This is a genomic window from Nocardia sp. Tas62D01 (genome assembly GCF_055232035.1).
The window spans coordinates 3417334-3475004 of record NZ_JBUYUZ010000001.1 but is presented as its reverse complement, the minus strand read 5'-3'; the positions used below and the strand labels follow the sequence as shown (position 1 = coordinate 3475004).

At 66.7% G+C, this 57671-nt stretch carries 52 protein-coding genes and 3 pseudogenes (2 of these 55 only partly in view); 32 read left to right on the top strand and 23 right to left on the bottom strand.

The window, feature by feature from the left end; genetic code table 11:
- The 3 genes from ACV7NQ_RS16900 to ACV7NQ_RS16890 all read right to left on the bottom strand — a co-directional run.
- Positions 1–685: the 5' portion of a glycerophosphodiester phosphodiesterase gene (locus tag ACV7NQ_RS16900; protein WP_463360545.1), read on the bottom strand. Its footprint begins 83 nt before the window's first position; 685 of the gene's 768 nt are visible here — the first part of the coding sequence; the start codon lies at positions 683–685; its stop codon lies beyond the left edge, outside the window.
- On the bottom strand, positions 682–1803 hold the full coding sequence (locus tag ACV7NQ_RS16895) for a DUF4328 domain-containing protein (protein ID WP_463360544.1): 1122 nt from the start codon (positions 1801–1803) through the stop codon (positions 682–684). The genes ACV7NQ_RS16900 and ACV7NQ_RS16895 overlap by 4 nt, the downstream gene beginning before the upstream one ends.
- A 94-nt stretch (positions 1804–1897) precedes the next feature.
- Positions 1898–2269, bottom strand: a complete 372-nt coding sequence (locus ACV7NQ_RS16890; protein WP_463360543.1) for a rhodanese-like domain-containing protein — start codon at positions 2267–2269, stop codon at positions 1898–1900.
- Positions 2270–2793: 524 nt separating this feature from the next.
- Between ACV7NQ_RS16890 and ACV7NQ_RS16885 the strand changes: the two genes are divergently transcribed.
- A complete protein-coding gene (locus ACV7NQ_RS16885) occupies positions 2794–3405 on the top strand; it encodes a hypothetical protein (protein ID WP_463360542.1) in 612 nt (203 codons plus the stop codon).
- 76 nt (positions 3406–3481) lie between these two features.
- Here ACV7NQ_RS16885 and msrA read toward each other — a convergent pair whose 3' ends face one another.
- Positions 3482–4162 (bottom strand): peptide-methionine (S)-S-oxide reductase MsrA, encoded by a 681-nt coding sequence (gene msrA, locus ACV7NQ_RS16880; protein WP_463360541.1) that lies wholly within the window; start codon positions 4160–4162, stop codon positions 3482–3484.
- Positions 4163–4404: 242 nt separating this feature from the next.
- Between msrA and ACV7NQ_RS16875 the strand changes: the two genes are divergently transcribed.
- From ACV7NQ_RS16875 to ACV7NQ_RS16865, 3 genes are all read left to right on the top strand, one after another.
- Positions 4405–5028, top strand: coding sequence for a superoxide dismutase (locus tag ACV7NQ_RS16875; RefSeq protein ID WP_463360540.1), 624 nt, complete (start codon positions 4405–4407; stop codon positions 5026–5028).
- A gap of 420 nt (positions 5029–5448) precedes the next feature.
- The gene (locus ACV7NQ_RS16870; RefSeq protein WP_463360539.1) at positions 5449–5976 is read left to right on the top strand and encodes a peptidase; all 528 of its coding nucleotides are present in this window, start codon (positions 5449–5451) and stop codon (positions 5974–5976) included.
- A 294-nt stretch (positions 5977–6270) separates the two neighbouring features.
- On the top strand, positions 6271–7071 hold the full coding sequence (locus ACV7NQ_RS16865; protein WP_463360538.1) for a TMEM165/GDT1 family protein: 801 nt from the start codon (positions 6271–6273) through the stop codon (positions 7069–7071).
- 343 nt (positions 7072–7414) lie between these two features.
- Here the strand turns inward: ACV7NQ_RS16865 and ACV7NQ_RS16860 are convergent.
- Positions 7415–7531, bottom strand: a pseudogene (locus tag ACV7NQ_RS16860) (TetR/AcrR family transcriptional regulator); the annotation flags it as partial.
- Positions 7532–7672: 141 nt separating this feature from the next.
- The gene (locus ACV7NQ_RS16855) at positions 7673–8551 is read right to left on the bottom strand and encodes an SDR family NAD(P)-dependent oxidoreductase (protein WP_463360537.1); all 879 of its coding nucleotides are present in this window, start codon (positions 8549–8551) and stop codon (positions 7673–7675) included.
- Positions 8552–8704: 153 nt separating this feature from the next.
- Here ACV7NQ_RS16855 and ACV7NQ_RS16850 point away from each other — a divergent pair, with 153 nt between their 5' ends.
- On the top strand, positions 8705–9472 hold the full coding sequence (locus tag ACV7NQ_RS16850) for an SDR family NAD(P)-dependent oxidoreductase (protein ID WP_463360536.1): 768 nt from the start codon (positions 8705–8707) through the stop codon (positions 9470–9472).
- A gap of 60 nt (positions 9473–9532) precedes the next feature.
- Here ACV7NQ_RS16850 and ACV7NQ_RS16845 read toward each other — a convergent pair whose 3' ends face one another.
- The 3 genes from ACV7NQ_RS16845 to ACV7NQ_RS16835 all read right to left on the bottom strand — a co-directional run bounded on the left by ACV7NQ_RS16845 (position 9533) and on the right by ACV7NQ_RS16835 (position 14143).
- Complete coding sequence (locus ACV7NQ_RS16845; protein WP_463360535.1) at positions 9533–10351, bottom strand: class I SAM-dependent methyltransferase; 819 nt, start codon at positions 10349–10351, stop codon at positions 9533–9535.
- A 154-nt stretch (positions 10352–10505) separates the two neighbouring features.
- Entirely contained in the window at positions 10506–12488 is a 1983-nt protein-coding gene (gene htpG, locus ACV7NQ_RS16840; protein ID WP_463360534.1) for a molecular chaperone HtpG, read from the bottom strand.
- Positions 12485–14143, bottom strand: coding sequence for a TM0106 family RecB-like putative nuclease (locus ACV7NQ_RS16835; RefSeq protein WP_463365700.1), 1659 nt, complete (start codon positions 14141–14143; stop codon positions 12485–12487). The genes htpG and ACV7NQ_RS16835 overlap by 4 nt, the downstream gene beginning before the upstream one ends.
- Positions 14144–14501: 358 nt before the next feature.
- On the opposite strand from ACV7NQ_RS16835, the gene ACV7NQ_RS16830 reads away from it, so the two are divergent.
- The 8 genes from ACV7NQ_RS16830 to rraA all read left to right on the top strand — a co-directional run bounded on the left by ACV7NQ_RS16830 (position 14502) and on the right by rraA (position 19337).
- Entirely contained in the window at positions 14502–15137 is a 636-nt protein-coding gene (locus ACV7NQ_RS16830) for a DUF6474 family protein (RefSeq protein WP_463360533.1), read from the top strand.
- Between the two features lie 14 nt (positions 15138–15151).
- Positions 15152–15694: a hypothetical protein gene (locus ACV7NQ_RS16825; RefSeq protein WP_463360532.1), complete on the top strand. Its 543-nt coding sequence runs from the start codon at positions 15152–15154 to the stop codon at positions 15692–15694.
- Between the two features lie 43 nt (positions 15695–15737).
- Positions 15738–16400: a YcnI family copper-binding membrane protein gene (locus ACV7NQ_RS16820; protein WP_463360531.1), complete on the top strand. Its 663-nt coding sequence runs from the start codon at positions 15738–15740 to the stop codon at positions 16398–16400.
- Positions 16397–16948 (top strand): copper resistance CopC family protein, encoded by a 552-nt coding sequence (locus tag ACV7NQ_RS16815; RefSeq protein WP_463360530.1) that lies wholly within the window; start codon positions 16397–16399, stop codon positions 16946–16948. The genes ACV7NQ_RS16820 and ACV7NQ_RS16815 overlap by 4 nt, the downstream gene beginning before the upstream one ends.
- A complete protein-coding gene (locus ACV7NQ_RS16810; RefSeq protein ID WP_463360529.1) occupies positions 16945–17877 on the top strand; it encodes a CopD family protein in 933 nt (310 codons plus the stop codon). Before ACV7NQ_RS16815 ends, ACV7NQ_RS16810 begins: the two co-directional genes overlap by 4 nt.
- A gap of 98 nt (positions 17878–17975) precedes the next feature.
- A complete protein-coding gene (locus ACV7NQ_RS16805) occupies positions 17976–18356 on the top strand; it encodes a DUF5313 family protein (RefSeq protein WP_463360528.1) in 381 nt (126 codons plus the stop codon).
- A 64-nt stretch (positions 18357–18420) separates the two neighbouring features.
- Positions 18421–18786, top strand: coding sequence for a DUF5313 family protein (locus ACV7NQ_RS16800; RefSeq protein WP_463360527.1), 366 nt, complete (start codon positions 18421–18423; stop codon positions 18784–18786).
- A gap of 65 nt (positions 18787–18851) precedes the next feature.
- A complete protein-coding gene (rraA, locus tag ACV7NQ_RS16795; RefSeq protein ID WP_463360526.1) occupies positions 18852–19337 on the top strand; it encodes a ribonuclease E activity regulator RraA in 486 nt (161 codons plus the stop codon).
- A gap of 12 nt (positions 19338–19349) precedes the next feature.
- On the opposite strand, the gene ACV7NQ_RS16790 is transcribed toward rraA, so the two are convergent.
- Positions 19350–19571 carry an RNA-binding S4 domain-containing protein gene (locus ACV7NQ_RS16790; RefSeq protein WP_463360525.1) on the bottom strand — a complete coding sequence of 74 codons (222 nt, stop codon included), beginning with the start codon at positions 19569–19571 and terminating at the stop codon, positions 19350–19352.
- Between the two features lie 143 nt (positions 19572–19714).
- On the opposite strand from ACV7NQ_RS16790, the gene lysX reads away from it, so the two are divergent.
- Entirely contained in the window at positions 19715–23038 is a 3324-nt protein-coding gene (lysX, locus tag ACV7NQ_RS16785) for a bifunctional lysylphosphatidylglycerol synthetase/lysine--tRNA ligase LysX (protein ID WP_463360524.1), read from the top strand.
- Between the two features lie 130 nt (positions 23039–23168).
- On the top strand, positions 23169–23378 hold the full coding sequence (locus ACV7NQ_RS16780; protein ID WP_463360523.1) for a hypothetical protein: 210 nt from the start codon (positions 23169–23171) through the stop codon (positions 23376–23378).
- A 128-nt stretch (positions 23379–23506) separates the two neighbouring features.
- Here ACV7NQ_RS16780 and ACV7NQ_RS16775 read toward each other — a convergent pair whose 3' ends face one another.
- The gene (locus ACV7NQ_RS16775; RefSeq protein WP_463360522.1) at positions 23507–23698 is read right to left on the bottom strand and encodes a hypothetical protein; all 192 of its coding nucleotides are present in this window, start codon (positions 23696–23698) and stop codon (positions 23507–23509) included.
- Positions 23699–23875: 177 nt separating this feature from the next.
- Between ACV7NQ_RS16775 and ACV7NQ_RS16770 the strand changes: the two genes are divergently transcribed.
- Positions 23876–24493: a histidine phosphatase family protein gene (locus tag ACV7NQ_RS16770; protein WP_463360521.1), complete on the top strand. Its 618-nt coding sequence runs from the start codon at positions 23876–23878 to the stop codon at positions 24491–24493.
- 519 nt (positions 24494–25012) lie between these two features.
- Here the strand turns inward: ACV7NQ_RS16770 and ACV7NQ_RS16765 are convergent.
- The 4 genes and pseudogenes from ACV7NQ_RS16765 to ACV7NQ_RS16750 all read right to left on the bottom strand — a co-directional run.
- A complete protein-coding gene (locus ACV7NQ_RS16765; RefSeq protein WP_463360520.1) occupies positions 25013–25912 on the bottom strand; it encodes a cutinase family protein in 900 nt (299 codons plus the stop codon).
- A gap of 371 nt (positions 25913–26283) precedes the next feature.
- Positions 26284–27753 carry a glutamate synthase subunit beta gene (locus ACV7NQ_RS16760; protein ID WP_463360519.1) on the bottom strand — a complete coding sequence of 490 codons (1470 nt, stop codon included), beginning with the start codon at positions 27751–27753 and terminating at the stop codon, positions 26284–26286.
- Positions 27746–32398 carry a glutamate synthase large subunit gene (gene gltB / locus ACV7NQ_RS16755; RefSeq protein WP_463360518.1) on the bottom strand — a complete coding sequence of 1551 codons (4653 nt, stop codon included), beginning with the start codon at positions 32396–32398 and terminating at the stop codon, positions 27746–27748. Before gltB ends, ACV7NQ_RS16760 begins: the two co-directional genes overlap by 8 nt.
- Before the next feature lie 774 nt (positions 32399–33172).
- A pseudogene (locus ACV7NQ_RS16750) lies at positions 33173–33416 on the bottom strand (hypothetical protein); the annotation flags it as partial.
- Between the two features lie 65 nt (positions 33417–33481).
- On the opposite strand from ACV7NQ_RS16750, the gene ACV7NQ_RS16745 reads away from it, so the two are divergent.
- The 5 genes from ACV7NQ_RS16745 (at position 33482) to ACV7NQ_RS16725 (ending at position 38084) form a co-directional block, all read left to right on the top strand.
- Positions 33482–33805, top strand: a complete 324-nt coding sequence (locus ACV7NQ_RS16745; protein WP_463360517.1) for a hypothetical protein — start codon at positions 33482–33484, stop codon at positions 33803–33805.
- Between the two features lie 150 nt (positions 33806–33955).
- Entirely contained in the window at positions 33956–34738 is a 783-nt protein-coding gene (locus tag ACV7NQ_RS16740; RefSeq protein WP_463360516.1) for a hypothetical protein, read from the top strand.
- A complete protein-coding gene (locus ACV7NQ_RS16735; protein WP_463360515.1) occupies positions 34735–35784 on the top strand; it encodes a DUF4129 domain-containing protein in 1050 nt (349 codons plus the stop codon). The genes ACV7NQ_RS16740 and ACV7NQ_RS16735 overlap by 4 nt, the downstream gene beginning before the upstream one ends.
- The gene (locus ACV7NQ_RS16730; RefSeq protein WP_463360514.1) at positions 35781–36767 is read left to right on the top strand and encodes an AAA family ATPase; all 987 of its coding nucleotides are present in this window, start codon (positions 35781–35783) and stop codon (positions 36765–36767) included. The genes ACV7NQ_RS16735 and ACV7NQ_RS16730 overlap by 4 nt, the downstream gene beginning before the upstream one ends.
- Before the next feature lie 3 nt (positions 36768–36770).
- Positions 36771–38084 carry a DUF58 domain-containing protein gene (locus ACV7NQ_RS16725; protein WP_463360513.1) on the top strand — a complete coding sequence of 438 codons (1314 nt, stop codon included), beginning with the start codon at positions 36771–36773 and terminating at the stop codon, positions 38082–38084.
- Between the two features lie 154 nt (positions 38085–38238).
- Here the strand turns inward: ACV7NQ_RS16725 and ACV7NQ_RS16720 are convergent, their stop codons facing one another.
- The gene (locus ACV7NQ_RS16720) at positions 38239–39021 is read right to left on the bottom strand and encodes an RDD family protein (RefSeq protein WP_463360512.1); all 783 of its coding nucleotides are present in this window, start codon (positions 39019–39021) and stop codon (positions 38239–38241) included.
- 42 nt (positions 39022–39063) lie between these two features.
- On the opposite strand from ACV7NQ_RS16720, the gene ACV7NQ_RS16715 reads away from it, so the two are divergent.
- The 3 genes from ACV7NQ_RS16715 to ACV7NQ_RS16705 all read left to right on the top strand — a co-directional run bounded on the left by ACV7NQ_RS16715 (position 39064) and on the right by ACV7NQ_RS16705 (position 42929).
- Positions 39064–40071 carry a stage II sporulation protein M gene (locus ACV7NQ_RS16715; protein WP_463360511.1) on the top strand — a complete coding sequence of 336 codons (1008 nt, stop codon included), beginning with the start codon at positions 39064–39066 and terminating at the stop codon, positions 40069–40071.
- A 944-nt stretch (positions 40072–41015) separates the two neighbouring features.
- Entirely contained in the window at positions 41016–41699 is a 684-nt protein-coding gene (locus tag ACV7NQ_RS16710) for a TetR/AcrR family transcriptional regulator (RefSeq protein ID WP_463360510.1), read from the top strand.
- Between the two features lie 582 nt (positions 41700–42281).
- Positions 42282–42929: a class I SAM-dependent methyltransferase gene (locus ACV7NQ_RS16705; protein WP_463365699.1), complete on the top strand. Its 648-nt coding sequence runs from the start codon at positions 42282–42284 to the stop codon at positions 42927–42929.
- Here ACV7NQ_RS16705 and ACV7NQ_RS16700 read toward each other — a convergent pair whose 3' ends face one another.
- Complete coding sequence (locus ACV7NQ_RS16700) at positions 42930–43697, bottom strand: SDR family NAD(P)-dependent oxidoreductase (protein ID WP_463360509.1); 768 nt, start codon at positions 43695–43697, stop codon at positions 42930–42932.
- Positions 43698–43790: 93 nt separating this feature from the next.
- Between ACV7NQ_RS16700 and ACV7NQ_RS16695 the strand changes: the two genes are divergently transcribed.
- On the top strand, positions 43791–44999 hold the full coding sequence (locus ACV7NQ_RS16695; RefSeq protein ID WP_463360508.1) for an NADH:flavin oxidoreductase: 1209 nt from the start codon (positions 43791–43793) through the stop codon (positions 44997–44999).
- Entirely contained in the window at positions 44897–45367 is a 471-nt protein-coding gene (locus ACV7NQ_RS16690; protein ID WP_463366110.1) for a hypothetical protein, read from the top strand. The genes ACV7NQ_RS16695 and ACV7NQ_RS16690 overlap by 103 nt, the downstream gene beginning before the upstream one ends.
- On the opposite strand, the gene ACV7NQ_RS16685 is transcribed toward ACV7NQ_RS16690, so the two are convergent.
- Together ACV7NQ_RS16685 and ACV7NQ_RS16680 are read right to left on the bottom strand one after the other, a co-directional pair.
- A complete protein-coding gene (locus ACV7NQ_RS16685; RefSeq protein ID WP_463360507.1) occupies positions 45336–47288 on the bottom strand; it encodes a vWA domain-containing protein in 1953 nt (650 codons plus the stop codon). The two genes, ACV7NQ_RS16690 and ACV7NQ_RS16685, sit on opposite strands and share 32 nt — an antisense overlap.
- A gap of 31 nt (positions 47289–47319) precedes the next feature.
- Positions 47320–48714 carry an ATP-binding protein gene (locus ACV7NQ_RS16680; protein ID WP_463360506.1) on the bottom strand — a complete coding sequence of 465 codons (1395 nt, stop codon included), beginning with the start codon at positions 48712–48714 and terminating at the stop codon, positions 47320–47322.
- 179 nt (positions 48715–48893) lie between these two features.
- Between ACV7NQ_RS16680 and ACV7NQ_RS16675 the strand changes: the two are divergent.
- A pseudogene (locus tag ACV7NQ_RS16675) lies at positions 48894–49067 on the top strand (LLM class flavin-dependent oxidoreductase); the annotation flags it as partial.
- 143 nt (positions 49068–49210) lie between these two features.
- Here ACV7NQ_RS16675 and ACV7NQ_RS16670 read toward each other — a convergent pair.
- Positions 49211–50506 (bottom strand): glycosyltransferase 87 family protein, encoded by a 1296-nt coding sequence (locus ACV7NQ_RS16670; protein WP_463360505.1) that lies wholly within the window; start codon positions 50504–50506, stop codon positions 49211–49213.
- A gap of 382 nt (positions 50507–50888) precedes the next feature.
- Here ACV7NQ_RS16670 and ACV7NQ_RS16665 point away from each other — a divergent pair, with 382 nt between their 5' ends.
- From ACV7NQ_RS16665 to ACV7NQ_RS16645, 5 genes are all read left to right on the top strand, one after another.
- Positions 50889–52568: an enoyl-CoA hydratase-related protein gene (locus tag ACV7NQ_RS16665; protein ID WP_463360504.1), complete on the top strand. Its 1680-nt coding sequence runs from the start codon at positions 50889–50891 to the stop codon at positions 52566–52568.
- Between the two features lie 189 nt (positions 52569–52757).
- Positions 52758–53987 carry an IS110 family RNA-guided transposase gene (locus ACV7NQ_RS16660; protein WP_463365473.1) on the top strand — a complete coding sequence of 410 codons (1230 nt, stop codon included), beginning with the start codon at positions 52758–52760 and terminating at the stop codon, positions 53985–53987.
- 361 nt (positions 53988–54348) lie between these two features.
- A complete protein-coding gene (locus ACV7NQ_RS16655) occupies positions 54349–54969 on the top strand; it encodes a hypothetical protein (RefSeq protein ID WP_463360503.1) in 621 nt (206 codons plus the stop codon).
- A 119-nt stretch (positions 54970–55088) separates the two neighbouring features.
- Entirely contained in the window at positions 55089–55271 is a 183-nt protein-coding gene (locus tag ACV7NQ_RS16650; RefSeq protein WP_463360502.1) for a hypothetical protein, read from the top strand.
- 136 nt (positions 55272–55407) lie between these two features.
- Complete coding sequence (locus tag ACV7NQ_RS16645; RefSeq protein WP_463360501.1) at positions 55408–55890, top strand: adenosine-specific kinase; 483 nt, start codon at positions 55408–55410, stop codon at positions 55888–55890.
- A gap of 939 nt (positions 55891–56829) precedes the next feature.
- Here the strand turns inward: ACV7NQ_RS16645 and ACV7NQ_RS16640 are convergent.
- The 3 genes from ACV7NQ_RS16640 to ACV7NQ_RS16630 form a co-directional block, all read right to left on the bottom strand.
- On the bottom strand, positions 56830–56988 hold the full coding sequence (locus tag ACV7NQ_RS16640) for a hypothetical protein (protein WP_463360500.1): 159 nt from the start codon (positions 56986–56988) through the stop codon (positions 56830–56832).
- Positions 56989–57007: 19 nt separating this feature from the next.
- Positions 57008–57316, bottom strand: a complete 309-nt coding sequence (locus ACV7NQ_RS16635) for a DUF3467 domain-containing protein (RefSeq protein ID WP_463360499.1) — start codon at positions 57314–57316, stop codon at positions 57008–57010.
- A 101-nt stretch (positions 57317–57417) separates the two neighbouring features.
- Positions 57418–57671, bottom strand: the 3' portion of a protein-coding gene (locus tag ACV7NQ_RS16630; RefSeq protein WP_463360498.1) for a hypothetical protein. The gene runs 238 nt beyond the window's last position; 254 of the gene's 492 nt are visible here — the last part of the coding sequence; its start codon lies beyond the right edge, outside the window; the stop codon is at positions 57418–57420.

Below are 57671 nucleotides of genomic sequence, written 5' to 3'. Positions count from 1 at the left end.
CGTCGTCCGGGTCGTCGACGGTCCAGCAGTAGGTCGCGCGGCCTGCCGCGGCGGCCTTGTCAACCAGATCGGGGTGCTCACGCAGGGTTTTCACCGATGGGCCGACTGCCGTTGCGCCGACCGTCGTCGCCGCACTGCCGCCGAGGTAGCGGGACGATTCGCCGAGTAGCACCGTCGGCAACAGCGGCGCGGAGCGGCGGATCCGCCACACCGCGGTGGCGGCGAAGGACATGACCACCGCGCGGGAGTGGTCGGCGGAGGCGGGGGTCGCGATGCCGAAGCGCTGGAGTTCGGCGAGCAGTTTGTTCTCGACCAGCGCGCCGTAGCGCACCGGATGTTTGGTTTCGATGAACAGCTTGGTCGGCCTGCTGCGCCAGTCGAGCACCAGCTCGATCAGCTCGCTGAGAGTGAGCACGGACGACGGTGCGCCGTCGGTCCCGAAATCCAGTGCCTTCAGTTCGTCGAGAGTCATCTCGCTCACCAGACCGGTGCCCGACGAGGTCCGATCGACGGTCCGGTCGTGCACGCAGACCAGATGCCCGTCCCTGGTCAGCCGGACATCACACTCCACACCGTCGGCGCCCTCTTGCAGGGCAAGCTCGTATGCGGCGAGTGTGTGCTCGGGGCGCGCCGCCGAGGCTCCTCGATGCGCGACGACGAACGGTGCGCGACTGCCCTGGCTCACTTGGCCATAACCTCCTCATGCTCACGGTCTGATGCATCGTTGTCGATGTCCTGATCCTCGGCGACGCCGGTATCCACCGCACCACGCCCCGCTGAATTCTCGGAACCGCGCTCCACTCCATTCGAGGTCGACTGCGCCGCGGCAATGCCACCGGGGTGCACGGGTTCGATGACCTGCACCCGCGGATCGACCGCGACCATCCAGCGCCGCGCGATCCTGGTGTGGCCGAACAGGTCCCGGCCCTCCATCATCCGCATCACCCACAGGGTCAGCACCGCGACGCCAACCGCCACCGCATCCGTGAACGCGGTGAACAGCACCCCATCCGCCTTGGCCTGCAACGAGTCCGCCATCCGTGACAGCAGCGCCGCCACCGCGATAACCCCACTCGATACCCAGACGCACCACCAGATCCGGACCGCCCGCAGCACCCGCGGATCGACCGGGCGGTCCTGTGCCGATACCGAAACCAGCTCGGTGAGAAAGACACCGGGCCACAAGAGATTGACCACCGGAATCAGCGAGCCGAGCGCAAGCGAACGCACGGACCGCGGGTCGCGGCGTCCGGCCTGTCCGTAGGCAACACGGCGCGCCTCGATCAGCCAGCCGAGCAGCGCCAGCGCGGACGCCAGCGCGAGTCCGAGGGCGAGCAAAGCGGAGAAGTACAGCAGATAGTCGGAAAAGGTCAGCAGCAGCGGGTCGATCAGCCGGGTGCGGTTGCGCAGCAGAATTCCGTAGCGCCCGAGCTCGGCGCCGCAGGCCACCGCGAACATCGCCGCGGTGGCGAGCAACAACACACCGACACGGTCGGCGAACGCGCCGAGCCGACGCTTCGGCACGGCGACGGGCTGGGCGGGCGGATCCGACAACCCCCAGCGCGGAATCTGTGCGTAGCGGGGAGTTTCGAGCGGCTGCCCGCTGCGCCCGGATGTCGAGGGCCGCCGCATGCGCTGGTCGGGCCTGCGCGCCACCCAGCGGTAATTACGCCTTTCGGCGGGTGCATCGATGGGCGCAGGTGACAGCAACACGCCTCGACAGCGCGGGCACCAGTGCATCGGGGTCGTCTGCACGGCCCAGCGCGCGCCGCAGCGCGCGCAAGGTTGCACCACCGTACTCACCGAGTCTCCTTTACGGCATTCACGGGCCCACCGAGGTTGCGCACGCTGCCGCCTGCGGGCCTGACGCTCATGCCGTACACACCTCGCTCTTTCATCAGTAGATCTTCGCCTGGTGGTCGCCCTCGGCGACCAGCGGACGGCCCGACTTCTGCCATGCCACCATGCCACCGCTGACGTGCACGGCGTCGAAACCGATATGGGTGAGGTACTCGACCACCTCGATTGATCGTCCGCCCTGTCTGCAGATGACATAGAGGTCGGCGTCGTAATCCAGCTCGTCCACCCGGGCGGGCACGTCGACCATCGGAATGTGCATCGCTCCCGGTGCGTGCCCGAGCTGCCATTCGTCGTCCTCACGCAGGTCGAGCAGGATCGCAGCCGGGGAATCCGACGCGGCACGTTCGGTGTTGTCGAATTCGCTGGGCACGGCTGCCACCGGCACCGACGGGACTTCGGGGCTCGTCACTCTTCGATCCTGCCATGGGCGCGGCACTGCTGCGGAGTTCCGGGCCCGCCACCGATCCGCTACGGCCTCGACAGCGGTCGGCTACCTCAGGTATGTTCTGTCCTTTCTGGATCCCATCCTATGCACCGCTCCAGGCGGCTTGTGCATATCTTTGTCAGAGTTATCCACATAATCCACAACTTGATCCACAGGCACTGGCTATCAAGCAGCACACGACTCACAGCCCGCACCTATAATGCAAACCGCTGGTGGACCGAATCTTCGAGCAATGAGGCGTCGAGTCCGGATGGGCCGAGCATTCTCAGCAGACCCGTGGCGAACTGATACGTTGCGAACGACCGATCCGGGACTCCCCTCCTTGCCATCCCGGAGCGGTCGTTCGCCGCCGCTTCGGGACCTGAGGCTGACCAGGTCCCGATAACTACTTGGACGGCGACGGGTCCGATTCGGTTCCATAAAAACGAGAACACTAGCGAGAATATGAAATACTGGGTTCCAGCAGGTGCTGTCGGTAGCCTTGGCCTATGAACGTGAGCAGGGGCCTACTCGACGGAATGGACACTGCTGGGCTCAACACCGCGCTGTCCGAGGCCACCTGCCTCGGGTTGCAGGTGGACCAGGCGGTCGGTCGGCTGAGTCTGGAACTGGCGGTATTGACGCTTCCACCCGACGGACCGGCGCCCGAGGACTATCGGGTTCGGCTGACTTTCACCGGCGTCGGCCGAGTCGCCGCCTCGATGCGCATCCAGCGCTGGGACGACGTCGCGGCCGAGGTGCTGCCGTTGCAGCTGGATGGCCTGGACAAGGCGATCCGCAGTTTCGGCGGCGGACGGCTACACGGCTGGGAATTCATCGACGTGAACGACAGCGGCTGGGCGCTGTGGGGCGAGCTGCTGAGCTTCGACACCAAGATCGATGACCACATCTCCGCGCACGTGCTGGAGTTCTCCCAGGAGGAGGGCATCGACCCGCGCGAGCTGGACGTGCGCGTGTGGTTCGATGGCATGGTCATCCACGATTCGAGCGGTCGTGAGATCCCGCTGTCCGATTTTATCGGTGGCGGGGTGCGCTGGTGGAACGCCCACGACGCGGGCGATCCACAGACCATGCGCCCCGGCATCGTGCCGCCGCTCTAGTCCGCGAACCCGCAGCAGTAAATATTAAATACCGCACATCCGATCCACCGGATGTGCGGTATTTCGTTTCAGGAGGTCAGGCGCCCAGACCGACCGGGCAGCTCACGCCGGTGGCGTGCACCGGGCAGTAACCGCCGGGGTTCTTGGCCAGGTACTGCTGGTGGTAGGCCTCGGCGTAGTAGAAGGCCGACAGGTCGGGCAGCTCGGCGATCTCTGTGGTGATCTCGCCGAAACCGGCCGCCGCCAGCCGCTCACCGTATGCCTTCGCGGTGGCGTGCGCGATCTCCGCCTGCTCCGGACTCAGCGTGAAAATGGCTGAGCGATATTGGGTTCCACGGTCGTTGCCCTGCCGCATGCCCTGGGTCGGATCGTGGTTCTCCCAGAAATGCCGCAGCACACCGGCGTAGTCGATGACCTCGGGATCGAAGACGATGAGTACGGACTCGGTGTGCCCGGTCCGGCCGCTACAGACTTCCTCATAGGTCGGGTTCGGCGTGAAGCCGCCCACGTACCCAACCGCGGTCGTGTAGACGCCGTCGATCTGCCAGAACTCTTTCTCGGCACCCCAGAAACAGCCCATCGCCACCACCGCGACCTGCATGCCATCCGGAAACGGCGGACGGATGGGGTGCTCGTTCACATAATGGGTATCCGGCACCAGAATCGGTTCGGAACGGCCGGGCAGGGCCTGCTCGGCCGTCACCATAGCCGGCTCCGAAAGACGGACACGCCCTACTAGTTCGTCGTACCACGACATGATTCGATACTAGTCCGCCGCTCCGGGGCCTTCACGTCATACGAGTCGAGAGCCGTACGGCTTAGGCTCGGTTCCGATGTGCTCACGAAATCAGTCGTCACGTCGGCGGCAGAGCACAACAGCAAGTCCCCCAAGGAATGTGGGGGCACAGAGCCCGGTTGCAACGGAGCGGGTGGTACGAATGATGGTTGGTGTGCTCGATACCCCGGGCGCACACGGCCCGACATTTAGGAAGGGACATCGTGGCTGAGTACACGCTGCCAGATCTGGATTACGACTACAGCGCCCTGGAGCCCCACATCTCCGGGCAGATCAACGAGATCCACCATTCGAAGCACCATGCCGCTTACGTCGCGGGCGCCAACTCGGCGCTGGCGAAGCTCGACGCCGCGCGCGAGGCCGGCGATCACGCCGCCATCTTCCTGAACGAGAAGAACCTGGCCTTCCACCTGGGCGGCCACGTCAACCACTCCATCTGGTGGAAGAACCTTTCCCCCAACGGTGGCGACAAGCCGGTCGGCGAACTGGCCGCGGCCATCGACGACCAGTTCGGGTCGTTCGACAAGTTCCGCGCGCAGTTCACCGCTGCGGCCAACGGTCTGCAGGGCTCCGGCTGGGCCGTGCTCGGCTACGACACCCTCGGCCAGAAGCTGCTGACCTTCCAGCTCTACGACCAGCAGGCCAACGTGCCGCTCGGCATCATCCCGTTGCTGCAGGTCGACATGTGGGAGCACGCCTTCTACCTGCAGTACAAGAACGTCAAGGCGGACTACGTCACCGCGTTCTGGAACGTCGTCAACTGGGAAGACGCGCAGGAGCGCTTCGCCCGCGCCGTCGGCCAGGCCAAGGGCCTGATCTTCGGCTGAGTTGATTGGCAGCGCCTGCGGCGCTGCGTGTTCGCGGCCCCTTGATGGCTCGCGTCCGAGTGGCCGAGACTCGCGACTTCGTCGCATGCGCTTCGGCCACTCGGACGCGAGCCGGGCCGCGAACTTTAGTGCTCGATCTCGCTTCGCTCGAAAGCTGTGGTGCACCGAGATATTGCGGTGGCAACCGACAGTGGCGACCAGCGGGATGCCTTGGACACGCCCGGGCCGTAGATCAATGTCGGTTCGGCGTGGGGCAAGAGCTTGACCAGCCCGTGGACTGTGTGATTCGTCTGCGGGCTCGTTCGTTTGTCCGGTTAGCACTCTTTGGTACTTGTGTGCCAGGTGATTCGTGGGCCATTCTCGGGAATCCACAGTACGAGGACGGGCAACGCCGCCCCCGGTTCCATGACGGGAGGCACCATGCACACAAATGGACCGATCGGCATCACGCCGTTCCAAGCCCGCGGATCGCTGCGAGGGTTTGTCATCTCCGGCCGTTGGCCGGACACCACCAAGGAATGGGCGCAGGTACTTGTGCTCGCGGTGCGCGTCGCGACCATGCCGGGGCTGCTTGCCACTTCGACCGTATTCGGTGTGCGCGAGGAGCTGCCGGATGACCCGCAGCCGGGCACGGTGGGGTTGGTGCTGGCCGAGGGCACGGTGCTCGGCGCGGAGGCGCTGGCGCCCGGTCGGTTTGCCGATCATGTGCCCGCCGCGCTGTTGATGCTGCATCCGCCCTCGGAAACACGCCCTTCGCTGCCGGAATGCACCGGCGCCGCGTCCGGGTGTGTGCTGCTGCCCGGGGTCCCGCATCTGGGGCTGGAACATCGGGCGGCGTGGGCCGAGACCGAGTCCGACGGCACGGTCACCTCGCTGATCAGCCGGGTGGGACTAGACCCGATCAGTGATCCCGACACTGCGGTTCTGGCTATGCTGCTTGCTGCGTAAGGGCACCCGAAACACGCTACGCGGATCGCCAAACTTATTGTGCGCATTGCGATTTGGCGAAGCAAGAACTTGGCATACCCACGGCAGCCGGGGTACAGTCGACAGCGACGAAGGGGAGTAGCCCGCAATCATGCAGTCGACATACTGACTTGCGGCCACACGGCGCCGCGGGTCCGGCTGTGCGAACCGGCATCGGTCCGGTGGGCGAGACCTTCGGCCTGGACAACCTATTCGTTGTCGGCCGGAGACGTACCCCGATCTCCCGGCCGGCAGGCCGAAGACCCGGGAGTACACATGATCGCCACGATATTGCTGAGTTTCGGCGCATTGTTCCTCGCCGAACTGGGCGACAAATCGCAACTCATGGCCCTGACCTTCTCGCTGCGCTACCGCTGGTGGGTGGTGCTCGGTGGCATCACAGCCGCGAGCATCGCGGTCAATCTGATCGCGGTGGCCGTCGGACATTTCCTCGGGGCGGCGCTGCCGACCGACGTCATCGCCCTCTGCGCCGCAGCCATCCTGATCGCGGTCGGACTGTGGACATTGCGCGAGACCGTCCCGCTTCCAAGTCCTGCCGACGTGTCGGAGCAAGAGGCCGAACCTGCCGCGCATGGTCAGAAGCCCAGTGGAGCCTTTTTCGTGGTGGTGTCGGCCTTCCTGCTGGCCGAACTCGGCGACCGGACCATGTTCGCCACCACCGCGCTCGCGGCCAAGAACAACTGGTTGGGAGTGTGGATCGGATCGGTCATCGGCATGGTCGCTGCGGGCGGGCTCGCTATAGCGGCGGGAATCGTCGTCGGCAAGCATCTGCCCGAACGTGTCATCGGGATCTGCTCCGGGCTGCTGTTCCTCTACTTCGGGTCCGCGACGCTGCTCTCGACGGTCGCACCCGGCATGAGCGGATTTGCCGTGGCGGGGCTTACCACGCTCGTACCAGCGCTGGCCGGAGTTGTGGTGCTGCTGTTCACGCGCGCACGCCGCCCTGTTGCAGCATCGCCGTCCCGTACAGATCACCACTGCGACGGACCAGATCCAGCAGCGGTTCCCGCAGCCCACGAAGTCCGTCCAGATCATCGGCCGCAATTCGAGCCGTGACCATCGCGCTGACCGCGGCCGCCAGGGTCTGACAGGCGAAGCGCTGCTGCTCGTTGCGCGCGCCGAGCACGTCGGCGATCAATGCCACGAACGACTCCTGCAGCAGCGCACGCCGCGCCACCGCCTTGGTGCCCACCGCATAGACCTCGACGAGGAACAGCCTGGCGTAGGCGGGCTGTTCAGCGAGGCCGTCGAGGTAGGCGCCGAGGATGCGGCCCATCCGGTCGGGATCGGGTTCGGCCGATCCACCCTGCCCGGGTTCGTCCGAATCAGCTTGCGGCGCCGCCGCTTCCGCGATACGGGACAGCAACAGTTCGAACGCCCGCTCGTAGGCCGCCTCGAAACAGTCTTCCTTGGAACGGAACTGCTCGTAGAAGGTTTCCCGCGACACTCCCGCACGCTTCAGGACCGACGCGACCGACGTTCCGACATAACCGTTTTCGGCCATCGCCTCGGCCATCGCATGCAGGATCCGCTCGCGCTGCGAGGCGATCACCTGCTCCCTCGGCAGGCCGTGGCGGCCCCGAGGGAGTTGTCGTGCGGTGCTGGGTTCGGTCATTCGGTGACTCCGGTGTTCGGTGGGGCAGGTTGTTCTGGCGCGCTAGGCGGGCCGCTCCATTCTGCTCGGCCGGGCCGGTTGATCAGTGGTGAAGGGTGCCTCTTCGGTGCGGGCGATGTCGAGTGCCTGCGCGACGCCACGACGCAACGCGATGTCGATGACGCGCTGGGCGATCGGCCGCAATGGCAGCGCCACCGCCACCCACCAGGGCGAAACGACCTCACGCTTGCGACGGCGGATGGCCCGCTCGACGGCGTCGATCGCTGGACCCAGCGGGGCGACGCCGGAAACCGTGGAGCGGCCAAGGATGGCTCTGGCGGCCGCGGTACCGAAGCCGCGCGTGGTCATATCGGTGTCGAGTTCGGCGAAGTAAGCGATGCCAACTTTGGCGCCGGTGTGCTTGACCTCGTTGCGCAGCGTGTTGCCCAGAGCCTCCGCCGCGGCCTTCGACGCGCTGTAGGCGCCGGCCAGCGGCAGGTTCACCGCGGCCGCAAGCGACGAGACGATCAGCGCGTATCCGTCCGGATGACAGATGTGCGGCCCCGCGGCGCGCAGCGTGTAGTAGACGCCGAGCACATTCACCGCGAGGGTTTCCTCCATCACCGCCGGATCGCCGCCGAGCAGCGCCAGCTGGCGGGCCACCCCTGCATTGGCCACCACCACATCCAGTCCGCCGAGCTCACTGACCAGCGTGGTCACCACCCGCTCCACCTGCGCGGCGTCCCCGACATCGCAGTAACGCCATGGCGCGTCACCACATTCGCGCGCCACCTCGGCAAGCAGATCGGCCTCCAGCCCCAGTAGCGCCACCTGCGCCCCGCTCGCATGTAGCTGCCGAGCCAGCGCCGCCCCGATACCCCGCGCCGCTCCGGTGATCAAGATCCGCCGACCGGCCACGGGCGCCGGGGAAAACACGTTCATGTCTGCGACGCTACCACCGATGAACACAAATGTTCGCAAATACTTTTCAGCGGCATCAGGGATGAGAGGGTGCCGTGATCCGGCTCTCACGGCGCATTGGCTAGGGTGCAATTGACGAAGGGCCAACTGGCTGTCACGAACGAGAGGACCATCGTGGAGATTTCGGGTTCCGCCGCCATTGTCACCGGAGGCGCATCCGGCCTCGGCGCTGCCACTGCCAAGCGTTTCGCCGATCTGGGTGCCACCGTCTTCGGCCTTGACGTGCCGCAATCGATCGAGCGCGCAGGCGACAACGTGCCGGCGGGTGTCACCCTGATTCCGGCCGACGTCACCAGCAACGACGAGGTTTCCGCCGCAGTCGCCGCGGTCGCCGAGTCCGGCGTGCCGCTGCGCATCGTGGTGAACTGCGCCGGTGTCGGCTGGGCCGGCCGCATCCTGTCCAAGAACGGCCCGCACGACCTGGAGCTGTTCCGCACCGTCATCACCGTGAACCTGCTCGGCACCTTCAACGTCATGCGCCTGGCCGCCGACGCCATCGCCAAGACCGACACCGTCGACGAGTACGGCCAGCGCGGCGTCATCATCAACACCGCCTCGGTCGCCGCGTTCGAGGGCCAGATCGGCCAGATCGCGTACTCGGCCTCCAAGGGCGGCGTACACGGCATGACCGTTCCGGCCGCGCGTGACCTGGCCCAGTTCGGCATCCGCGTGAACACCATCGCCCCCGGCATCATCGACACCCCGATGCTCGCCGGTGTCACCGAGGAGTACCGCAAGGGCCTCGAGGCCAGCGTCCCGTTCCCGTCCCGCCTCGGCCGCCCGGACGAGTACGCGCAGCTCTCGCAGTACATCATCGAGCACGACTACCTCAACGGCGAGACCATCCGCATGGATGGCGCGCTGCGCATGGCGCCGCGCTAAACCCCCCGCACGACGACTACGCGTGGTTCTTCATCCGAAGAGCCACGCGCAGTGTCGTTTTCAGGCTTGCGGCTTGTGACCGATGCCGAGGAAGGCGGTCGTGGACAGTGGCCGGTTCGGCCGGTAGTTCTCTTCGAGGTACGCCTTCATCGAAGCCGAGCGTTCGTCCCACACCTGCTCGCCGACGGTTCGCCGCATCAAGACCAGCGGTGCGCTGCTGCGGACCATGGTCTCCCACATTTCCTCGGCGCTGTCGAAGGAGCACGTGGTGGAGTGCCGCTGAATCGAGACGCCCGCGAAACCCGCCCGCCGCAGCTCGGTCGCGAAGATCTCCGGATTCTCCAGACTGAGGAAATTGGGCTCCGGCTCTTGGATGCTCGGGTCGGCGGCGGCGAAGGCGCCGAACATCATTCGCATGAGCGGCGATTCCGCCACCGACGCCCAGCTCGACACAATGGCGATACCGCCGGGCCGGAGCACCCGGAACAATTCGGCGAATCCCCTGGCCCGTTCCGGAAAGAACATCAGCCCGAACATCGAGAAACCGGCGTCGAATCGGTCATTCTTGAAGGGCAGCGCCTGCCCGTCCCCCACCCGCGCCTCGATATTGTCCTGTCCCGCAACCTTCGCGGCATCGGTGAGCCGTTCGATCATCGGGCCGGAGAAGTCGATGGCCTGCACCTGCGCTACCTGCTCGGCGGCGAGCAGGCTGAGCGTACCCGGGCCGGCGGCGACGTCGACCACGTGCGAATCCGCGGACAATGCGGCCAGTTCGAGCGCGTGTGCGGAGAAGGGCTCCATGATCGCGGGCGCGAATTCAGCGTAACCGTCGGCCACGAGATCCCACGGTTCGGTGTCGGCAAGCGGGTTTCCTGACATGTGAGAGCAGTCCTTTCGATTCGCCCAAGGCTAAAGCCGTCACTCGAAACCCACGAACCTGCGCGAATATCGCTCTGCGCGAAGGTAACCAGCTGCCGCACGATTCGTCCGCGACCGAAGGCCACCGGCAGGGTGGCCTTCGGTCGGTGCGGCGTCAGAGCGTCCGGGTGAGCCGATCGGTGAGGATGTGCGCGAAACGCGCGGGGTCCTTCAGCTCGCCGCCTTCGGCCAGAACCGCTGTGCCGTACAGCAGTTCGGCGGTCTCGGTGAGCTCGGGAACCTTGCCTTCGTCGGCGTCGTCCTTGCGCGTGTCGTAGGCATCGCGCAGGCCGGTGACCAGCGGGTGGGTCGGGTTGAGCTCGAGAATCCGCTTGGTCTCCGGCACCAGCTGCCCCGAGGCGCGGTACATGCGCTCGAGCATCGGAGTGAAATCGAAGACGTCACCAACCAGGCAGGCCGGGGAGGTGGTGAGCCGGTTGGTCAGGCGCACCTCCTTGACGCTGGCGTCGAGAGTCTTGCCAAGCCAGGTCAGCACCTCGGCGAAGTCCTTGTCCTGCTGTTCGCGCAGCGCCTCGGAGGCCTTCTTCTCCTCCTCGGATTCCAGGTCGACCTCGCCCTTGGCGACGGACTGGAACAATTTGCCATCGAACTCCGGCACCGAACCGACCCACATCTCGTCGACCGGGTCGGTGAGGATCAGCACCTCGAGGTCCTTGGCCTTGAAAGCCTCCATGTGCGGCGAGCTTTCGACCTGCTGGCGGGTCTCACCGGTCATGTAGTAGATCGCGTCCTGGCCATCCTTCATCCGCTCGACGTACTGAGCCAAGGTGGTGAGCTCGGTGTCGGACTCGGTGGAGGCGAACGACGAGACCCGCAGGATGGTGTCGCGGTTGTCGGTGTCCGAGAGCAGGCCCTCCTTGAGGACGCGGCCGAATTCCTTCCAGAAGGTCTGGTATTTCTCCTGGTCCTCGGCGCCCTGCAGGTCCTTGACCGTGGACAGCACCTTCTTGACCAAGCGCTTGCGGATCATCTGGATCTGCCGGTCCTGCTGCAGGATTTCGCGAGAAACGTTGAGCGACAGGTCCTGTGCGTCCACCACGCCCTTGACGAAGCGCAGGTACTCCGGCATCAGCTCTTCGCAGTTGTCCATGATGAACACCCGCTTGACATAGAGCTGCACACCGCGCTTGTGCTCGCGGGTGAACAGGTCGAACGGCGCATGCGACGGAATGAACAGCAGCGCTTGGTATTCGAAGGTGCCCTCGGCCTTCATCGGGATGATCTCCAGCGGATCGTCCCAGCCGTGGCTGACGTGCTTGTAGAACTCCTTGTACTCCTCGTCGCTGACATCGCTCTTGGGGCGGGTCCACAGCGCCTTCATGGAGTTGAGGGTCTGGTCCTCGAGAATCGTCTTCTCTGAGGTCTTGGCTTCGCCGCCTTCTTCTCCGCTGTCGTCCTTGATCGTCCGCTCGACCTGCATGCGGATCGGCCAGGCGATGAAGTCGGAGTACTTCTTGACGATCTCGCGGAGCTTCCACTCCTGGGTGTAATCGAAAAGGTGGTCGTCCTCGTCGGCAGGCTTGAGGTGCAGCGCCACCGTGGTGCCCTGGGGCGCCTCGTCGAGGGTTTCGATGGTGTAGGTGGACTGGCCGGTGGACTCCCAGCGGGTGCCCTCGGTCTCGCCGGCCTTGCGGGTGGTCAGGGTGACCTTGTCGGCGACCATGAAGGTCGAATAGAAGCCGATACCGAACTGGCCGATCAGTTCCGCCGGATCTTCTATGGCGGCCGCGGCACCTTTGGCCTCGTTCAGTTTCTTGCGCAGCTCCGCGGTGCCGGATCTGGCGAGGGTGCCGATCAGATCGACGACCTCGGCGCGGGACATACCGATGCCGTTGTCACGGACGGTCAGGATCCGGTTGTCGTTGTCGACCGCCAGCTCGATGCGCAGGTCGGACGTGTCAACGTGCAGATCCTTGTCCCTGTAGGACTCCAGCCGCAACTTGTCCAGCGCGTCGGAAGCGTTCGAGATCAGCTCCCGCAGGAAGGTGTCCTTGTTGGAGTAGACCGAGTGGATCATCAGCTCGAGCAGCTGATGGGTTTCTGCCTGGAACTCGAGTTGTTCGACATGCTCTGTCACGTCGCGATAGTACGACGCCCGAAATCGGCGAGGGCAGGAACCTCCAGGTCCGCGCAATGCCGCACGGGTTCACGCGGGTGCATCCACTCGCGCAACACCATGGTGGCGCGCACATCGTCCTCGTTGTACTGGAGCAATCGCGTGCGCTGGCCCAGGTCCGGCTCGTCCTCGTAACCGACGGCGCGGCGATACCAGCTCATCGACGCCTCGCCGCCTGCCTCGGGATCGCGCCAGGCGAAACCCGCCACCGGCGCGATCTTCTTGAGCCCCTTGCCGTTCGGGCAGATGAACTGGTCGGACACGGCCTGGAACATATCCACCCACTGCGGGCCGTCCACGAACGCGCGCACCTGTTCGACCGTCGGCACCCCGGGACGGCCCGCGAACCGGCGCGCCGACTCATACAGCCACTTGTCCTCGGCGGTACGCGAATAGCAGTAGGCGGCAAAGGTCTTCCCGGCCGCCATGGCCTCGGCCCGCACGGTCATCAACCAGGTCCAGAACTCGACGAAGGAGCGGCCCTCGTCCTCGGTAGGCAGTGGATCCCAGGTGACGAACGGGCGGTACTGCCCGTCGAGCAGCGTGCCCCACAGGTAGGCGCCGTATTCCTGGTAGCTCTCCAGGTCGACATCCACCTCGACGTCCGCGCGGCGCACCCACACCTTGTCGACCCGGCGGACCAGCGGCGCACCGGCCAGCCATGCCCGCGCGGTGACCACGGCCTCGCCGAACGGTCCGTGCTGCCAGTCCTCCGGATCGTCGCCGACCCAGGCCGCCAGATCGTCGATGGTCTCCACGCCGTGCCCGCGCAGCACCTCGGCGCGCGAACCGGGCGCCACCAGGCTCACATCGCGATGTTCGATCAACCAGCCCTCGCAGCTGAGACCGTTTTCGCTCCCCTCCCCTGCGTCGCCGCGGGTCCACCATGGGCACTGCCTGCACTCCGGCACTTTCGAAGGAACGGTGGGAAGCTCGCCGCGCACCACGGCGATCCGATCGGCGTAGCGCCTGTCGTAATCGGCGAGCAGCGGGCCGAGATCGTGCACCAGGATCCGGTCGACGTGATACCCGATCACCCCGCCGAGCAGCGCCGGACTCGCCAGACCGTGGCGCTGCAGCATGCGATAGAGATGGACGAGCCGCTGCTGGTCGCGCGGCTGCTGGCGCAGCTTGCGATGCGGATCGGGTTGCGGATCCCAGTGATACAGATCCGAAGTAGTCGGATGGAAGTCGGCCGGTTCCGGCTGCCGCGGGTCGGTCACCTTGTGATTGACCACGATCACCGGGATGTAGCCGCCCCTGTCGCGGTCGCGCAGGAGGATTTCGGAGCCGCCGCGCCTGCCGGTGTCGGGCTCCTGCGGCAGCAATCCGCCCCAAATGTGTTGTGTGCCCGCCGCACACGCGCGCAGCGTCACCTCGGCACGCTCCCCCGCGCGCAGTGTCGAGTCGATCACCAACCAGCCGTCCGGATCCGCGGCGATCAGCGCATCACGCACCTGGGTCCGGTGCGCAGAGGCGGCCTCCCGGCGCTGCCGGATCCCGGCATCCTCCACCACGCCGGTCAACATTTCCGGATGAGCCGCGTTGAGATGCAAGCGATGACGGCACCCGATCAGCGCCCTGGCATCGACGAAAGCGCGGCGCGCATCGCGCACGTCCGTAGGCCGATCGTCGGCTGTGCCGTCCCGATTGCGGCCCTCGTGATTGCGACCGTCGCGGTCGCCGATGCCCGAATACACGTATGCAGTATGGTCCCTACCCCCGACAACACGGTGAACCGCATGACACAACGTGCATCACAGGCAACAGCAGATTTGACGCCGACTCCCCCGCCCAGCGCTTGTCTTACGAGCGACGTTCGCGTTCGGCTCGCATTCGGGGCCGCGAACACGCAGCGCCGCAGGCGGTGCAAAATGTCACCGTATAGGGTAGCGACAAACCGTGTGACATGGGCGGACGGGCGTTCCCCGACGTCGTACTGCCATGGCAAACCAGCATGACGGAGGGCCTTCGATGGGGTTGTTCACGAAGCGCAAGCGGCGGCCGAGCCGCAGGGCCGAGGCGAAGGCACTCAAGCACAAGGCCGCGATGGAGGCCAAACTCGGCGCCAAGAACGATCGCAAGGCCCGCCGCGCGGAGGCCCGCACCCAGCGCAAGGTCGCCAAGGCACAGATCTCCACACTGCAGGCCGAAGAGAAGGCCGCACTGAAGCTGGCCGCGAAGGCCGAGCGTGATCCGTTCAGCGCGGGCCAGGTGCGCAAGTACCTCGGGGTGGCTCGCGTGCTCGTGCCCGTCCTTGCACCGCTGGCCTACCGTGGCGCGACCTTCATTCGCGGCCGGATCGATAGCCGCCGGGCCCATCAGTTGGGCATCGGCATCGAACAACTCGGCGATTTCAGTGGCCACGGCGCTCGGCTGCAGGCCCGTATCACCAATACCGAAGGGGCACTTGGCAAGATCGGCGACAGCAAGGGCGCCGATGGCAAGGCATTCGTCGCCGCCACGAAGGATCGGCTCGGCAGCCTGACCGCCGCCGTGCGGACCGCGGAGCAGATGCCGGCACCGCGCCGTCGCGCCGTGCACGCGTCGATCTCGAACGAGTTGTCCGGGATCGAGGCGGATGTCCTGGCGCGCCTCGGCGTGAACTGACCTCAGCGATCGCGATGCGCCCGAGACCGAGCATCGGCCTCCGTGGCTGCCTGGTCGGCGTCATGGTCGGCGCATTCGCCGTGGCCGCGCACGGCGCGGCGGGCGGTTGTTATCCGACCTCGACGGAGGCGGCGCTGGTGCTGCTCGTCGCGGCGGTGGCGGGGTACGCGGCGGCCACGTTGTCTCTCGCGCGCGGTCCCGCGGGCCTGCTCGGCTTTCTCGCGGCCGGACAACTCGCCGGCCACTGCGCACTGTCCGGATTGCTCGGCCACGGCCACAATTCGGGCGCAGGCGCTCTCGCGCATCTGTCGGCCGCCGCGCTGCCCGCCGATGGAATGCTGGCCGCGCACTTCATCGCGACGCTCGGCGGCGCCGCGCTGATTCTGCTGGCCGAACGGCTCTATGCCATGGCCTCCAGCGTGATCCGAGCGGTCCTTGCCGAGCCCGGCCGCCCTCGAATCACCGGCGCGGCCCGTTGGTCCGATCGCGGCCTGCGGGGCTGCCGCTTTCATCCGAACCGCGCGATCGGTCCGCGCGCGCCACCGGTGCCCGCCTGAACCGCTCGCACCAATTCCTTTCGGACAGAAAGTGTTTCATCCCATGTGTAGTTTCATTTCGCGTGCCTCCTGCACGTCCGTTGCCGCGGCGGGCCTGGTCCTGCTCACCGCTGGCACCGCCGCCGCACACGTCACCGCCGATGCACCCGGCGCTGCGCAGGGCGGATATTCGGTGGTCACCTTCCAAGTGCCGACCGAATCGGAGACCGCCGGTACCACGGCACTCACCGTCACCCTCCCCAACCTGAAGAGTGCGCGTACCGAACCCATCGCCGGGTGGACGGCCAAGGTGGATCACAACGACAAGTCGGAGGCCACCGCCGTCACCTGGACCGCCGACCCCGGCGCCCCCGGTGTCGGGCCCGGCCAGTTCCAGCGGTTCGCAATTTCGGTCGGCCCGCTGCCGACCCAGGGGAACGTCGGTTTCCCGGCCAAGCAGACCTACAGCGACGGCAAGATCGTCAGCTGGGATCAGCCGATGGGCAGCGACGGATCGGAGCCGGAGCACCCGGCACCGATGCTCACCCTCGCGGCGGCAGGCAAAGACGGCGGCCACAATCACGGGTCGGCCACTGGCGCCTCAAATCACGCGACCGACGAGGCCGACGACAACACCGCCCGCTGGCTCGGCGGCATCGGCCTCGCGCTCGGCCTACTCGGCGTCGCGCTCGGCGTCGGCAATGTGATCCGGGCGCGGCGCTCGTGACCGGCCACTCGACGCGACGCCTGCTCACCGCGCTCGTCGCGGGTCTACTGTTCACCGGCTTCGGCCTCGCGGCGGCCGGTACCGCCGCCGCGCACTCGTCGCCGGTCGGCAGCGTGCCCGCGGACGGATCCAGCGTCGATGTCAGCCCCGGACGCGTCAGCATCACCTTCAACGAAGCGCTGCAGACGAGCTTCCCGGCACTCACCCTGGTCGGGCCGGACGGCAATCTGTGGTCCAAGGGCACGCCGACCGTCGACGGGGCGACCGTCAGCGTCGATGTCGGCGAGCTGGGGCCGGTCGGCGTCTACCGGATCGGATACCGGGTGACCTCCGCCGACGGACATCCGGTCAAGGGTGAGCGGACGTTCACCCTCACCAAAGCGGGCACGGGCACGCCCGGTCCCAAGCCCGGCGCCCAGAACGGCTCCGGCGATGACGGCGGCTCCAACGGAATTCCGTTGTGGGTGTTCATCGTCGGTGCGGTAGTGCTGTTCGGCGGCGGCCTCGCGTTCGCCCTGTTCGGCGGCAGGAGTCGGAAACAACAGTGAGCGGTACGACGACCGGCGGCCGGGACGCGCGGGCGCTGCTGCTGGTCGTCCCGGCCGGCCTGCTCGGGGTGGCGATCGCCTGGGCGCTGGACATCCCGGTGCCGATGCCGACAGAGGGCGGCGTCCGGGTGATCGCGGACGGCACCGGTGCGACGGTGCTCGGCCTGGCCGCGTTGCCGCGTCTGTATGCGCGGCTGCGGCCACCGTGGCGGCTGCTGGCCGTGCTGGCCGGGATCTGGTGCGCCGCGGAGTTCGCGGTGCTCGCCTTCGAGGCCGCCGCAGTCGTCGGCGTTTCGATGAGTCGGCTGGATGGGGGCCGGTTCGGCGCCTATCTTGTCGACGTCAGCGGCGGGCAGGTCGGTATCGCCATCCTGGTCGGCACCGGTGCGGTCGCCTGCTATTCGGCGCTGGCCTTCCGGCGACCCGACACCGCGTCCACCGATCTGGTGCTGGTCTTCACGGCGGTGGCGCTGGCGCTGCGGCCGATCACCGGGCACATGTCGCAGCAACCGTTCGGTTCGGTGCTCGGCGCGGTGCACGCGCTGGCGGCGGCGGCTTGGTTCGGGTTGCTGGTCGCGCTGGCGCTGGTGGTGCGCACCCGCGGCGAATGGGCAGCGGCACTACCCCGCTATTCCGCTCTGGCACCGCCGCTGATCGCGACGGTGGCGAGCACCGGACTCGTCAACGGACTGGTGCGCCTCGGCGGGTTGACGCCGTTCGTCACTACCGGCTACGGCCGCATCCTGCTCGCGAAAACCCTTGTGCTGCTTGGCTTGCTGGCCCTGGGCTGGTGGTGGCGGCGGACCTGGGTGCAGCGCGCCGCGGACCATCGGATGAACGCCGACGCGTCGCTGCGACGGGCGGTGCTGGAGGTAATTGTGATGGCGCTGGCGTTCGGGTTGGCGGCCACCCTGGCCGTCACAGCGTGAGCAGGCCGGTCAGCCAACCCGCAGTTACAGTCACTTCATGACCAGAGCTGAGCACCGGCGACTTGTCCGACCGGCTCCACACCGAGGAAGCTGGGTATATGGCTGAACGCACCACACCGACTTTCGCGCAGCGGATCGGCTATGTCTTCGGACGCACGCTGCCGGAGGCGATGTCGGAGTGGGTGCTCAACGATCTGACCGGTCCGGGCGCGGCGCGCCGCTATCTCATGCGGTTTCTGCTCCCGGTCACACCGGTCCTCCTGCTGCTACTGCTGGTGCCTGGCCCGAAATGGATAGGCCTTGCGATGATGGCGCTGCTGTATCTGCCGCTGATCTATTTCACGGTGGCGCTGATGTATGTGTACCGGCGCAGCCGTCTGGTCAAGCACGGCCTCGATCCGGCCCTCGCGGATTCGGATGCCAGGCGCCGCGGCGCGGCCGAGCGGGAGGCCTACGAACGCCGCCACGGTCGCGCCTGAAGTTTGCTGATTCCCACTCAGTCGAGGCTGGCGGTGATTTATACCACAGGCATAGCCTATAGATATGAATACCCCCACATTAAGGCAGCGGATCGCCTATGATCTGGGCCGCGAGCTCCCCGAGGAGCTACACGAGTGGGTTATCCGCGACCTCGTGGGACACGGGGCCATGGACCGCTATCTCGTCCGGTTTCTCGGACCGAGCATCCCGTTCTTCGCCCTGGTACTGCTTTTCCCGGGCCCGATGCCGCTCAAGATCGGCATCATCGTGATGATGATCGTTCCGATGGTCATCTTCACGGTGGCGCTCAGCTATGTATGGCGTCGCTTCCGGCTGGTCCAGCACGGTTTGAACCCGGAACTGGTCGACCACACCAAGTTCACCGAACACGATCGGGAGCTCTACGAGATGCGGTACGGGCACCGATAGCGATCGAGCCCACACCGGGTATACGCCTGCCCGAAATCCCTTCGATCATCTTTTAAGCTGACACAGTGACCGAATCGAAGAAAGTTGCCACCGCTGATCTGGCCGACGAAATCGGCCCCGAGATTCGTAGCTGCGACACGCAGTTCATCCAGTTCGGCGGCCACCTGACCTTCTCCGGGCGGATCACCACAATTCGCTGCTTCCAGGACAACCTGCTAGTCAAGCAAACGCTGAGTGAACCGGGCAACGGCGGTGTGCTCGTCGTCGACGGCGGCGCGAGCGTGCACACCGCGTTGGTCGGCGACATCATCGCAGGACGCGGCGTGGCCAATGGCTGGGCGGGGGTCATCGTCAACGGCGCCGTGCGCGACTCGGCGATCCTGCGCACCATGGAGATCGGGCTCAAGGCGCTGGGCACCAACCCGCGCACGAGCACCCAGACCGGTTCGGGCGAGCACGATGTCCCCGTCGAGTTCGGCGGCATCACCTTCACCCCCGGTGACATGCTCTACAGCGACCACGACGGTGTCGTGGTCCGCGCCGAGGATTGACCGAGCGAATGGTCAAACCCCTGCTACGCGTGCCCGGTGACCTGCGATGGTAACCACGTCGCCGGGGTGCAACTGGCGGCCGCGCCGTAGCTCCACCTCGTCGTTCACCCGGACCAACCCGGAGGCGATAACCGTCTTGGCCTCCGAGCCGGATTCGATCAGGTTGGCCAGCTTGAGGAACTGGCCGAGTCGAATGACGTCGTCATCGATCGGCACATCGACTGGATCGGACATGGATACATCCTTACCCTGCGAGTGTGCCGCACGAAACGCCAACCCCCATCGTGAAGACTGACACGCATGCCCGACGCGCCCGGAACCGACATGCCCGGGCGGTCTTGGAGCACCGAGACGGCGGCACCGTACACACTGGTTCTGTGACTTCCACGCACACCGGGCACCACACGGACACCGAACCACCCGTAGACAGACCGATCCCACCCGTCCCGCACCGCGGACACGGACGGTTCAGGGAGGTCCCGCACATCGCGGGCATGGTCCTCGGCGTGTTCGCCGTGCTGTGTTTCCTGTGGAGTCTTTCGCCGGGGCTGCGCTATGTGACACATGTGCCACGCCACTATGTCGACGCCTACTACTTCGACACACCGGACACGAACCTGATGTGGGCGCTCGTCGTCGGCCTGCTGGCTGGTGCGCTGGCCAGTCGGAAACGCATCGCCTGGTGGCTGCTCATCGGCTATCTCGCCCTGTACACGCTGTCGAATATCGTCGACTTCACCAACTCCGGCGATATCAATGCCCTGGTGGCGATGGGGGTGCACCTCGTCGCGATCGGCGTGCTGATCGCCGCATGGCGCGAGTTCTACACCAAGGTGCGCCGCGGCGCGGGCCTCAAGGCGTTGGGTGTGCTGCTCAGCGGTCTGGCGGTCGGCTGCCTGCTCGGCTGGGGCCTGGTGGAGCTGCTCCCGGGCTCGCTGCCGAAGGGGGCGCAGCGGCCCGCCTGGGCGATCTATCGCGTGACCGCGGCGGTGCTGGTCGACAACGAACACTTCGACGGCCACCCACGCCCGTTCGTGAATTTCCTGCTCGGCCTGTTCGGCGCGATCGCACTGTTGGCCGCCGTGGTCATCCTGCTGCGTTCGCAGCGCGCGGCCAACGCGATGACCGGGACCGACGAATCCGCGATCCGTGGACTTGTGGAACGCTCCGACGTGGAGGATTCGCTCGGCTACTTCGCCACCCGGCGCGACAAGGCGGTGGTGTTCGCACCGAGCGGCAAGGCGGCGGTCACCTATCGCGTTGAACTCGGCGTCTGCCTCGCCAGCGGGGACCCGGTCGGGATCAGGGAGGCGTGGCCGCAGGCGATCGACGCGTGGCTGCGGCTGGCCGACCAATTCGGCTGGGCGCCGGCGGTCATGGGCGCCAGCGAGATCGGCGCCACTGCCTACCGGCGGGCCGGGCTTTCCGCGCTGCGCCTCGGCGACGAGGCCATCCTCGATACCCGGACGTTCTCGTTGGCCGGACCCGAGCTGAAGCAGGTCCGCCAGGCCGCGAACCGGTTGCGCAAGAACGGCATCACGGTGCGGATCCGCAGGCAGCGCGAGATCCCGCGCGAGGAGATGGCGCAGGTGATCGCCCGCGCGGACGCCTGGCGCGACACCGAGACCGAGCGCGGATTCTCGATGGCGCTCGGCCGGCTCGGCGATTCGCTCGACGGTGACTGTCTGTTGGTGGAGGCGGTCAACGGTCAGGGTCGCGTGCTCGGCATGCTCTCGTTGGTCCCGTGGGGTCACACCGGCGCGTCGCTGGAGCTGATGCGCCGAGATCCCAAGGGCCCCAACGGGGTCATGGAATTGATGATCTCCCAGTTGGCGCTGACCTCCGAGCAGCAGGGCATCACGAAGGTGTCGCTCAACTTCGCCGTGTTCCGGTCGGTGTTCGAGGAGGGCGGGCGCATCGGCGCCGGGCCGGTCCTGCGGCTGTGGCGCGGTGTGCTGCTGTTCTTTTCGCGATGGTGGCAGCTGGAGGCGCTGTACCGGTCGAATGTGAAGTACCAGCCGCACTGGGTGCCCCGGTTCTTCCTGTTCGAGGAGCGCAGGCAGCTGCCGCGGGTCGCGGTGGCCAGTGCACTGGCCGAGGGCTTCCTGCCGCGATTCGGCAAGGAACCCGATACCGCGATCCACACCGGTGCCTACAGCGCGGTACCGCCGACGCTGACCGGGCTGCACGACGACGGCAGCCCGCCGGATCCGACCGACACCGTGACCGCCGAACGGCAGCACCGGCGCCCCGAGCAGGTGCGGGTGCGGATGGACAAGCTGGCCCGGCTCACCGACGCCGGTGTCGAGGCCTATCCCGTGGCCTATCCGCCGACCCACACCGTCGCCGACGCTCGCCACTCCCCGCGCGGCACCACCGTCCGGGTGTGCGGCAGGCTGCTGCGCATCCGCGACTACGGCGGGGTGATCTTCGCGGTGGTCCGGGACTGGACCGACGACATCCAGCTGGTGATCGACCGCGACCGGGTCGGCGCCGAACACAGCGCCGAATTCACCGAATTCTTCGACCTCGGTGACCTGATCGAGGTCAGCGGTCAGATCGGGCGCAGCCGCCGCGGCGAACTCTCGCTACTCGCCGCGGACTGGCGGATGATCGGCAAGTGCCTGCATCCGTTGCCGGATAAGTGGAAGGGGCTGTCCGATCCCGAGGCGAAGGTGCGCCAGCGCTACGTCGATATGGCGATCAACCCCGAGACCCGCGAGGTGTTGGCCAAACGCAGCGCGGTGCTGCGCTCGCTGCGCGACACGTTGACCACCTGGGGATATCTCGAGGTGGAGACCCCGATCCTGCAGCAGGTGCACGGCGGCGCCAACGCCACTCCGTTCCTCACCCACATCAGCGCCTACGACCTCGATCTCTACCTGCGGATCGCGCCCGAGCTGTATCTCAAGCGGCTGTGCGTCGGCGGCATGGAGAAGGTGTTCGAACTTGGCCGCACCTTCCGCAACGAGGGTGTGGACTTCAGCCACAATCCGGAATTCACCATTCTCGAGGCGTACGAAGCGCACAGCGACTACGAGCGGATGATGCACGTCAGCCGTCAGCTCATCCAGAACGCCGCCATGGCGGCCAATGGTGCGATGGTGGCGATGCGGCCCAAGCCGGACGGCTCGGTCGAGCAGGTGGACATCTCCGGCCAATGGCCGGTGAAGACCGTGCACGGTGCGGTATCCGAGGCGCTCGGCACGGAGATCACGCCGGAAACCGACCTGGAGCAACTGCGAGAGCTGTGCGACAAGGCGCACGTGCCCTACCAGCACGGCTGGGACGCCGGGCAGGTGGTGCTGGAAATGTACGAGCACCTGGTGGAGTCTCGCACCGAGGAGCCGACCTTCTACATCAACTTCCCCACCTCGGTATCGCCGCTGACCAGGGCGCATCGCAGCATTCCAGGTGTCACCGAGCGCTGGGACCTGGTTGCATGGGGCGTCGAGCTCGGCACCGCATACAGCGAACTCACCGATCCGATCGAGCAGCGCCGCAGGCTCACCGAGCAGTCGATGCTGGCGGCCAACGGCGATCCGGAGGCGATGGAACTCGACGAGGACTTCCTGCAGGCGCTCGAGCACGCGATGCCCCCAACCGGCGGATTGGGGATGGGTGTGGATCGAATCGTCATGCTGATCACCGGGCGCAGCATCCGCGAGACGCTGCCCTTCCCGCTGGTGAAACCGCGCTGATCGTGAAGCCGCGCTGATCGGGGTTCGATAGATGTTCGGTCGACACCGCGAAGGCTTCACATCGGACGAATCGGACAGTTACCCTTGTTCACTCGATGGAGGAGTCCGAGACACGAGATGGGGATCGAATATGCATCTTGAACTGCTGACGAACGCGAGCCTGCTGGACACCCACGTGTGGGCGAGTCCGGACGTGTGGACCGCGGCGTTGGACTACGAGGCCAAGAAAAAGAGCCGTCGCGGGGGCGCCGGCCTCATCATCGGCGGCATTTGCTGTCTGCTCGTAGTCGCGCTGATCATCTTCGGCATCTACAAGCTGGTCAACCGCAACAAGCAGTAGCCGCCCAACCAGCCGCCGCCATACGGCCAGTAGTACGTATCGATACGAACGGCCCGGTTCGCAGGTCGCGAACCGGGCCGTTTCATGTCTTCGGACTACTCAGGCGGTAGGTACTCAGGCGGTAGGTACTACAGCGCGGTGCGCTCGGCGGTCACTTCGGCGTCGAGCAACTGCTCGTCGTCGAGATCGGCTGCGGCGCCGTCGCTTCCGTGACCGTGCCGGTTCGGCGGCACCGACTTCAGCACGACCACCGCCACCACCAGCGCGGCGACAACCAGTGCGGCGACAACCAGTGCGGCGACAACCAGTGCGGCTCCCACCCAGAACGCGAGGTGGAATCCGCGTCAGCGCGGGCGCGGTGCCGTGCGCCAGCAGATGCTCGATCTTGCTCGCCGACAGCGTGGCGAGCACGGCGTGCGCGCCGCCATAGGCGGGCCGGGGTTTCACCGCCCCGCCCTGCCGAGAGCGGGCGCCGACGATACGGCAGAGTGGGCTGTGTGCAGTTGATTCTCGTGCGTCACGCCCAGCCACGTCGCGTGCTGAACACCGACAGCCCCGCCGATCCCGAACTGGCCGCCGTCGGACGCGAGCAGGCCGAGCGGGTGCCCGCGGCGCTGAGCCATCATCGGATCAGCCGGGTGGTGAGCAGTCCGCAGCGGCGGGCGCGCGAGACGGCCGCACCGACCGCGACCAAGCTGGGTCTCGACGTCGAAATCATGGATGATCTGGCGGAATACGATCGTGACCTGCCCGCCTACATTCCGATCGAGGACGCCAAGGTCGAGTTCCGCGACGCCTACGAGCGGATCAAGGCGGGCTACCTACCCGAGCAGATCGACGCCGACGCCTTCATCCCCAGGGTCCGCTACACCGCCATCGAGATCGTCGCGGCCACCGATCCCGCTGATACGGTGGTGGTTTTCGCGCACGGCGGCGTGATCAATGTGCTCCTGCAGGAGGTGCTCGAGCTGCGGCGACCGCTGACCTTCCCGATCGACTACTGCTCGATTACCCGAATTCTGTACTCCCGCACCGGCCACCGCACCGCGGCCACTATCAATGAGAACGGGCACGTCTGGGATCTATTGCCGCGCAACATCGCTCCACCAGCCTGAGCGACTGGTCTGCGTCTCCCGGCCACTCACAGACACTTGCCAGGCGGATCGCACCACAGTCCCAGTGACGGGGCCTTCTATGGAACCGGTGAGCCGCTACACCGCGACTCACGGTTCGAGAGAAGGGAATTCCGTGTTGCTCCCCAAGACATCGACTCCGTTCAGGCGTCGCATGGCCCGTGTGGCGGTGGCCGGCATGTTGGTCACTGTTCCGCTCGCCACTCTGGCGGTCACCGCGTCCGCCCAGACCCCGGACACGTCCAACACCATCCAGCTCCAGTCGGTATCGGACGGTTTCTGGCCACAAGGTAACGACAACGATGGACACCCGCGTGGGGATGGCCGGGATGGCCGGGATGACAACGGGCCGCGCCATGACCAGGGCGACCACCGGGGCCCCGACGTCCCTGATTTCCACCGGCTCCTGCCGCCGACCGGCTCGGGATAAACTACTAAGCACCAATAGGGAAGGCCCTCTCACCACGGTGAGGGGGCCTTCGCTGTTATTCGACCGAAAGATCAGGCCATGCCCGCGATCCAGTTGTGCATCCAGGAGATGGCGGTCTGGCCGCCGCCCACCGAGTAGCTGCCGTAGACCGTGTGGGCCTGCGACATGTAGAACTGCTCCAGTTCCTTGGCCCGCGCCTCATTCGCGGAATCGGTGAGCTGCGACTGCAACAGCGGCACACCGCCACGCGCCATCAGGTCGTTCATGATGGCGCCGGCCTCGAGCTGGTAGCGCCAGACGTTCGCCGGGTTCGGGTCCGAGCTCTGGGCCAGGAAGCCGGCGAACCGGGTCACGAAGTCGTCGGACGCTGTGGCGCAGTAGAGATCGTCCGTGGCGCAGATGGTCCGGGTGCGGTCGCTGACCCACCCGAATCCGCCGACCCGGGGACCACCGGCACCCGCGCCCGCGGCAGGCGGGCCGACCTGCACATCGGTGGGCGAACGGCGCGGATCGGAGATCAGGCCGACGCCGGCGATCCGGTCCGGCGGGACGACACCGTGGCCGGTGCCGATCTCGGCCGCGAGGTCACCGGCGGCATCCGCGCCCTGGCTGTAGCCGACCAGCGCGATCTTGGTGGCGCCGCAGCGCGCCGCCATCGCACCGACCATGCCGCGGGCGTTGTCGGTGGCTTCCTTCTTCGACGCGCCGTAGACGTCGCCCTCCCACGGGAAGGCGGTCGCGGCATAGGTCACGTAGTCGACGTCCACCGAGGCGGGCAGACCGTTGGTGACGCCGGAGAGCATGCCGGGGTGCGGAGTCTTGTCGTGACCGGTCTCCCACGTACCCGGGATCGCCACCACGTACAGGCTCGGGCATCCCGGAGCCGCCGTTACGGAACCGCTACCGAATACCAATCCAGATGCCATCGCCGCGCACGCACCGAAGGCCGCGGCAACCTTCTTCAACTGCATACTGCTCCAGTTCAAAACTTTGCCCTCGCGGGGCATCCCGAGTTGTCGCTACTCATGCTGACCTCGACGGATGTCGTTCCAGTGCACGTCGGGTCAATGCAAATTACCCGACAATACGACGTGCGCTACGCCATCCGAATCCGAAGATCCGAGGCACATCGAAGATCACAATATAGCCACAAACTCGCTCACGCCATTCGGACCCCGATGCGTGTCCGATTTCCGCCCTACCAAAATCCACGCCGCCCATCCCTTTGCCCGGATATCGCCGAACGCCGCAGCCGCTGCGGCAAACGTCTGGCACATGACAAAGGCGCCTGTGGACAAGTTATCCACAGGCGCCTTCCGCTCCGGTAAGAGGCGGGTTTTTGTCAGCGCTGAGCGACCATTGTCGGGGTGATCGGCGCCGGGAGGGCGGTTTCGCCTTCCAAGAACTTGTCGACGGCCGACGCGGCCGCGCGACCCTCGGCGATGGCCCAGACGATCAAGGACTGGCCGCGGCCCATGTCACCGGCGACGAAGACACCGGGGATGTTGGTGGCCCAGTTCTTGTCGCGCTGGACGTTGCCGCGCTGGTCGTAGCCGACGCCGAGATCGGTGAGCAGACCCGGCTTCTCGGGGCCGGTGAAGCCCATGGCCAGCAGGACCAAGTCGGCTTCGAGGGTGAATTCGGTGCCTTCGACCTTTTCGAAGCGGCCGTTGACCATCTTGACCTCATGCGCGTCCAGACCGGTGACCTTGCCGTCGGCGCCGACGAAGCGCTCGGTGTTCACGGAGAACACCCGCTCGCCGCCCTCCTCGTGCGCCGAGGACACTCGGTACATGAGCGGGTAGGTCGGCCACGGGGTGGAGGAGGCACGCTCCTGCGGCGGACGCGGCATGATCTCGAACTGGTGAATGCTCGCCGCGCCCTGACGGTGCGAGGTGCCGAGGCAGTCCGCGCCGGTGTCGCCGCCACCGATGATGACGACCTTCTTGCCGTTGGCGTGGACCGGCGGCAGGCCGTCGGCGTCGGCGACGTCGTCACCGAGCTGAACCCGATTGGACCACGGCAGGAATTCCATCGCCTGGTGGATGCCGTCCAGGTCACGACCCGGGATCGGCAGGTCACGGGCGAGGGTCGCGCCACCGGCAAGCACCACCGCGTCGAACTGCTCGCGCAGCTGCTCGGCGGTGATGTCGATACCGACGTTCACACCGGCCTTGAAGATGGTGCCCTCGGCCTCCATCTGCGCGATCCGGCGGTCGATGAAGCGCTTCTCCATCTTGAATTCCGGGATGCCGTAGCGCAGCAGACCGCCGATGCGGTCGGCCCGCTCGAACACGGTCACGGTGTGGCCCGCGCGGGTCAGCTGCTGCGCCGCGGCCAGACCGGCCGGACCGGAACCGACTACGGCGACCTTCTTGCCGGTCAGACGGGTCGGGTAGACCGGGGTCACCCAGCCCTCGTCGAAGGCGTTCTCGATGAGCTCGACCTCGACCTGCTTGATGGTGACCGGATCCTGGTTGATGCCGAGCACACACGATGACTCACACGGCGCCGGGCACAGCCGCCCGGTGAACTCCGGGAAGTTGTTGGTCGCGTGCAGCCGATCGATGCCCTCACGCCACTGACCCTTGTAGACCAGGTCGTTCCACTCGGGGATCAGGTTGCCGAGCGGACAGCCGTTGTGACAGAACGGAATACCGCAGTCCATACACCGGCTGGCCTGACGCTGCAGGGTCTCGTGCGCCAAACCCTCCTCGTAGACCTCTTTCCAGTCCATCAGACGCAGCGGAACCGGACGACGCGTCGGCAGCTCCCGCTTGGTGTGCTTCAGAAATCCCTGCGGGTCAGCCACGAGCTGCCTCCATAATCGCCTCGTCGACATCCTTGCCGCTCTTCTCAGCTTCGGAGATCGCGAGCAAAACCTTCTTGTATTCGCGCGGCATGACCTTCACGAAGTTGTTCACCTGCTGCGACCAATCGCTCAGAATGCGTTCGGCGACAGCGGAACCCGTCTGGTCACGGTGCTGGGTGATGATGTCGTGCAGCCAGGTGAAGTCGTCACCGGACAGCTGCTCGACGGCGTCGGCCTGCTCGGGGTTGAGCTTGGCCTCGAAGGTGCCGTTCGGATTATAGACGAACGCGACACCACCGGACATACCGGCGCCGAAGTTGCGGCCAGTCTCGCCCAGGATGACCACCCGACCACCGGTCATGTACTCACAGCCGTGGTCGCCGACACCCTCGACCACCGCGAGGGCGCCCGAGTTACGCACGGCGAACCGCTCGCCGACGACACCGCGGATGAACGCTTTGCCGCTGGTGGCGCCGAACAGGATCACGTTGCCCGCGATGATGTTCTCTTCCGCCACGAACTCGGCCGGTGCGTTCAGGGACGGGCGCACCACCATGTGCCCGCCGGAAAGTCCCTTGCCGACATAGTCGTTCGCGTCGCCCTGCACCCGCAGCGTGATGCCAGCGGGCACGAAGGCGCCGAAGCTGTTGCCTGCCGAGCCGGTGAAGGTGATGTCGATGGTGTCGTCGGGCAGGCCCGCGCCACCGTAGAGCTTGGTCACCTCGTGGCCGAGCATGGTGCCGACGGTGCGGTTCACGTTCGTGATCTTGGTTTCGAACTTCACCGCCTGGCCACGCTCGAGCGCGTCCCGGCTCTGCGTGATCAACTGCTGGTCCAGTGCCTTGTCCAGGCCGTGGTCCTGCGTCTTGGTGCAGCGACGATCCTGGCGCATGAACGCCGTCTCGACATCGTCGAGGATCGGCGACAGGTCCAGCTTGCTGGCCCTGAAGTGCTGCTTGGCCTTGGTGGTGTCGAGCATGTCTACCCGGCCGATGGCCTCGTCCAGTGTGCGGAAGCCCAACTGCGCCAGCAGTTCCCGGACCTCTTCGGCGATGAACAGCATGAAGTTCTCGACGAATTCAGGCTTGCCGGTGAAGCGTTCGCGCAACACCGGGTTCTGCGTCGCGACACCAACGGGGCAGGTGTCGAGGTGGCAGACCCGCATCATGATGCAGCCCGAGACCACCAAAGGCGCGGTGGCGAAACCGAATTCCTCGGCACCGAGCAACGCGGCGATCATTACGTCGCGGCCGGTCTTCATCTGGCCGTCGACCTGCACGACGATGCGGTCGCGAAGTCCGTTGAGCAGCAACGTCTGCTGAGTCTCGGCCAGGCCGAGTTCCCACGGACCACCCGCGTGCTTGAGCGAGGTAAGCGGCGAGGCGCCGGTGCCACCGTCGTGACCCGAGATCAGCACCACGTCCGCGTGTGCCTTCGACACACCGGCCGCGACGGTGCCGACACCCGGCTCCGCAACAAGTTTCACGTGAATCCGCGCCTGCGGGTTCGCGTTCTTCAGGTCGTGGATCAGCTGCGCCAGATCCTCGATCGAGTAGATGTCGTGGTGCGGCGGCGGCGAGATCAGGCCGACGCCCGGCGTCGAGTGCCGCACCTCGGCGATCCACGGGTACACCTTGTGCGCCGGAAGTTGGCCGCCCTCACCTGGCTTCGCGCCCTGCGCCATCTTGATCTGGATGTCGGTGCAGTTGGTCAGGTAGTGCGCGGTCACGCCGAAGCGGCCGGAAGCCACCTGCTTGACCGCACTGCGCCGCCAGTCGCCGTTCTCCTCCGGCTCGAAGCGCGCGGGGCTTTCGCCGCCCTCACCCGAGTTCGACCGGCCGCCGAGGCGGTTCATCGCGATCGCGAGGGTCTCGTGCGCCTCCGAGGAGATGGAGCCGTAGCTCATCGCGCCGGTGGAGAACCGCTTGACGATCTCGCCGGCCGGCTCGACCTCGTCGATCGAGATCGCGGCGCGGCTGGTGGTGTTGAACTTGAACAGACCGCGCAGCGAGGCCAACCGCTCGGACTGATCGTCGACCAGCTTGGTGTACTCCTTGAAGATCGAGTACTGACCGCTGCGGGTGGCGTGCTGCAGCTTGAACACGGTGTCCGGGTTGAACAGGTGGTATTCACCCTCGCGTCGCCACTGGTATTCGCCGCCGACCTCGAGCTCGCGGTGCGCGCGCTCGTTGCGGTTCTCCAAGAACGCGATGGTGTGCCGTCCGGCCACATCGGCGGCGATCTCGTCCAGCCCTATGCCGTCCAGATGCGAGCGCAGGCCGGTGAAGTACTCGTCCACCAGCTCCTGCGACAGGCCGATCACCTGGAACAGCTGCGCGCCGGTGTAGGAGGCCAGGGTGGAGATGCCCATCTTGGACATCACCTTCAGCACGCCCTTGCTGGCGGCCTTGTTGTAGTTCGCGACCGCCTTGCGGTAGTCGGCGGCCAGGTCACCGGTGCTGCCGGGCAGGTCGAGCGCGCCACGCTCGAGCATGTCCTCGATGGTCTCGAAGGCCATATACGGGTTGATCGCGCCTGCCCCGAAGCCGACCAGCATGGCCATGTGGTGCACCTCGCGGGCGTCACCAGTTTCCACGACGAGGCCGACCATGGTGCGCGTACGCTCGCGAACCAGGTGGTGGTGCACCGACGAGGTCAGCAGCAGCGACGGGATCGGCGCCAGCTTTTCGTTGGACTCACGGTCGGACAGCACGATGATCCGCGTGCCGCCGTCTATGGCCGCCGACACCTGGGTGTTGATCGCCTCGAGCGCCTTGCGAAGTCCCTTGCCGCCCTTGGCGACCGGGTACAGACCGCGCACGACCACCGAACGCAGCTGGGGCTGCGAGCCGTCGTCGTTGATGTGCACCAGCTTGGACAGCTCGTCGTTGTCCAGAATCGGCGACTCGGCACTGATCTGCTTGCAGGACTCGGGGCTCGGGTGCAGCAGGTCGGCCTCCGGGCCGATGGCCCGGCGCAGGCTGGTGACTACCTCTTCCCGGATCGCGTCCAACGGCGGATTGGTGACCTGCGCGAACAGCTGGGAGAAGTAGTCGAACAGTAATCGCGGCCGCGACGATAGGACCGCGATCGGGGTATCGGTGCCCATCGAGCCGAGCGCCTCGCCACCGGTCTTGGCCATCGGCGAGATCAGCAGGTTCAGCTCTTCGGTGGTGTATCCGAAGATCTGCTGCCGGATCAGCACCCGGTCGTGCGACATGTGCACGTGTGGGCGATCGGGCAGGTCGGCCAGCTTCGTCATGCCTGCGTCGAGCCATTCCTGGTACGGGTGCTCGGCGGCCAGCTGGGTCTTCAGCTCGTCGTCGCCGACGATGCGCCCCTGCGAGGTGTCGACCAGGAACATGCGGCCCGGCTGCAGCCGGACCTTCTTGACCACCTTGGACGGATCGATATCGAGGACACCGACCTCGGAGGCCATCACGACGAGGCCGTCGTCGGTGACCCAGACGCGGCTGGGGCGCAGGCCGTTGCGGTCGAGCACGGCCCCGACGACGGTGCCGTCAGAGAAGCACACCGACGCCGGGCCGTCCCACGGCTCCATCAGCATCGAGTGGTACTCGTAGAAGGCGCGCCGCTGCGCGTCCATCGTGTCGTTGCGCTCCCACGCCTCCGGAATCATCATCAGCACCGCGTGGGGCAGGCTGCGGCCGCCGAGGTGCAGCAGCTCGAGTACCTCGTCGAAGCGGGCCGTATCGCTCGCCCCCGGCGTACAGACGGGGAAGATCTTGTCCAGGCGGTTGTTGCCCGCCTCGTTGTGGCCGAACACGTCGGAGCGCAGCAGCGCCTCGCGGGCCCGCATCCAGTTCTCGTTGCCGGTGACGGTGTTGATCTCACCGTTGTGCGCAACCCGGCGGAACGGGTGCGCCAGCGGCCACGACGGGAAGGTGTTGGTGGAGAACCGGGAGTGCACGATGCCGAGGGCGGACTCCACCCGGTCGTCCTGCAGGTCCAGGTAGAACCCGCGCAGCTGCGGCGTAGTAAACATGCCCTTGTAGACGAAGGTCTGGCCGGACAAGCTCGGGAAGTACACCGACTCCTTGCCGACGGAACCCTCGCCCGCGCCCGCCCTACCGAGCTCGTGCTCGACGCGCTTGCGGACGACGTAGGCCCGACGCTCCAGGTCCAGGCCCGACAGCTGTTCGGCCGCACCCCTCGGAGAGCCGATGAAGACCTGACGGAAGGTCGGCATGGCGTCGCGCGCGAGCGCACCGAGGGTGGACTCTTCGGTCGGCACTTCACGCCAGCCGAGCACGGCGAGACCCTCGGATTCGACGATGCGTTCCAGGCCGTAGGCGGCCTTGGTCGCCTCGCGGCGGGCCTGCGGGAGGAAGGCGATACCGGTGGCGTAGGAGCCCTCCGGCGGCAACTCGAAATCGACCACGGCGCGGAAGAACCGGTCCGGAATCTGGATCAGGATGCCTGCGCCGTCACCACTATTGGGTTCGGCGCCTGCGGCACCGCGATGCTCTAGGTTCAACAGAGCCGTAATAGCCTTGTCGACGATGTCGCGGCTGCGGCGGCCGTGCATGTCGACGACGAAAGCGACACCACAGGCGTCGTGTTCGTTCGCCGGGTCATAGAGCCCGATGGGTCCAGGGGACCTGTGGCCAGGAAGTTGCGTCATGCCTCTGCCTTCAAGAAAGTCGGCCTCGATGAGGTTGGCCTGCGGGAAAAAGGCCTTTCGTCGAATGCCTCCGTCAAGACTGCGCCCGTACGGTCCGAATCCAGCCGCGCTGATGGTCTTCGGCGTGCAGTCACGTCTCCAGTTGTCCACCCGCTGGTGTTACGTAGTGGGTGCTCGGCGGTAACGGAACACTTACGTATTCCTTACCTCCGTGCGGGTGCTCGCCCGCTACGCTGGGCACCGGCTTGAGGTGACCGAGCGGGCAATCGTGACCGAACATTCAGTGTTCGGCGTAAGAGCAAACGATAAGTCAGGTCCGGGGCCCAACCAACTTAGGCTGCGCTAATAACTAGGTCTAGCTGGGCTTCTTCATGTGGTCCTCCACGTGTGCGCGTTGTCCAGTGTAAGGCAGCGAACCTGGCGGAATCGATCCCCTGGCACTGCGTGCCACCAGTGACAACAGGCGCGTCGAGCTGGTTCCAGTACACACAGCACGCTCCCAGAATTGGCGCTCACCTGCATCGAAGATGATTTCCCCAGGTCCGGGCCCGGCAAACCACCTCATCGGCGGCTAACTCGCCAGGGGCCTGATTAGACATTTCCGACAGGGGCGTGACAAGCGCGGAACCCGATCCGACCGTCCGGACTCTTTTGCCGTCTGCGGTTTTCAGCACATTTTCAGCAAACGTCCTGGTGTGCTTTTCGCCACATCGAAGATCGCGGCACACCGGTGCCGCCGACGCTTAGGACCGACATGGCCACGATGCGCTGGCGCAGCAGCAGCCTGCGTCGACCGATTCGGTCGCCCAGATTGCCCATCACCACGAGCAGACCGGCAAGCACGAACGAGTACATGTCGATGATCCACAGCAGCTGCGCTGTGGTCGGCGCGAGATCGGCGCTGATCGCGCGCACGGCCATGTCGAGCACCGTCGCGTCGACCGCGAACAGCCAGCAGGGCGAGCGCGAGCACGCCGAGACCCGCCCAATCACTCCACCGATCCACGCTCGCCACCATGCGCACGATGGACGCCAGCTCCGGCCCGAAGCCCGACGAAGTAATAGGAGGCCCTCACCCAGGTGATGGACTCCTGGCCGGACGGACTGGACAAGGAGATCGACGATCCGGTGCGCGCCGACATCATTCGGCTCGTCGGTGACGGCGTATACATGCGCGCCCTGCTCGGCCTGCCCCCGATCGACCGGAGCGCTACCGCAAGGTCGTGGACCGACTGCTCGACCGCTGACAGCGGATACGGTCACCGGTCATCGATCCGGAGCGCTGCCGAGAGGTTCGAACAGTCGAGACTCATAGTCGGGCGTCGGGGCCTCGCGGTCGAGGCCGGCCGCAAAGTGCGCTCACCCTTCGACGACAGGCATCGGCCGCACTGTTGCCGGTCCATCTAATCCGTCGCGTGCGGCACGTTGTGGACCGCCCGCCGGACCGCTGACGGCTAGACTCGGCCCGTGCTACCTGCCGCCGACCCGGCCGGTGCCGTCGGGGCGGGAGATCATTCACCACCAGGGTCCCCTGGAACGACGGTGCCGATCCGTCCATTGAGTTTTCGCGAACTGCTCGACGAGCCGTTCGCGCTGATCCAGGCGAACATCGTGGTGCTGGCCTGTTCGAGTGTGGTCGGGCTGGTACTCGCAGAGGCCATCGTCGTCGCGATCACCGCGGGTGTCTCCTACCTGACCCATGGCTCCGATTCGGGCACCGCATGGGCGGCCATCCTGGCAACGGCGACGGGTGCCTGGATCCTGCGGTTCGTGCTGCGCGGTATGACCGTCGCGATCGGACTGGCGAGTGTCGCCGGTTCACCGATCGGCTGGCGGACAGCGCTGAGTAGGTCGGCCGCTGTTGGCGGTTCCCTGCTGGTGTTCCACCTGCTGTTCACGCTGGTCGGAGTGAGTGTGTTGGCGCTGGGCAGCGTCCTGATCGTCACCTTCCCGCTCACGCTGCTGTGGCTGAGCTATCTGCGGGCCCAGCGGTTCGTCGCCGTGCCGGTGATGTTCGTCGAGCGGACGTCGCACGCCGCGGCGGTGGCACGCTCGAAACTCCTTGCCAACGGCGCGGAATGGTCGATCGCCGGACTGTGGCTGTGCCAACGTTGCCTGATGGTGCTGCTGGCGGTGCCACTGCTCGGCATCCCATGGTATCTCTCGGATTTCTCCGGCACGCACCGTTGGCAGGTGATCGTGCTGACCACCTCCGCGGTGCTGCTGATCGTCGCCTTCGGCGAGGTCGTGGAGGCGGCCACGCGGGTGGTCTCCTACATCGATCGCCGTTGCCGCCGTGAGGGACTCGACATTCGGGTCCCCGGCACGGAGGGGCGATGAACGACGACCGCCTGCCGGATGAGCCTGCGGCCCCGCTGCCACCCCGGCTCGGTCCTGCGGCCGACCATCGCGCGTCCGCCGAAAGCGCCGCTGCGCGGCGTGACTTCGATGCCGCACTGCGCGAACGCTTCCGCGCGGTGCTGCGCGGACTCGAACAGGGCGGGCTACTCGAGGTGCGCCGCTCGCGCACCGCACGGGAGACCGCGGACGACGCGACCACCGCACTGCCGGTCGAGTCCGCGACCGAACTACAGCCTGCCGCCTTCTGTTTCGACGAGGTCGTCTACGGCGGCAGGCGCGCGACCGAGGACGAATACCGCAGGCTCGAATACGCCGACCGATACTCGGGAACCGCTCCTGCGCCCGCACCGGAACCGGTCGAAAAGTCGGTCATCGAAAAGGCGCCGCGGGCGCGCAGGCAGCTGCCGCCGCTGCCGGAACTGTTGCGCGACCCCAAGTTCTGGGCCACCCTCGCCGGCGCGATCGCCGTCATCCTGCTGCTGTACGCGGTGCTCAATTCCTGTGGCGCACCGACCGCGCCAGCACCGAAACCACCGCCGAACCTGCCGCCGCCCACGGATTACCCGGACCCAGGCGGCGTCCACCGGCCGGACCCCGGTGCCGGCCAGGACTCCATCTTCGGCCGGTTGCCCGGACCGGTCGCCTTCGGCGCGCTCCAATTCCTGATCGCCGCGGCCCTGTTGGTGTGGTGGCGGGCGCGGCGGCGCGGTGCGCTGGTCGGCGAGCCGCGGCCGGTCGAGGTCGCGGCGAACGAACTACTCGCGGGCCAGGCCGCGCTGTATCGCCGGTCGAAGGACCACGATCACGTCGCGGGAAAGCTGCGCGCGGCCACGCTGCGCCGTATCCGCCGCGCGCTCGGGGTGACGGCCGATACCGCACCGGACCGGCTGATCGCCGCCGTCGCCGCCCGTATCGGCGCCGACCCGGCGGTCGTCGGCGCCGCCCTGTTCGGACCGGTACCCGACGCGGACACCCTGCAACTTGTAGCGGCACAACTCGAATCGATTGAGTCGGAGGTCGGATGACCAGCAGCACGGACACCAACCACACCCCCACCGCCGAGGAGGCCGGCGCCGCGTTCGCCGCACTGCGCGCCGAAATCGGTAAGGCGGTGGTAGGCAACGACACCGCGATCATGTACCTGGTGCTCGCACTGCTGTGCCGCGGCCACGTGCTGCTCGAAGGTGTTCCCGGCGTGGCGAAAACGCTGCTGGTACGGGCACTGGCGACGGCGCTCGATCTGGAGCACGCCAGGCTCCAGTTCACCCCGGACCTGATGCCGAGCGATGTCACCGGCTCGCAGATCTACGATCCGCATTCGGCGGAGTTCACCTTCCGGCACGGCCCGGTGTTCACCAACCTGCTGCTCGCTGACGAGATCAACCGCACGCCCCCGAAAACCCAGTCGGCGCTGCTGGAATCGATGGAGGAGCGCCAGGTCTCCGTCGACGGCAAGCCGCGGCCGCTGCCGGAACCGTTCGTGGTGGTCGCCACCCAGAACCCGATCGAGCAGGAGGGCACCTACCCGCTGCCGGAGGCGCAACTGGACCGGTTCCTGTTCAAGGTCGATATCAAGCTGCCCGGCCGCGACGACGAATTCCGCATCCTGCAGCGGCACGCCTCCGGCTTCGATCCGCGCGATCTGATAGCCGCCGGGCTGCGCCCGGTCGCGGGCCCAGCCCATATCGCGGCCGCAAGGGCCGCCATCACGCACGTCACGATCAGCCCCGAGGTACTCGCATACACCGTGGACATCTGCCGGGCCACCCGCTCCTCCCCCGCCGTGCAGCATGGAGCATCCACCCGTGGGGCGACCGCGCTGATGGCGGCCTCCCGCGCCTTCGCCTGGCTCAACGGCCGCGGGTTCGTCACCCCGGATGACGTGAAATCGGTTGCGGTAGCGGTACTCCGGCACCGCCTGCAGCTGCGTCCCGAGGCGGAGCTGGACGGGGTGACGACCGAGGGCGTCATGTCGTCGCTGCTGCTTTTGGTCCCGGTCCCGGTGTAGATCGTGGTCGTCACCGGTCGGTTGGCCGCCGCGGCGGCGGTGGTCGCGCTGTTGGTCGTGTTCGTGCTGCCGTCGTGGCTCGGCGTGCTGGTCATGTCGAGCGCACTGGCCGCTGTCGTGCTGTTCGATATGGCTTCGGTCGCCCGCGCCAGGGACGTCACGTTGTCCAGGGATCCGCTGACCACGGTTCGGCTCGGCCGCACCACCGAGGTGGAGCTGACCGTGCTGAACACCGGAACCCGGATCGTGCGCGGCACCCTGTGGGACGACTGGCCCGACAGCGCCCGCGCCGGAACCCGCACCCACCGACTGGATCTGGCACCCAACACCCTGACCCGTTTCCACACCACACTGACGCCGACCTACCGCGGCGATCGGGTGGCGGGCCCGGTCACGCTGCGACTGATCGGGCCGCTCGGCGTGGCGGGCCGACAGACCCGACACATCGTGCCCGCCCGGGTACGCGCGCTGCCCGCGTTCCGTAGCGAGCGCCTGCTGCAGTCGAAAGTGAAACGGCTGCAACATCTCGAGGGCCGCAATGTCGCGAATCTGCGTGGCCAGGGCACCGAGTTCGACTCGTTCCGCGAGTACGTCGCCGGCGACGACGTGCGCGCCATCGACTGGCGCGCCACCGCCCGCGCCACCGACGTGATGGTGCGCACCTGGCGTCCGGAACGCAACCGCCACATGATGCTGTTGCTCGACACCGGTCGAATCAGTGCGGGCCGGGTCGGGAGCCCGGACCACATCGATGACGGCACCCGCCTGGACGCGAGCATCGATGCCGCGCTGCTACTCGGCGGACTCGCAGCCGCCGCGGGCGATTCGGTGGACCTGCTCGCCTTCGACCGAAAAGTCCGCGCCGAGGTGCGCGGCGTCGGCGGAAAGAGCTTGCAGCTGAAGCTGATGCACGCGATGGCGGGCATCACCCCGGCTTTGGTCGACACCGACAGCGCGGGCCTGGTCCGCGCCGCCATCCAGCGCACCCGCCGCCGCAGCCTCGTGGTCTGGTTCACCGGCCTCGACGGCGCCGCGGTGCAGGAGAACCTGCTCCCGGTGCTGCCCGCGCTTGCCCAACGCCACCGGGTGCTGATCGTCTCCGTCACCGACCCCGAGGTCGCCGCGGCCGCCGCGCACCGCGACACCCTCGCCGATCTGTACGCCGCGGCGACCGCCGAAACCATCCTCGCCGAACGCGCGCTGGTGCAGGAATCGCTGCGCCGCAAGGGAATCGCGGTCGTCGCCGCGCCCCCGGACCGCCTCGCGGAAGCATTGGCCGACGAATACCTCGAACTCAAGCGGTCCGGCACCATGTGACGGTCGACCCGAAGCAGCAGGCGGCGGTCGACGCGATCCGCGTGCAGCGACCACCGGTCGTCGTCGATGCCCGACCACCTGCGTGTCGCCGCCGCAACGCCGAGTCGGCCACCCGTCTCGGAGGCTCCTCTCGCCGCACCTGGCGAGCCGCAGCCTAGAACCGCGCAGCGGCCAGCGCGAGTGCAGCCCCCGATGTCAGTGTGCGGCGCTGACGTTCGGCGATGATGGCGCCAAGGATCTGCACCGGCGGGTACGCCCCTGGCGGCGGCACCCGCACGCGGGTGCAGACGGCGACGACCAACGCCTGACCGAGGTTCATCTGCACCGCGGGCGTGAGGGTTCGGACCCTGGCCAGGTACTGACGCACCGCGAGCGCGAGATCCTCGGGGATTACGGCGAGTTCGAGCTGTCCGGCCCAACCCGCGAGCCACGGTGGCGCCACGGCAAGCAATGGCCTCGGCAGCACTGCCTGGGCGTGAACCACGACGGTCCCGGCGAGCACGTCGCCGACCCGGCGGGCGTTCGGCGAGCACATCGAGGTGAGCACCGCGATGGCGCCGAAGCCGCCAAGCATCCAGAAGTCGACGATGGCGCCGGCCAGCCCACGGGTCAGCGCGTGCCGGAAATCGATCGGACCGCCGTCCGCACGGACCACGCGCAACCCGAGCGCCATCTTGCCGACGGTGCGCCCGCGCAGCAAGGTTTCGCAGACCACCGGATAGCCGACGAGCACCGCGACGATCGTCACCAGCGCCATCGCGTCCATCCAGGCGGAATCCACCCCGGCAGGCACCAGCACCGCGGCGATGGCGAACAACGCCACCATGCCCACCACGAACTGCATCACGAGATCGATGAGGAACGCGGTGGCCCGAGTGGGTATCCGCGCGATAGGCAACTCGAGCGCGACCGCTTCGCCGGTAGTGAATTCAGCCATGTCGAATAACATTCTTCCGACCGGCGGTATGGGAGGCAACCGATGGACGTTGACGCGTACAGCTACGCACACCGACGGTCGTGGGAACGACTGGATTTTCTGGCACGGCAGCGCAAGCTCAGCGGCGCGGAGGCCGACGAGTTGGTCGCACTGTACCGGCGGACCTCACAGCAGCTGGCTCGGTTGCAATCGCACAGTCCTGACCCGGAACTCATTGCCGGGCTCAGTGCGGTCCTGACCCGTGCGCGCGGCCGGGTCATCGGCACCAGGGCCGACGCCTGGCAGGAAGTGGGCCGGTTCTTCACGCACCGCTTTCCCGCCGCTGTGTATCGGACGTGGCCGTGGTGGGTCGGGGTGGCGGCGGTGTTCCTGGTGCTGTCCAGCGGACTGGCCATCTGGGTGCAGGGCTCCGGTTCGGCGCACGAATTGCTCGGTCTTCCGGACAACACCGACACGCTCACCAAACCGGGCGGTAAATTCGAGACCTACTACTCGGAGCATCCGCAGGGCGCGTTCGCCGCTCAGGTGTGGACGAACAACGCGTGGGTGGCGGCGATGGCCCTGTTCACCGGTGTGCTGATCCTGCCCGCGGTGTATCTGCTGTTCATGAACGCGCTCAATGTCGGGGTCAGCGCCGGGCTGATGGCCGAGGCCGGGCGACTGGATTCCTTCTTCGGATTCATCCTGCCGCACGGCATGCTCGAACTCACCGCGGTCTTCGTGGCGGGCGGCGCCGGTTTGAAGCTGGGCTGGACGCTGATCGATCCGGGACGGTCGAGTCGGCTGGAGGCGGCGGCGCGGCAGGGCCGGGCCACGGCCGCGATCGCGCTGGGCCTGGTCGCGGTGCTGCTGGTATCCGGCTTCCTGGAGGGTTTTGTGACGCCGAGTCCGCTGCCCGCTTCCGCGCGCATCGCGATCGGCCTGGCCGCCGAACTCTTGTTCCTGGCTTACGTGTTCGGCGTCGGCCGTCGCGCTGCGCTGGAGCAGCGCGGCGCCGCGCTCGCGGTTGATCCCGAAGACCGCTGGCAGACAACGCCGAGCACACGGTGAGTGAAGTGGGTCCGGGCAATCAGCAGCAACGCCGCGTCACGGATTAATTTCGAAGTCCCCCATTTGAGTTCCGCTGGCCGCAGCGAGTCGAGCTCAGCTGCGGCCAGCGTTACCGTCAACTGTACACAATCGTTACCCCCGCGCAACCCTCCTCGCCGAGGTCGGGCGTACAGGGCAGCACGCCAGCAAACCCATGTGGCCACACGGTTTTTCACTCATCCAGCTAACTCGCGGCGGCGCTACCGGCACCCGCTTCGAAGCTGGTAATAGGCCGCTGCCCGGTGTTCCCGAACGGCGATCTCGAACCCGCTCGAAACGAAACTCATATTCTTCGAACGATTAGCTGCGGCGCATCAATAGACCTCTCCATGGTTAACCTGCACCCACCGCCACCTGTGGGTTTCCCGGATGATAATCGAGTTAGCTGGCTGCGTATGAACAGAAAGCGACTCCAGGTTTGTTTATTGCCACAATAAACTAGATCCACACCATGTGGCACTGCTTGTTGGTGTACTCCGTGCTGGTCAAGATCATAATTAACCAGTTGCGAAAAGGTGGGCGCATCTGTCACCGAGCACCCGACCGTCAGCACCATAACCGCAACTATGGAAACCGCTGTGATCTTCGCCTCACTCTGTGCCGGAGGGCTCGCGAACCGGGCGAAATCGCCATGCGGATGGGCGCGAAATCAACGCTGCGGCAGTCGATCACCGACAGCCCGTGGACCCGGCCGCACACGCGGGACGGCCCCGCACGCCGAGCGCGGGGCCGTCGGTCCGACAGCGATCAGGCCTCGGCGAGCCCGAGGCGCGCGTGGACCAGACGCAACGGCTGCGGTGCGAACCAGGCGGCTCGCCCGAGCAGGCGCATCGCAACCGGCACAGGCGCAAACTTGGTAGATGTTAACTTGCCATGCGATGTGGACGGGTGTCAACATCGGAGTGATGACGAATTCGGAACAAGCGCCGAAGCGGTCCGGCCGCGCGGGCCCGTACCACCACGGCGACCTGCGCAATGCCCTCGTACATGCCGCCGGCGAGCTGGCGGAAACCGGCGGACCCGAGGCGGTGACCGTGCGCGCGGCCGCCCGTCTGGTCGGCGTCACCCCGACCGCGGCCTACCGGCACTTCACCAATCACGAACAGTTGCTCGGCGCCGCCCAGGACAAGGCGCTGCAGAGCCTGTTCGGCGCCATGTCCGAGGCTATGGACAGCCTTGGCCCGCAAGCGCACGCCACCGCGCGTCTGAATGCGGCAGGGCGCGGCTACATCGCCTTCGCGATGCGCGAACCTGGACTGTTCCGCACCGCATTCTGCGACAACGCCCCCGCCGACAGTGGCCATGACAAGGCGCGCGGACCCGCGGACGCACCCGCCTTCAACCTGCTCTCCGCACTGCTCGACGAACTCGTCGAGATCGGCTTCATGGACCCCGCGCATCGCCCGAACGCCGAGATCGCGGCCTGGTCGAGCGTGCACGGCCTAGCCGCGCTGTTGGTCGACGGAGCCCTTCCCGGCCTCGACGACGCCGCCAGGGATCAGATCATCACTCACACCGTCGCGGCGGTCCTACGCGGCTTCGCCACCGGCCCGAACGCACGTGCGGCACTCGACGATTCCACGTCCTGACGACGCAACCATCCCCAGCACTCGAAATCGCCCACTGCACAAGCTGTGCAGACCCGGCACGACCGGTGCACGGACGAACACCGCTGCCGCACACTCATGTCCACAGATACGGTGCGCTATCCACAGGCATTGCACCGCGTCATCCCCACATACGCGCGGTCACCAACATGGGTAGCGCAAACATGCACAGGCCCTGTGGAAAGCTCCGCCTGTGGAAAGACTCACTCGACCGTGAGCCAGAGGTGTTGCGGGCGAACCATCCACAGGCACGCCGATCCCGGAGAACGCGCCGCGCCATCCGAACTCGACCCGCCCGCCGCGGCAGGCGCTCGCCCATTGTCGGATGAGACGGACGGGCGGGTGCATTCATGTATCCGACACCGGAGACCGTGACGGGCAAGGATGTTCGCAGCGGAGAACAAGAACGCTCGACAGCCGCGCGATGATCGCGGTGGCCCGTCAGCTGATCCGCAGGATTCCGGTGACCGTGCCCTGCAGAACCTGGCGAAGCAGGCGCCGGTTACGCAGTTGCTGGACCCGGCTGCCGACGGCCCGCTGGGAACCTCGTCGGCACGGTCTAGCATGGCGGCCGTGAATGGTGTTCGGGCTCGCCTGCTGTCCACGCTCGCCGGTCAGCTCGGTAATCCGCACGGCGTGCTCGGCAAGGGTGTCGTCTTCATCCTCAACCGCGGTAACCGTGGCGCCATTGTCGGCGCCGTCGACGCCGCGGCGGTCGCCCCGGGCGCCACGGCCGCCGATATCGGATTCGGTGGTGGCGCAGGGCTTTCGCTGCTGCTGGAGCGCGTCGGCGAAGAGGGCGTCGTGCACGGCGTTGAGATTTCCCCGGACATGCTGGCTCGGGCCCGCTCCGCGTATGCACGCGAAATCGGTACCGGCCGTTTGCGACTCGCCGAGGGCTCCTTGACCGCCCTGCCGCTGGCGGACAACAGTCTCGATGCCGCCATCACGATCAACACCATTTATTTCGTGCCCGATCTCGATGCCGCCTGCGTCGAACTCGCGCGCGTGGTCCGGCCCAGCGGCCGACTGGTGATCGGGATCGGTGACGCCGACGCGATGAAGAAGATGCCTTTCACCGCATACGGATTCACGCTACGGCCGGTCGCCGAGGTGATCGCCGCGCTCGCGCGCGCCGGGTGCACCGTGGAACATCAGCAGTTGCCCAACCCACCGATCCCGCATCACCTGCTCGTCGCCAGGCCCGCGTAGCTACATCAGCGCACCGCCGTCGACGCGGATCTCCGACCCGGTCATGTAGCGGCCGTCGTCGGAGGCGACCATGGCGACCACGCCCGCGACGTCGTCCGGGGTGCCGAGCGCACCGCCGTTGAGCCAGCCGGTCAACCGGGCGAACAGGCTCGGGTCGAAACCCTCCGGCTGGTCCCTGATGGATTTCGTGGTGATGCCGCTGGTGATGCCCGCGGGCACGATATTGACCGCGCGCAGACCCTTCTTGGCGTACTCCAGCGCGATCGCATGGGTGAACGCGTTGACGCCGCCCTTCGAGGCCGCGTACGCCGCCAGATAGGGCGCCGCGCTGAAGGCGGCGGACGAGGAGAGATTCACGACCACCCCGTGCCCGGACTCCACCAGGGCGGGCAGCGCGCTCTGCGTCATCAGGAAGGTCCCGGTGAGATTCACCGAGATCGTCTGATTCCACGCCTCGAGCGGCATCTCGTCGGTGCGCGCGGGGCGCAGGATGCCCGCCGCGTTCACCAATACGTCGAGTCCACCGAGGAATTCGAGGGCTTGGGCCGTTGCCGTGCGGACCGACTCGGGATCGGCGATGTTCACCTGGACCATCCGCAGTCGTTCGGCGGCGTCGCCCGCCTTCGCCGCGGTGGCCTCCAGGCCGGGCTGGTCGATGTCGGCGGCGACCAGCTGCGCCCCCTCATCGAGTAGCCGCAGGGCAATGCCCTGTCCGATGCCCGATCCAGCTCCTGTGACCAACACTCGGCGGCCGTCGTATCTACGCATGCCAAAAATTAGAACAGGTTCTCATTAGGAGTCAACAGATCCACGTCACGGATTTCGCAGGCACAAAACTGCAACACGTTCTAGGGTGGACTCATGCCGTCGGAGATCGGTGACGCGTTCCGGCCCGCCATGCTCGGGCCGGTCCAGCTGCGCAACCGCATCATCAAGGCCGCGACTTTCGAGGGACGCACCCCGGACGCGCTGGTCACCGACGAACTCGTCGACTTCCACCGCCGGGTCGCGGCGGGCGGCGCAGCGCTGACCACCGTCGCCTATTGCGCGGTCGCACCGGAAGGCCGCACCGATCGGCACCAGATCTGGATGCGCACCGACGCGGTGCCCGGACTGCAACGACTCACCGACGCGGTGCACGTCGAGGGCGCCGCCGCTTCCGCGCAACTCGGCCACGCGGGCCCGGTGGCGAACGCGTCCTCCAATCGAGCGCCCGCGCTCGCGCCGAGCCGCCAGCTCAGCCCCATCAGCATGCGAGTCACGCACGCCACGAACACCGCCGATATCCGGCGCATCATCGATGCGCACGCAACGGCTGCCCGGCTGGCGGTAAGCGCCGGATTCGACGCGGTGGAACTGCATTTCGGCCACAACTATCTGATCAGCGCCTTCCTCAGCCCCGCGCTGAACAAGCGCTCCGACGAATACGGCGGCACGCTGACCAACCGCGCCCGGCTGGCCAGACAGACCGCCGACGCGGTGCGCAGGGAGGTCGGCGACGAGATAGCGGTCATCGCGAAATTCAATATGGACGACGGTGTCCGCGGCGGGTTCGGCGGCGACGAAAGCCGCACCGTCGCACAGTGGTTGGCCGAGGACGGCAACCTCGACGCACTGGAGCTCACCGTCGGCAGCTCGCTGCGCAACCCCATGTACCTGTTCCGCGGTGACGTCCCGCTGCGCGAGTTCGCCGCCCAGTTCCCGCCGCCGCAGCGCTGGGGTATCCGGCTCGCCGGTCGGCAGTTCCTGCGCACCTATCCGTACCGTGACGCCTACCTTCTGGACGATGCCCTGCGCTTTCGCGCCGAACTCGATCTCCCACTGATCCTGCTCGGCGGCATCGCCTCGCGCGCGGCGATCGACACCGCGATGACGAACGGCTTCGAGTTCGTGGCCATGGCCCGCGCGCTGCTCTACGACCCGCAGCTGATCAACCAGATGCAGGCGGACGGCATCACGAGATCGCCATGCACCCACTGCAACCGCTGCATGCCGACCATCTACCAGGGCACCCGCTGCGCGCTGACCGCACCGGCCACCAACGGCAGTGCGTACCGACCGCCGCGCTGAAGGAGAACAACCTCAGCTTCGATGCCAGCGGCCACGAAACGATCGTCCCCGCGACCGTCGCCCTGACCATGACGATCCTGGCGACCCTGCTGCTGACCGGGACCCACTGGGGCCAGACCCTGTCCCGGATCTTTCAGCCGATCGTGCTGGTCGGCAACCTCATCATCATCTACAGCAACCTGACCGCCACGAAGTCGGTCCAGGCCGCTTTCGCTCGCAAGGGCGACCCGATGCTGCGGTGCATCGACGTGCCCGCCCTGCCCTACCGTGGCTCGGTGACGACGCCTTGTCCTCCAGCAGCCCAGTCTGCAGCGTATACCGTTGGCGTGCCTCGATTCAGCTGCGCCTGCCGCGCAGGTAGTCGCTGACCACAGCGGCGCCGAGACCGTCCAAGTCGGGCGCAACGACGCGGCCACCGCTGCGGCGGGCCACCAGGTCGACGAACGCGGCCAGTTTCGGGTCGTCGCCGAGCATGAACACCGTCACCGACGCGCCGAGCTTGGTCAGGGCGTCGACCTGGACCATCGTCATGGCCAGGGTGCGCGGCTCCGGCGGCCAGTTGAAGTACGCCTCACCGTCCGGCTCCAGGTGGGCCGTGGGCTCGCCATCTGTGACGACGAGCACGACGGGCACGGCGTCCGGATGCCTGCGCAGGTGCCGTGCTGCCAGCAGCAGTGCGTGGTGCAGGTTGGTGCCCTGTTCCCATACCCCTTCCAGCGCGGTCAGTTCGCCGATGTCGACAGCCATGGCGTGCCGGCCGAACGTGATCACGCTCAGCGCATCTGAGCGGAACCGGGTGCTGATCAACTGGTGCAGTGCGAGGGCAGTGCGCTTCATCGGTACCCACCGGCCCTCCTGCACCATCGACCACGACGTGTCGACACAGAGCGCCACGGCTGCCCTTGACCGCTGCTCGGTTTCCATGATCTCGACGTCGGACACGTCCAACTTGACACTGCGACTGCCCACCGACATCGACCGCAGCACGGCATTGCGCACGGTCCTCGGCACGTCCCACGGCTCGGTGTCGCCGAACTGCCACTGCCGCGTGGCACCGGTCGGCTCGCCGGCCGCACCAGCCAAGGCCGTGTCCCTCTCGCCGCGCCGGGACCGCAACTGCCCGATGACAGCACGCAGCGCTGTCTCGCCGAGCCGACGCAAAGCCTTGGGCGTCAACCGAAGCGAGCCGTCCGGTGCCCGTTCGAACACGCCCTGCCTGCGCAGTTCCCGCTCCAGTTCGGCCAGTCGGGCGGCGTCCACGCCGGCGTCATCGCCGAGTTGGCGGGCCAGTGCGTCCAGATCGATGTCCTCGAGCCTGGCACCCGGGTAGGACTGGCTGAGCTGCTCGGCGAGCGCGTCCAGTTCGGCGAGGTCCTGCATGGCCTGCGCGCCTTCACCGAGGCCCAACGGGTCCTGGCCGCGGAACCGCTGCCGGGAGTCCCAGTCCTCGCCCGGCCGAAGCGCCCGCAGGTTGGCGTCCAGCTCGGCGATCTGCTGCGCGATGCTCGGGTCGCCGAACGCCTGGCCGATCAGCTCGGCCAGCTCCGCCCGCTGCTGGGCGGACATCGAGTTCATCATGCGTTGCGCGGCCGCGGCGCGGGCGGCGAGCACGTCGATCAGGTCGTCGGTGTTGCGAGGGTTCTCCGGGAAGAACTCGCCGTGCTCGGCCATGAAATCGGCGAACTGCTGCTCGGTATTCTCGCCCCGCGCATGCGCCGCGAGCAGGTCGTTCAGGTCGGACATCATCTGCCTGACTCGCTCGACGTCCTCGGGCGTCGTGTTCTGCAGGGCCTGCTTCATGCCCTGGAAGCGAGATTCCAGCAGTTCCTGGCCGAGCAGGTCACGGATCTTTTGATAGTTCTGCCTGCCGGTTTCGGATCGCCAGCTGTAGTCAGCGAGCTCGTTGACGGCGGCCGCCGTGCTCGGCGGCAGTGCGTCCAGCTGCGCTTCGGCGAACCTGGCGTCGTCGGACGGATCGGGGAACAGTGCACCGCGCTCGGCTTCCAGTGCCTCTTCCAGCAGTTCGCGGACCTGTTGCAGCGTGCCGTCGAGCCGGTGCCGCCCGGAGATCTCCGAACGACGCTGCCACAGCTGGCGGGTCAGCTCGTCCAGCCCGCGCGTGTCGCGCATGCCGCGCCGCAGCAGCTCCTCCAGTGCGGTGCGGGGCGAGCTGCCCTCCATCACATCGCGCCCGATCTGGTCCAGCGCCTCCCGCAGGTCGAGCGGGGGCGCCAGTGGATCGGGCCCGTCGTGATAGGGGCCGTAGGAGTAGCGGTCGGGGGCGGTCATGATGGCCCACCAGGACCGGGTGCTTCGGCGGTCACGAGCCGTACACCGCCGTGCCGTCATCGGAATCTTTGTCGACTTGGCGGGCCAGGTAGAGGGCTTCCAGGGCGAACTCGACGGCCGACGCGATCCGGGCAGGCGGGTCGGTAGCGCCGACGCCGAGCCGACCAGCGACCTCGTGCAGGACGGGCAGTTCGGGCAGCGCGGACAGGAGTTCCTTGCCCGGCACGCGTTCGCCAGTGGTGACCACGTGGCCTCCGCTGACAGCCTCGGCCAACGGCCGCAGGTTCAGCCCGCCCAGCAGTTCCCTCGCGGCCTCGGAGAACGAGCGCCTCAGCAGGTAGGTGAGGTGTTCCTGCTCACGGCCCTCCTCGCCGGACTCGAACTCCAGCTTGCCGCGCAACACCGCAGGCACGGATTCGAGGTCGACGGGACGGGCGACCGCAGGACGCTCGCCGGTCAGCGCCGACCTGCGGAGTGCGGCGGCGGCAACCGTTTCGGCGGCGGCGACCGCGAACCGTGCGGACACACCCGAGCGCTGGTCGATCGCGGACGATTCACGCAGTTGCCGCACGAACCGGGCGAGCACCTCGATCAGCGGGTCGCCCACCTCGGCCACCAATTCGGCCTCCTGGCGGACCAGGGCCACCTCGGCTTGAACGCTGAGCGGGTAGTGGGTACGGATCTCCGCGCCGAACCGGTCCTTGAGCGGCGTGATGATCCGGCCGCGGTTGGTGTAGTCCTCGGGGTTGGCTGTGGCGACGAGCAGCACGTCGAGGGGCAGGCGGAGGGTGTAGCCGCGGACCTGGATGTCGCGTTCTTCCATCACGTTCAGCAGCGCGACCTGGATGCGTTCGGCGAGGTCGGGCAGCTCGTTGATCGCGACGATGCCGCGGTGGGCGCGCGGCACCAGTCCGAAGTGGATGGTCTCGGGATCGCCGAGGCTGCGGCCTTCGGCCACTTTGACCGGGTCGACGTCACCGATCAGGTCACCGACGGACGTGTCCGGCGTGGCGAGCTTCTCCGCGTAGCGCTCCGAGCGGTGCCGCCACGCGACGGGCAGGTCGTCGCCCAACTCGGCGGCCAGCCGACGGCCGGCCGGGCTGATCGGGGCGAGCGGGTGCTCGCCCAACTCGGCGCCCGCGATCACGGGCGTCCACTCATCGAGCAAGCCGACCACGGTGCGCAGCAGCCGGGTCTTGCCCTGGCCGCGCTCACCCAGCAGGACGACATCGTGACCCGCGAGCAGCGCGCGTTCCAGCTGCGGCAGGACGGTCCGGTCGAAGCCGACGATGCCGGGCCACGGATCGCCGCCGGAACCCAACCGGGCCAGCAGGTTCTCGCGAATCTCGGTCTTCACGCCGCGCGGCGGGTAGCCGGCCGCACGCAACTCGCCCACGGTCGTGGGCAGGTGTTCTGGAACTATCACGACTTCGACGCTACGTCGATCCGGCGATCGGGTCGACGTGAAGCAGTTCGAGGAAACATGCCAGAAAAAAGTTTGACAGCCGTGCGGTTTTGCGCATGCTCGACGGTTGGCCCGATTACTGGCCGAATGGCGTGGCGAATCGTCATCGATACGGCCAAGGAGGTCGCCGGCCTCGACCTGTCTCCGGCGGCCGCGTGATCCTCACCGTCGGCACGGGCTGGAATCGGGCCGAAATGCGCAACCGCGGCGGGGATCCACGCACCCGCGGACGCCTGATAGACGAGCAGTTGGCTGCCCTGAAACTGATCTGGGCCGACGATGAGGCCGAGTTCCACGGCGACCACGTCGATTTCTTTGTCCATTGACTGCCGACTTGGACGAAGGTGTCGAGGCGGCGCGACGATTCATCTCAGCTGGTTGATGTCCCCACGGGCACAGGAGCTTTGTCGGCCTCCTTCGGCGACTCGCTGCCCACCGACCTTGACGGCCTGTCGACTCAGCGGACCGTAGTTCGCCTGACGTCGTGACTTTCACCCTCCCGGACTGCGGAGCGCCGCAGTTGCGTGGCGGCGGCCCCGAACAGCGTGAGCGTCAGCCAGATGTACGCGTTGTGGTAGAACACGCCGAGGTGGCTTTGCGAGGGATAGTCGAGGATGCTGCTCCTCGTGGGGTCGAATAAGGCCAGCACACCACCCGACGCGACCGCGAGCGCCACCACCAGTCCGATCGGCGCGGCGACACCGCCCCTGCGCAACGCCAGGTCGGTCAGGTAGATCAGCAGCGGAGCGAGCCAGACCCAGTGATGCACCCAGCTGTACGGCGACACCGCGGTGGTGGTGAGTCCGCACAGCACCACCGCGGGCAGTTCGTGTCCGGTCAGCGACAGCCGTCGCGCCAGCAACAGGCAGACAACGGCGATGGCGGCCGCGCCTGCCAGCCAGAGCAATTGGTGACCGCCCTCGACGCCAATGGTCCGTGCGAGCATGCCTCGCAGCGACTCGTTTCCCGGGTTCTCCGGCACACCCACGCGAGCGGGGTCCGCGAACGCGCCGCTCCAGAACGTCAACGAGTCCTTGGGCATGGCCACGAGACCGACGAGTACGGTTGTGACGAACGCGCCGATCGCCGTCACGGCGGCCCGATACCGGCCGGTGACCAGCAGGTAGATCACGAAGAAGGCGGGGGTCAGCTTGATCCCGGCCGCGACGCCGGTCAGCACGCCCTTCCAGCGCGACGAGTCGGGCAGCGCCATATCCGCTAGCACGAGCAGCAGCAGGAAGATGTTGATCTGCCCGAAGGCCATGGTCTGGCGAACCGGCTCGCACCACAGCAGCAGCCCGGCGACCGGCAGGCCGAACATCACCAGCCGCAGGTCCCGCCGGTAGCCGAGCATCGACAACGCCGCCCAGCCCGCCGCGGTCAGCACCGCGAAGTCGCCGAACGCGCCGACATAGGTGTACAGGTCACCCCGGAGTCCGACCAGCGGCACGAACAGCAGCGCGGCGAACGGCGTGTAGACGAACTCCCAGACGCCGCGAGTGTTGCCCAGCAGCGGTGTGTCATAGACCGAAGCGCCGTCAACCACTCGGTTCGCGGCGATCTGGTAAACGCTGAGATCCTTGAGGTGCATCAGCACCAGCGGCGCGTCGAGGACCTGCTTGACGTAGTACCCACCGGCGACCATGCCCAGCACGGAGATAGTCCAGAACACGACGGCGGGAATCGTGCGGCGCACTGGCGCTGTCCATGCCGAGGCCGGCACTACGGTGTTCTCGATCGTCGATAACGACACGCTCACTCCCACCGATCGGGCTCTGGTTTCGTCAAGTCACGGTAGTGGAGGAGTAGTGCGGTCGTCAGGTCAGCAACGCCGACGCGGCGTCGGTGCGAGCATTTGGGGGGGCTCTATGACCGGGCCGAGCGGTGTGGACCGCGGCAAGGCGGGTTCGAAAATTCCACGTACTGCCTCGGCTGGCACCGCTGCGAACGCACCATCTCCTGGCTGACCGGCTATCACCGGCTCAACATCCGCTACGACCGCAAGGCCGGCCATAACGTTGCACGACCGTGGCCGCGACACCACGCGTTGCGGCGCGTCGGCGCCGCCCGAAGCGCGCTTCGGGCGAAATGCATTGCTTTGCGCACCGGTGTCGGAGAATCATCGACGGGTGAAGATGACACAGCATGTGCTAATCCTCACCAGCGCCGACAATGGACTGACGCAACGAGCCGCGCTCGCACTGCGCAGATCGGGGCGTCGAGTACGGACCGAAGTGGTCGCCTGCGAAGCGGACATGCAGGCGGCAACCGAGCGCAACGAATTCGACCTCATCGTCTGTCCGTTCTTGACGAAGAAAATACCGGCATCAATTCACGAAAAGTGGACCTGCGTCATTGTTCATCCCGGCCCGGTCGGTGATCGCGGCCCCAGCTCGCTGGATTGGGCGATCGCCGAGGACAATCCCATTTGGGGCGTCATCGCACTATCCGCGGTCGAGGAAATGGACGCAGGCCCGATCTGGGCGTCGCGTACCTTCCCACTACCGCTCGAGCGGAAGACCGAGGTGTACAACACTGTCGTCGCTGACGCAGCGATCGCCTGCATCCTCGAGACCGTCGACAAAGCCCTCGATCCGACCTTCAAGCCGCTCGCCCAGCAGGACGCGCCGCGACCGGTCGGGCATGCTCGCACACGACCGGTAATGCGGCTGCGCGACAGACAGATCAGCTGGTCAGACGGCGACGAGGCCATCCTGCGGCTCATCCACGCCGGGGACGGGATGCCCGGCACAGCCGCGACAATCGCCGGTCATGCGGTGTTCGTCTACGACGCCCGCCTCGGCCGACAGACATCCGTCGAGGCCCTGCCCGGCACGGTGATCGGACGCCACCACCACGCGCTCGAGGTCGCCACCCGCCACGGGAGCATCTGGGTCGGCCACCTGAGATCCGCGGTAGGTGAACAACTCTCGTGCAAAGGTCCGGCCGTCCAGGTACTGGCCACAGCCGGACTACCCATCACCTCTGTACCCACCAACCCGGCCTCGACCTATCGGGAGATCCGGTACCGACGCGACGGCGAAATCGGAAACCTAACCATCGACTTCTACAACGGCGCAATGGGAACCAGTCAATGCCGACGACTAGCGGAGGCAATTGCCCACGCGGCACGGCAAGACACGAAAGTACTCGTCCTCCAGAATGATGGCCCATATTTCAGCAACGGAATCCACTTGGGCGCCATCGAACTCGCCCGAGATCCGGCCGTCGAAACCTGGCAAAATTTGCTGGCCATCAACGCCGTGTGCCGTGCGATCCTCGCCTGCACGAACCAGGTCACGATCGCAGCGCTCACGGGGAACGCGGGTGCGGGCGGAGTCATGCTCTCCCTGGGCGCCGACGTCGTGGTAGCCACCAACCGCGTCGTGCTCAACCCGCATTACCAGACGTTAGGGCTGTTCGGCTCCGAGCTACACACGCACACCCTGCCCCGCCGTGTCGGCGCGACAGCCACGCGTCACCTGCTGACCGAATGTCAACCCATCGACACCGTCACCGCGCTCGAGCTGGGACTCATCGACCAGATCGCACCCAACGCCGATGTCGACCAGTGGCTGACGCAGTTCGTCAGGGAGTACACGCGGCCCGATCGGTGGTCGAGGATCATCGCGACCAAACACGGCCGCCGGCCGGTGGACTTGGACGCCTGCGAAGGGTACGAACTCGAACGCGTATCGCGCGACATCTTCCATGACGAGCACGGCTTCCACGACAAACGGCGAGCGTTCCTCCTAATGAGATGTAGCGGGTCGGTCGATCGGGCAGACTCGCTACTGGTAGCGGCTGGTAGGTGAGCACTGATTCGCCCCGGACTTCGAGTCCTGCTTTGAGATCGTGCCCCTGCCGGTCGGCCGGGAGAAATGGATCGCTGATGGGATGTCGTGCCTGCCGCATGACGGCGTGAGCACCGATTCATTAGGTCGCCGACGTTCTCCCGCACGCTGCCGGATTTGGTGTCCGACAACGATGAAGAGGGAACAGCTGTGCTGCTGGTCGGTGATGACTGGGCCGAGGACCACCACGATGTCGAGCTGATGGATGAGGCCGGGAAACGGCTGGCCAAGGCTCGATTACCGGAAGGGATCGCCGGGATCACCCGGCTGCACGCCATGATCGGTGAACACCTCGGCGACGACGCCGATGCCGCGCAGGTACGGATCGGGATCGAAACCGATCGTGGCCCGTGGGTCGCGGCGTTGATCGCGGCCGGCTACACGGTGTACGCGGTGAACCCGTTGCAGGCGGCCCGGTTCCGGGAACGCCGCAGCGTTTCGGGTGCGAAGAGCGATGCCGCCGACGCGCATACCCTTGCCGACATGGTCCGTACCGACGCGCACCAGTTGCGTCCGGTCGCCGGGGACAGTCCCGCCGCAGAAGCGGTGAAAGTTGTTGCGCGAGCACATAAAACGTTGATCTGGGAACGCACCCGCCACACGCAGCGGTTACGGTACGCGTTGCGGGAGTACTTCCCCGCCGCTTTGGAAGCGTTCGACGACCTCGACGCTCCCGACGCCCTGGAGCTGCTCGGCAAGGCACCCGACCCGGCCGCCGCGGCGCGGTTGTCGCTCAACCAGATCCGGGCCGCGCTGAAGCGGGCCGGCCGCCGCGGCGACCTCGACGCTAGAGCCGCCCGTATCCAGGCAATCCTGCGCAGCGAGCAGCTGGGCCGCAACCAGGTCATCGCGGCGGCCTACGCGGCAGGGACCCGCGCCGCGGTCGCGGTCCTGGCCACCCTCGACGAGCAGGTGAAAGTCCTGCAAGGGGAGGTCGAGGCCCATTTTGGCCGGCACCCGGCCGCTGAGATCATCTTGTCCCAGCCAGGACTGGGCAAGATCCTCGGCGCCCGGGTGCTCGCCGAGTTCGGGGACGACCCCACCCGCTACGCCAGCGCCAAGGCCCGCAAGAACTATGCCGCGACCAGCCCCATCACCCGCGCCTCGGGGAAAATGAAGGTCGTCGCGGCCCGGTTCGTGCACCAGGACCGGCTCGTCGACGCGCTGATGGCCCAAGCATTCAGTGCGCTCAACGTATCGCCGGGAGCCCGCGCCTACTACGACAAGCAACGCGCCCGCGGCCTAGCCCACCGTGCCGCCCTGCGTCAGGTCGCCAACCGGCTCGTGGGCATCCTCCACGGCTGCCTCAAATCCGGAACCCTCTACAACGAGACCACCGCCTGGACACACCACACCCAAGATCAACAAGCCGCAGCTTGACAAGCTAAGCCCTGGGATGTCTCAAAGGCCAGCCACGAAGGCACGCAACGGCGTCAGCATTATCGTCCGTGCTGTGATGCGGCAGAACCGCTCTCGGGGGCCGCGCCGGCAGGTCGCGTCGGACGCCCGGAGGCCGTTGGGTCGGAACAAGTGGGCGGGCGGAACCTGCCCGCAACAGCGAACGACGCTGTCACGTGCGGGAGGGGACCACGACGGCGGTACTCGGCGCGTAAAATCACGGCCACTTTGCGCAGCGCGTGTGAGCGGCTACCCGCTATTGCCACGACGACTGAGGCGGAGCAGTGTGGGGGACACCGGTGGCGCCGCCGGGGCGCTGCCCTGAGCACAAAGGGGGTGGATCGTGTTCGCACGTTCTACCACTATTCAGGCGCAACGCTCCGCTATCGATGCCGGGATTGCGCACGTTCGCGACGAAGTGATGCCCGAGCTGGCAGGCATACCCGGTTATATAGGGCTGTCGCTGCTGGTCGACCGGCAGTCCGGCCGGTGCATCACTACAACCGCGTGGGAATCCGAGGACGCGATGCACGACAGCGCGGACCGGGTTCGCTCGATTCGGGATCGCGTCGCCGAGATGTTCGGCGGCAGCGCACAGGTCGAGGAATGGGAGATTGCCGTCCTGCATCGTGACCACCACTCACGGCAGGGTGCCTGTGCGCACGCGATCTGGCTCGAGACCGACCCGGATCGACTCGACTCGGCGATCGAGGTCTACAAGTCCCAATCCCTGCCTGAAATGGAAAGGCTCGAGGGGTTCTGCAGCGCGAGCCTGATGATCGACCGGACATCCGGGCGTGGCGTCTCGTGTGTCACATTCGACAGCGCCGACGCGATGGAGCGCAACCGCGAGCAGGCTACGTCCCTGCGGGAGAAGATCACGCGGCAAGCCGACATCGAGGTGGTCGACGTCTGTGAATTCGAGTTGGCGCTCGCGCACCTGCGCGTACCCGAATTGGTATGACCGCACAGCGGCGTCGTCGTTACGACGGCGCCGCACCGCATTGTGTGGGTCGAATGACCCCAGTTCTCGAGGGTGAGGCTCGACGAATAGCCCTGCGGCGGTGCGTGCGGAGTATCCAGATGCCGTACTCGACGGTCACCGAGATCGATGACCTCACCGTCGGCCAACCGGCGCGGCAGCCGATCCGCATCGTCGATCGAGACAAGGCAGCCGACCTCACCGTGGCCACCTGCGCATGCGGCGCGGCAGCGAGGAAGAGGTTCATCGCCCGCATTCGTCCGCCTCGACATGACCGAAGGTGATCCAGCGCAACTTCATTCTTGCTCTCCGGAGCCGCTGCGCAGCTATGCCCCGGGCTCCGATCGACGCCCGAGGCTGCGCGAGGAAATCGGTGCCAAAGTGCTGTGAATCCACATCAGTGAGGCGCAGTATGTTCCTGTGGAGTTAACCGCGGTGCGCATCGACAAGCCGGACGATCTCAACGTCATCATCGGACAGGCCCACTTCATCAAGACCGTCGAGGACCTGCACGAGGCGCTGGTCGGGATCGGTCCCCACCTGCGGTTCGGGCTGGCATTCTGCGAGGCGTCCGGACCGCGCCTGGTCCGCCATTCCGGCAACGACGATGATCTGGTCGAGCTCGCCACGAAGAACACTGTCGCAGTCGGCGCGGGACACTCGTTCATCGTCTTTCTACGCGAGGGCTACCCGGTCAATGTGCTCAATGCGGTGAAGCACGTCCCGGAAGTTTGCGGAATCTTCTGTGCCACAGCCAACCCCGTGGAAGTGTTGATTGCCGAGACCGAGCTGGGCAGAGGAATCGTCGGAGTGATCGACGGGTCCGCGCCGCTGAGCGTAGAAAATGCCGACGACCAGGCAGACCGCAGACAGCTACTGCGCCAGATCGGCTACAAGTTGTAAAACCACATCGGCAAACAGGGGAGCCGGGCTCCCGGCAACACAGTTCCTGTTGGGCAGTGGCGGGGCGGGAAGCCGCAGTTGACCGAGTCCATGAACCGTTCCGTGGAACGTTGGGTATCAAGGTGATTCAGTGCTGGCTCGCCGATCGGGAAGCCAAGGGCTTGGTGATCACCGCCATCACCGCAGACTCGGGTGCAGACCGGTCGACCGATGGGAAGCCGACCGGGCCCCGATGCCGGCATTGCCGCCTGTCGACCCTGTGACCGGGTTGGCAGCGAGGTGGCCCGGCATCGCCGCTGCTGGGCAGATCACCAGACCATCGCCGACCCCGCTCACGCGGCCGCAGCCGCCGACATGCGCCGGTCCAGGCGCCTGATCGCGGTCGCGCCGGTCGAACAACGCAGCCTGGCCGACATGTTCGACCTCGACCTCCGAGCATTGAAGGCACCCCCTCGCCGGCACCGTCGAGCGACTGTCCGAACGGGCTCGCGCCGAAAGCTGGAGCTAGAACTCGCCGAGGCACGGCGCGACTCACTGCTCGTCGATCACGCCACCGCCGGAACCCTGGCCGGACCGGTGCGCATCGTCGCGACTACGGGCGGCGGCGACCGGCCATCCAATCGTGCACGGCATCGCTTGTCGCGCACGGGAAATCGGCAGATCAACGCCGCCATCCACCGCATCGCCCTCATCCAGGCACGCTGCCGCCCCGAAGCCCGGGCGCTGCTGGCCAGACGCAAGGCCAACGAACGACGGCGGAATGGAAGCGTTACGGATCCTCGAGCGCAGGCTCTCCGATGTCGTCTTTCGCGCCATGCTCGCCGACCAGCAACCCACCGAAACCGCCGCCGCCGCTTGACAGAGGAGCTATTTACAGTCCCCACACGAAAGAGATAGGCGGCGACGCTACAGGTTTCGTGCTCCCGAATCGCACAGTGGTCATTCGGTTGCGGGTTTGTGTGGCGGTTGTGGGGCGGTGGCGGTTGTCCTGTAGCGGCGGCCCTCGATCTTGTCGGGTCGGTAGCGGAAGGACGGGTCGGTCACGACGGCCCGGTCGTGTGGGCCTGCGACGATGGTGATGGGACCGGATGCGGGCATCCTGTTTCTCCTAATCGGGTCATTCTCCGAGGTGCACGATCGCACCGAACTGGTGCTCGTAGTTGCTCATGCTGTCGTTCAAGGTCTGCATCAGGCGGAAGATCAGCGCCGGCGGGAACTTCACCCGTGAGACCACCTGGACCGGTTGACGCGCCACCGGCTCACCGGTTTCGTCGAGTCCAGGATCTTCCGGCAAATACACGAGGAAGTCGACGGTGAAGTCGGTCCGGTTGTACCAGCAGGTGAACCCGTTGGCGTAGACGCCGACGCTCATCGCCTCCGGCACGATCACCTCGACATCGGCCTGCGGCTCAGGCGGTTCGCTCATCCGCTACACCTTTCACCGGTCGACGAGAAGGACACACCCACCCAGGCGGTCCCTCTCGTCGACACGTGATCGACCGCCATGCAAATCGGCGGTTGGCGTTCCTAGCTCTGGCGTACCTGTTGACGAATCTGATGCAACTGCATTTCCCACTGCCCGGCCCGGTCCTGGGCGCGAGTGGCCTGATCCTCGGACTGCTGGGCCAACTGGCTGGCCTGGTCGGCCTGATCCTGCGCCGATTGAGCCCGTTGGTTGGACTGGTTGGCCTCGCCCTGCGCCTGCTGGGCCTGGCTTTGTGCCCGGTCGGCCTCGCCCTGGGCTTGCTGGGCCTGGTTCTGCGCCTGGACCGCCGATTGGC

Coding starts and splice junctions, on each gene's coding strand:
- ACV7NQ_RS16885 (WP_463360542.1), top strand. CDS start 2,794: ATGAACGTGAGCAGGGGCCTACTCGACGGAATGGACACTGCTGGGCTC.
- msrA (WP_463360541.1), bottom strand. CDS start 4,162: ATGTCGTGGTACGACGAACTAGTAGGGCGTGTCCGTCTTTCGGAGCCG.
- ACV7NQ_RS16870 (WP_463360539.1), top strand. CDS start 5,449: ATGCACACAAATGGACCGATCGGCATCACGCCGTTCCAAGCCCGCGGA.
- ACV7NQ_RS16865 (WP_463360538.1), top strand. CDS start 6,271: ATGATCGCCACGATATTGCTGAGTTTCGGCGCATTGTTCCTCGCCGAA.
- ACV7NQ_RS16855 (WP_463360537.1), bottom strand. CDS start 8,551: ATGAACGTGTTTTCCCCGGCGCCCGTGGCCGGTCGGCGGATCTTGATC.
- ACV7NQ_RS16845 (WP_463360535.1), bottom strand. CDS start 10,351: ATGTCAGGAAACCCGCTTGCCGACACCGAACCGTGGGATCTCGTGGCC.
- ACV7NQ_RS16830 (WP_463360533.1), top strand. CDS start 14,502: ATGGGGTTGTTCACGAAGCGCAAGCGGCGGCCGAGCCGCAGGGCCGAG.
- ACV7NQ_RS16825 (WP_463360532.1), top strand. CDS start 15,152: ATGCGCCCGAGACCGAGCATCGGCCTCCGTGGCTGCCTGGTCGGCGTC.
- ACV7NQ_RS16820 (WP_463360531.1), top strand. CDS start 15,738: ATGTGTAGTTTCATTTCGCGTGCCTCCTGCACGTCCGTTGCCGCGGCG.
- ACV7NQ_RS16805 (WP_463360528.1), top strand. CDS start 17,976: ATGGCTGAACGCACCACACCGACTTTCGCGCAGCGGATCGGCTATGTC.
- ACV7NQ_RS16800 (WP_463360527.1), top strand. CDS start 18,421: ATGAATACCCCCACATTAAGGCAGCGGATCGCCTATGATCTGGGCCGC.
- ACV7NQ_RS16790 (WP_463360525.1), bottom strand. CDS start 19,571: ATGTCCGATCCAGTCGATGTGCCGATCGATGACGACGTCATTCGACTC.
- ACV7NQ_RS16780 (WP_463360523.1), top strand. CDS start 23,169: ATGCATCTTGAACTGCTGACGAACGCGAGCCTGCTGGACACCCACGTG.
- ACV7NQ_RS16765 (WP_463360520.1), bottom strand. CDS start 25,912: ATGCAGTTGAAGAAGGTTGCCGCGGCCTTCGGTGCGTGCGCGGCGATG.
- gltB (WP_463360518.1), bottom strand. CDS start 32,398: ATGACGCAACTTCCTGGCCACAGGTCCCCTGGACCCATCGGGCTCTAT.
- ACV7NQ_RS16745 (WP_463360517.1), top strand. CDS start 33,482: ATGGACTCCTGGCCGGACGGACTGGACAAGGAGATCGACGATCCGGTG.
- ACV7NQ_RS16735 (WP_463360515.1), top strand. CDS start 34,735: ATGAACGACGACCGCCTGCCGGATGAGCCTGCGGCCCCGCTGCCACCC.
- ACV7NQ_RS16730 (WP_463360514.1), top strand. CDS start 35,781: ATGACCAGCAGCACGGACACCAACCACACCCCCACCGCCGAGGAGGCC.
- ACV7NQ_RS16720 (WP_463360512.1), bottom strand. CDS start 39,021: ATGGCTGAATTCACTACCGGCGAAGCGGTCGCGCTCGAGTTGCCTATC.
- ACV7NQ_RS16715 (WP_463360511.1), top strand. CDS start 39,064: ATGGACGTTGACGCGTACAGCTACGCACACCGACGGTCGTGGGAACGA.
- ACV7NQ_RS16710 (WP_463360510.1), top strand. CDS start 41,016: ATGACGAATTCGGAACAAGCGCCGAAGCGGTCCGGCCGCGCGGGCCCG.
- ACV7NQ_RS16705 (WP_463365699.1), top strand. CDS start 42,282: ATGGCGGCCGTGAATGGTGTTCGGGCTCGCCTGCTGTCCACGCTCGCC.
- ACV7NQ_RS16700 (WP_463360509.1), bottom strand. CDS start 43,697: ATGCGTAGATACGACGGCCGCCGAGTGTTGGTCACAGGAGCTGGATCG.
- ACV7NQ_RS16695 (WP_463360508.1), top strand. CDS start 43,791: ATGCCGTCGGAGATCGGTGACGCGTTCCGGCCCGCCATGCTCGGGCCG.
- ACV7NQ_RS16690 (WP_463366110.1), top strand. CDS start 44,897: ATGCACCCACTGCAACCGCTGCATGCCGACCATCTACCAGGGCACCCG.
- ACV7NQ_RS16685 (WP_463360507.1), bottom strand. CDS start 47,288: ATGACCGCCCCCGACCGCTACTCCTACGGCCCCTATCACGACGGGCCC.
- ACV7NQ_RS16665 (WP_463360504.1), top strand. CDS start 50,889: ATGACACAGCATGTGCTAATCCTCACCAGCGCCGACAATGGACTGACG.
- ACV7NQ_RS16650 (WP_463360502.1), top strand. CDS start 55,089: ATGCCGTACTCGACGGTCACCGAGATCGATGACCTCACCGTCGGCCAA.
- ACV7NQ_RS16640 (WP_463360500.1), bottom strand. CDS start 56,988: ATGCCCGCATCCGGTCCCATCACCATCGTCGCAGGCCCACACGACCGG.
- ACV7NQ_RS16635 (WP_463360499.1), bottom strand. CDS start 57,316: ATGAGCGAACCGCCTGAGCCGCAGGCCGATGTCGAGGTGATCGTGCCG.